The following is a 43257-nucleotide window of genomic DNA, read 5'->3' as shown; positions in this document are numbered from 1 at the left end:
TCTTCCAAGAAGATAATCAACAGAAACATCAAAATAATCAGCTATTTTTTTTAATGATGTAGGTTTAATATTATCTTTTTTCCATGTTTGCAGATTTCCCTTGCTCCCTGTTACATGTTCACATAAATATGTTATTGATATTCCATTTTTACTACATAGAGATTTTATAAGTTCATACATTTTTTAATACTCCTTTACGTTTAATGTCACAAATGTAACAATATATTTTTGTTTGTTTTCACCAAAAGTATAAAAATTCGCACTAATTATGTTGACAAGTGCAAAATCTTGCACTATAATATAGATAAGCTATTAAAAAGCCTAATAATGTTTACTTTAATTGACACTTATTTATAGTATATCATTTTTTGGTTTAGTCCGTCAATAGCTGAATTTTTTAGAGAATGGAGTTTTATAAAATGAGCGAAAATGATTTTATCGACCGTCTTGCAGAATTAAGATATTTGCGGGAAGTATCTTCTAGAAGAATGAGTTTATCTCTCGGACACGAACCCGATTACATTTATTCTATTGAATACGGTAATTACTTGCCTACTATGAAAGAATTTTTTGAAATTTGTGATTATCTAGACGTAACTCCCATGGAATTTTTTGACTATCACGATATTTTTGCACAGGAACATAATGAATTAATGAAAGAACACACTAAAACAAAATTGGAAAATACAGAAATAGTAAATTCTTTAAACGAACTTAAAAATGCTATTACCGATATTAAAAAGGAAATCAACCATTACAAGGCAACAGAACTGCAAGAAATGTAACTTTGCGAGTTTTTACAAGGAAATCCGGCATAAAAGTTTTGGTTCCGCTTTTTCAAAAGCGGACGGCATGAAAGTTTTTTGCTTACTTTTTTTCAAAATTTTTTTCTTCAATCCTCTATTTACTTACCTGTCGAGCCTTATTTAAAATATTTCATCAGACTAAAGACGATATGAAAGTTTTTGCCAAGCTTTTTTCAAAAAGCGAAGCCGCCATTTTTATTAAAAAGCCGGATTATTTCAAGTTTCAATCCACGGTATTCACGGCTTTCAAGCTGAGGATCCTTACTGATTATATCCTCGGCGATACTTTTTGTCAGATTCATCATTTCCATATCGGAGGCAATATCTGCGATTTTAAGCGGGGGAAGTCCATGCTGACGCTGACCGAAAAAGTCTCCCGGACCTCTCATTTTAAGGTCTTCTTCGGAAATCTTAAAGCCGTCCGACGTTTTGCTCATAATTTTCATTCGCCTGATGCATTCTTCACCTGTATTGTCCGTCAGGAGAATACAATGGCTCTGCTGACTTCCACGTCCCACACGACCTCTCAGCTGATGAAGCTGTGAAAGACCAAATCGCTCGGCATTTTCTATCAGCATAATGGAAGCGTTTGGAACGTCCACACCCACCTCCACAACAGTGGTACAGACCAGTAAATCAATTTTACCGTCCTTAAATTTACTCATTATTTCATTTTTTTCAGCGGCTTTCATTTTACCGTGAAGCAGACCGATTTCATAATCTGCAAAATCGTCGATTCTCAGCTTGTCCGCATAGCTTTTGACGGCCTGTAGATCGCTGTCAATGTCCTCGATCATGGGACACACAATATAAGCCTGCCTGCCATTGTCAATTTCCGACTTTATAAAATTATAAGCCCTTTTCCTCAGCTTACCGGTTACTGCATAGGTTTTTACCGGCAGTCTGCCCTTTGGCATCTGATTGATAATAGAAATATCCAGATCGCCGTAAATAATCAGCGCAAGGGTACGTGGAATAGGCGTTGCCGACATTACAAGTCTGTGGGGACTGTTTCCCTTGTCGGCAAGGGCGGCACGCTGTGCAACGCCGAAACGGTGCTGTTCATCGGTAATAACCAGACCAAGACGTTGAAATTCAACGTCTTTCTGTATTATTGCATGAGTACCTGCGGCTACCGCCGCTTCGCCTGATTTCAGTGCTTCTTTTGCAATACGCTTTTGTTTAGCGGTCATTGAGCCTGTCAGCAGTACTACATTTACGCCTATGGGTTCAAGAAAGCTTTTGAGGGTATTGTAATGCTGTACTGCAAGAATTTCCGTAGGCGCCATCAACGCAGACTGAAATCCGTTTTGACAGGCAAAATAGCATGCGGCGGCGGCAACAGCAGTTTTACCGCTGCCCACGTCCCCTTGAAGCAGACGGTTCATAGGAGAATCTGTAGACATATCGTTTATAACGTCGGATATTGATTTTTTTTGTGCGTCGGTCATTTCAAAAGGCAGACTGCCGAAAAAGGCAGTCATGTCCGTATTTTTATCCATTATGTACGCTGTTTTCTCACGACTGTGATTTTTCATAGTCAGCATACCAAGCTGTAGTATCAGCAGTTCGTCAAATGCAAGACGTCTCCTTGCGTTTGCGGCGTCTTGGGAATCGGCAGGAAAATGAATGCTTTTCAGTGCGTGAGGAAGGGACATCAATTCGTTTTCCATCAGCAGATTTGTCGGCATACTGTCAAAGGGTTCGCTGTCCAGTATGGACACAGCTTCCCTCATATTTTGCAGAATTGCAGCGGAAGTAAGTCCTGTTGTAAGGTGATAGACAGGCTGAAAAGGCTCTGCGTCCGATTTTATAATACGGGGAGAATTGATCTCACGGCGTAAAAGATTTCCTGTTATCTTACCGTAAAAGCAGTATTCCTCGCCCTCTTTAAGCGCACGGAATCCGTACACATTGTTGTAAATTATAACAACAAAATCGTGAACGCCGTCTGTAGCGACGGCTTTAAAGATACTCAAACCCTTACGTATTCTCTGTTCGGTCATTTTTTTTACTATAGTTCCTTTAAGTACTGCATAGTCGTTTATATTAGCTTCAAGAGGAGATACGGGATTAGAAAAATCAACATAACTGCGCGGAAGATGATAAAGGAGGTCATAAACTGTAGAAATTCCCAGCTTTTCATAATAAGCAGCTTTTTTTTCCCCTACGCCCTTTAAATATCGTACCGATTTGAAAAGCTCGTTCATTTTTCTCTCCCCCGAATATACGTTATTAGCTTTCTTTATAGTATATCATTATTTTTACTGATTCGTCAATAGTATAAAATCTTAAAATAAATTTTTCTTTAAAAGGTATTGACAAACTGAAAAAGATATGGTATTATACACTTGTAGTTAATCAGTCGACTAATTAACCAAAACAGAAAGAAGGCATGCAAATGAATCTAGACTTCAACAGTGAAAAGCCGATATTCGTCCAGGTTGCCGACGGATTGGAGGACGCAATTTTAACAGGAGCTTTTGAAGAGGGCAGCCAAATTCCTTCAATAACAGAGATTTCCGTCACATTAAAAATAAATCCTGCAACGGCTCTGAAAGGAATAAATATACTTACAGAAAACGGAATAGTTTATAAAAAAAGAGGTGTCGGTATGTTTGTAGCCGAGGGCGCTAAGAAAAAACTTACGGAAAAACGACGGAATTTATTTTTCGAAAATTATGTAAAGGAGCTTCTTGCTGAAGCCAAACGGCTTGGAGTAACAAAGGAAGAAATTATTATGATGTTGGATAAAGGAGATGCATTATGAGTATTGAAATAAAAGATGTTACCAAGGATTTTAAAAAAGTGCGTGCTTTGAATATGGTCAATCTTACCTTTGAAGAAAATAAGATTTACGGACTTTTAGGCAGAAACGGCGCAGGAAAATCTACGCTTTTGAAAATTATTTCAAACAGAATTTTTTCAACAGAAGGTGAAATATTTGTTGACGGAGTAAATGCAAGGGAAAATGATAAGGCTTTGTCAAAATTATATATTATGAATGAAAGCAATCTATATCCTCCGAAAATGAAAATTAAAAAAATTTTCAAATGGACTAAGGAATTTTATCCCGATTTTGATACCGAATATGCAATGAAGCTGGCAAATGAATTCAGTCTGAACGTCAATAAAACTCCTCGTTCTCTTTCAACCGGCTACACTTCGATTTTTAAAATTATAATTGCTCTTTCAGTAAATACGCCGTATATCTTCCTTGATGAACCCGTTTTGGGACTGGACGCTAATCACCGTGATATTTTTTATAAGGTTCTCATTGAAAAATATGCTGAAAACCCTTTCTGCTGCGTTATTTCCACACATCTGATCGAAGAAGTTTCATCGGTAATCGAGGACGTTATAATAGTGAAAAACGGAGAGATCATAAGAAATCAAACCAGGGATTCGCTTTTGCGTACTGGCTTTACCGTTGCAGGCTCAGCCGCCGCTATAGATGAATTTATAAAAGATAAAAACGTTATCGGTACTGATTCCATCGGCGGACTGAAAACGGCGTATATAATCGGCAGCGTACCATCGGAGGGTATTCCGGCAGGACTTGAAATATCTGCAATGGATCTGCAAAAGCTGTTTGTTCAGCTTACTAACTCATAATGGAGGAAATCATATGAAGCTTAAATCAATTTACAAATATTTAATTTGGCAACAGGGAAAATCTTACCTGATTTACTTTGGGATAATTTTTGTAATAGTTCATCTGGGACTGCTTTTAACTTTATGTATTGATACGAACGGCAGCTTCGGCGGTATGGAAATGGGCACAGTTATATTTATGATGATCTCGGGAATAGTATTTTACAGAGAAAGTTTGGCTCTTTCCATGCAAAACGGCATATCAAGAAAAACATTTTTTATGGCATTGATTCTTGGTTTTATAACTATTTCAGTCTTAGCAGCCGCAGGAGATTCAATAATTAATATTATTGGTAATACTTATGAAAAACACACTAAAATGTTTTATGATTCAATGTATGAACAAATGTATCTTTATCAATCCGGAACTAGTATTAGCCCAAAAATTTCAGAATACCCTACAATATTTTTAATGGATTTTACTATGTATATCACTGTTTCATCTCTGGGTGTCTTAATAGGAGCGCTTTTATACCGTCTCAACAGAATTTTAAAAATTATAATTCCACTAAGTCTGTGGCTGATTTTTCAGATAGGATCGGTTATTATACTTTTTATTGACTTTAAATTTGCCGACAATAAAATAATCGAAGCTTTCTTGAAATTTATACAGTGGCTTGAGGAAAGTGTTTATCATCTTACAGCTGTACTGCCTTGCATTGCAGTACTTCTGACTGCAATAGCGTTCCTGTTCGTCAGAAGAGTTCCTCTCAATGATAATAAAAAATAAAGTTTAACCGCCTCGGTTTGTGTTATATGCACAAGCTGGGGCGGTATATGTTTTGTAAAATATTCTTTTATTCCCTGCAAAATTAACTTTGCGAGTCTTTAAAAAGAAAATCAAGTCAATAAAATTCGGCATAAAAGTTTTTTGATTATTTTTTTCAAAATTTTTTCTATAATCCTCTGTTTACTTACCTGTCGAGCCTTATAAAAAATTTACCAGTTAACTAAAACCGATATAAAAGTTTTTTGCTTACTTTTTTCAAAATCTTTTTCTTTTATTCCCTGTAAAATTGACTTTGCGAGTCTTTAAAAAGAAAATCAAGTCAATAAAATTCGGCATAAAAGTTTTTTGCTTACTTTTTTTCAAAATCTTTTTCTTTTATTTTCTGCAAAATTAACTTTGCGAGTTTTTAAAAAGAAAATCAAGTCAATAAAATTCGGCATAAAAGTTTTTTGCTTATTTTTTTTCAAAATTTTTTCTATAATCCTCTGTTTACTTACCTGTCGAGCCTTATAAAAAATTTACCAGTTAACTAAACCCGATATAAAAGTTTTTTGCTTACTTTTTTTTCAAAAAAGTAAGTTAAAAAGCGTCGGAATAAACTCCGAGTAAGGTTTTGACTGTTCCCTTTCCCCCGGAAAGCTCAATTTTTTTAATTCTCTGAAGACTGACATCGCCAAAAGACACCATATCGTTTAGATCTTCTCCGGAATATCCTATGTACTGAACATAATGACATCTGCACCCCCTCTGACTGAAATTAAGTTTAAAGAGAAGTCCGGAATCGGGAGCGCTGAGATACTGCATATCAAGGGGGATCTGCTTATGCCTGATCAGTCTGCGGTTAATGGCAAACAGATTGCTTCTGCTGAAAGCGTCGTAAGTACCGTCAACGTCTTTCATGTGAAGATGGCTGATAATTTTGGAATAATCGTAAATTATTCCGGTCTTTATAATATCGTTTTCAGAAACGGTTTTTTCAGAAGGCGTTTTAAGAGTAACTCTTACGTTATTTGTCCCCTCAATATAAGGATACCCTCCGTTAAGACGAAAATTGAAATTTGCAGCGGCGTCCCATAAGGTAGATCCTTCCTTTATGTAAATGTAATTTAAAAGCGACGTTGACTCATACGTAACATTTGGTATGTCAAATTCCGACATTAATGTAGCGAGATCGGAATCCGGCTTTAATCCGGGTTTGGGCTGATTCTGACAAAGCAGGGACGTAAATCCTTTGGATTTTACTTTAATAATTTTATAACCCTGTAATGTACAGAAATCAACACTGTCAAGAAGTCCATAGTGAATATCAGTTTGGTCAACTGAAAAAATTACTTCCTTAATATTTGCAATGTCGGTTTTTTCAGTAAGAAAAACTCCTTCAAACAAAGTATACGGAGTGTATGCGTCTTTGGTGAAGAAAAAAGAAACGCATCTTCCGAATTCATAATCTGTATTTGTCGTAGTACGTAATGTAAGCTTTAAATTCATTAGCTGCCTCCGTTTATGTAGCTGTCGCAGTAAAATTCAACAACGCACTGATGAAATTGGGAATTAGTCTGAGTATTTATAGAATATTTTTTCAGCTTTGCGGCATTAATATATAAACCGTCCATATTAAGATTGAATACCGTTGAATTAGTCATATGACCGTTTAGCTGAGCTGCCGGATTTATTCCTTCAGACTTAAGAATTCTTCCGGTTATTTTTATGGACGCCGGATGCCTGCCCAGTTCCTGAAATCTAATTCCGGAAACTGCCATAGGCTGAAATAAAAATTTATTTTCAGCAGATATTTCATATGCGTCAATATAAACTGTGATTCCGGAAATGTTTACCGAGCAGTCCTGCTCAAGGACTAAAGCATGATTCATTATATTTCCGCCTCCGATTTCGCTTCAAGTGTAAAAATTCCCTCAAGGACAAAACGCTTTAATCCGTTATCCTGTTTAGGACCTTTTATCTCAGCGGATTTCAAGTAGTATCCGCCAGAAGCAAGACGGCTGATAACAGCGTTGTCCATGTAATCATAAAGAACAAGCGGATCTTCGTCCGGACGTCCGAGTACTCTGACTTTAAGATCAATCAGAGTTTCATATCTTTTAAGACTGCTTTTGATAAACTGATTTTTCAGTGAGATATTTTCAATACTTGTCACAATATAAATATCATCGTGATCCTTAACGGGAATTTTTTCATATTCGGCAAATACGTCGGTGCGTTTATAATTTATAAGTCCGTAAATACCGTAAACAAGATTTTTAAGATTCATCAGCCGCACCTCCGTATCCTACCGTCATAAAACTAAAATTATCGTCGTAAAGCAGATCTCCGCACTGTCTGAAGTATTCCAGCATAAGTTCCTTTGAAAAGTCGTATTCAAGCTGGGAATTTCCCTCCTTTTCGGCAGTACCGGCATATGTATAGGCAACCTTGTTTTTTACGCAGGTAATTTGTGTATAACGGTAATTTGCAACAGCGGCGCAAAGATAGTCAAGACGTATGTCATTAGAGCTTGCACCCTCACGGAGCATATTCCTTACCTGAGTTACTGCGGAGCTTACAAGAGGAGAATATTTTTCCGTATCGGTTTCGCCGGAAAATAGAGTAAAAAGAGAATTTATTGTTGAAACGGTCATAATTTATTTTCCTTTCGTCATTTTGAAGCTTTCAGTAAAATCCTTTGAGCTTTCATATGCAAGCTGAGGATTTTTATTTGAACGGTTCTTGTATTCCAATTCGGATTTAAAATCCAGAAGCTCACGGACATTCATTCTGTCAGCGGCAGATTTTAAGATATCGCCGTTTTCTCCGCATAGAAAACAAAGTCTTGTAACGTCTTTTTTCAGATTTTCAAAAAGCTTCTGTGCAGTCTCATGATCAAAATTGCTTTGGGTATTATCGCTTTCAGAATAAAATTTACGTGTAACTCCCGCATTTTTTTGTGCGGGAACAGCAACGAAGCTCCATTCATAGGCGTCGGTAATTTTGTCAAGGATCACATAGGCGGTCTTGCCGGCGTATTCTTTTCCCTTTGTGTGAGGACAGTTTTTAGTACGCTTATTTGCTCCGCATACGGAACACTTCTGAACAGAAGCGCTGCATGAAATACTTACTTCTTTCTTTATACCGCCTTCTATCTCTTTTATAAGATTTTCATTGGCAGAAGTCCTCACCATATAAGCGCAGCCCTTAAGGCATACATAGTTTTCGCCTGTAGAAGTTTTTCTCTCACTGTCCTCGGCAAGCTCGGTATGAAATATTCTTGCAGTCTGACCGGAGCTTTTGGCGTCGTGATCAAATATACCGGTTTTTCCTATAAAAAGCTCCTGTAATGTTTTCAGTGCGGATAATGAAAACTTTTCGAAGTCCCTGTCAATCTCGTTATCGCATAAAATAACGTCAAAAATGTATACTTCCTCTTCTGTTAATTCACGTCTTGTGAATTGATTAAGTAATTGTAATTTTTCTGTATTTTCCATAAAAATTTACCTCCGTTTATTTTTAGTAAGCTTTATTGCTGCTTTCCGATTAAAGAAAGCAGCAAAGTATTTATAAGGCTATATTACTTGTCAAGATTAAGGGTTTTAGCCGCATCAGAAATAATACTCTTAAAGCCAAGATTCATAGAAACGGTAAAAGCGTCAAGCTGACGGTCAATGAGCTTGTCGGTTTCCATAATAAGCTCTGAGCTTGTAACCATTTCAAGAGCGTAATTTCTGTCAAAACCGATAATTGTATAGTCGTTGACCTGTGCCGACTTAATAAGAACAGTACCGAAAGGAAGAATAATATTTCCCTTTTCATCGGTTGAAATACTGTCCTGAACCTGCGTCATAGAAAGGATCAAAGCCGCATTTTTAGGAGAAGCGATAATAGTATTCATATTATAGCTTGTAAACTGACTGTAAAGATTAAGCAGATCGGAATATGCAAGAGCAGAGCCGGCAATATCAACTTCTGTTGCGCCTGTTTTAATTGTGCTGACAGCCGAGCTTGTAATAGCGTCGGCAAGCTTTTTGCCGATAGAACGAAGAGTTACAGCAAAAACGTCGAGTCTCTGAAGTCTTACCGCTTCATAGGACGCTGTAATAAGTCTGCCGTATTTCAAAAGACTGATTGAATTAGGGGATTCTTTAATAGTAGTTTCCGGCAGACTGTTACCCTCTGATGTTTTAGTAGTGTAAGCGGCAGATTCTGAAATCAGATAGCCTCTGTACTGATTGCAGTCGGAACGAGTTTTAACCGCTACAATATCAGTAAGAATGGATTCTTCCATACCCTGAGTAATGGCTCTTTTTACAAATTCGGGAAACAGTACGGCGCTTTCGGTAGTAACAAAGAATTTTTCTACCTTATCGCATTCCGAACCGCAGATCTTAATATCAAATCTTTTAAGCTGTCTTTCAAATGCGTCAAGACCGGCAAGTGAAGAATCTGCATAATTTTCGTCAGGATCAGCCTCAGTCAGAGCCTGAGTAAAGCTTTTTCCGGCAAGATTGTAAAGTCCCTTTTCAAGTTTAATATCGTTATACATAAAAATACCTCCAAATTAAATTTCATTATTATTGTTGTTTTTAATTTGCTGTTCGATCAGAACAGCCTGTGCGTTTTTAAGTCTTGCTTCTGCAAGAGCAGTTTCGTCCTGTAAGTTGATGTTGTCCCATATGATGTCAACATCGCTGTCGCTTCCCTGAAGTCTCAGGAAGGCTACCGCAATTTTTCTGATTACAGGAGTCAGAAGTCTGCGGTAATACTCCAGTTCGGAAGTCAGAATGTCTGCCTGCTGTGAGGACATTCTTTCAGTAGTAGACCAGTTAAGTCCCAGCAGGAAAGGCGGAACAGAAAGCTTAGCAATAAGCTGTTCCAAGATCTGCCTTACGGGTACCTCCGTATCAAAAAGCTGATTGTCTGCGCCGATGACCTTGATGTCCACATCTCCTACAGCAACAAAATCACGTATGTCACCGTTTTTAGCGGCGTTCATTCCGTCAGACCATTCTTTAGCAATCTGCATTGCTCTGTCTTTGGTAAACGCCTTTTCGGATATGTCTCCTGTAGGCTTGTAGGTTACGGCGTATCTGACGTTTCCCGCACGTTCGTAATTCTGACCGATACAACGGTATATTTTCATAAGTACGGAACTTAAAGCCGGAAGTCCTCTGAGAATTGATATGCCCATAGTTTTTCCCGGCGGCGGATTCAGCGCAGAAAACAGAATAAGCTGAGGCTTTTCAATAGTTTTAAGCTTACCGTCAGAATTTTTAATGCAGTAAACAGGCAGCTCAGGACTGTTTCCCGGCAGAACTGCAATTTTTGACGGATCGCCGTTGTAAAGGGCGGTAAGCTGCATAGTTTCACTGTCAACCAACATTTCTCCCACGGCGTTTCCGTAGGTAAGCAGACTTTCAAGAAAGCTGTCGGTAAAGCTTTGAATAGAATGTCCTGTAAGTCCAACGGGTATTTCCCCGGAAAAACAGTCCATAATTTCCTGCATGCTTTCGTCTCTGCACTGTATTTTGTATCCGCCTGTGAGCCTTACTATCTTGCTGATGGCGGCATCAATAACAGGAACAGTATATCTGAGACGGTCATAAAGTTCTTTTTCCCAGTGTTCCATTGAGGAATCAAAGGGTTCATAAACGTCATGACTTCTTGATGCAGAAAATACTGCCGCCTCGCCTGAAGATACCTTTTGGGTACTTTTCTTTTTAAAAATCTTCATATTTCACCTCCTTTCACCGTGCAACGGAAACTGCGAAAAATCCGTCTGAAACAGGCGAACTCAGCGCTGTACTGACAAAATATCTCACATCGTCCATAGCATGATCGTTTTCTTTCAGAGGAGTATCTCCTCCGGCTTTTTCATTCCAGCAGTACATGGCAAATTCACGGAGACAATCCGTACAATCTTTTGAAAACATAATTGTTTTCGATTTCAAAGCATCACTTACTTTGCGGATTCCCGAAATAACGTCATTTTTTGCCGGTATCACATCAAATTCTCCGTGACGGCGAATGCACTCTATGAAACTTGCCGCCGAAGGATCAGCAACCACATATTCAATGGTACGGTTTCCTGCAAGATCGGAAAGACCTTTATAATGCTCCTCGTCTGTTCTTGAAATACCTTCACGGCGAGAATCGTAGTAGTACTCGTCAAGCCTGTACCACACTCCGCCGCAGTGTCCCCATAAACCGAAGGAGGAAGGATTAACAGTACCGTAATCGCAGGAGATTATAAATCTATCGCATTCCGGCGGACTATCAAACACATGCTCCGATTCCTTGAACATAGGATAAACAACGCCGCTTGCAGCAGTCCACTTGCCCAGAATAAAGCGTTCGTAGAAAACTCCCGAATAAAGGCGTTTGTATCTTTCCCTGACCGCCTTTGTAAGCGACGGATTGTCCTTCATGGTGAAATGAATATAAAGAGCATTTTTTTCATCATGCTTTTTTATCCATTCCCTGTAGAACCAGTGATAAGGGTGATCGGGATTACAGTTGAACCATAGCTTTGATCCGGCAAGTGAACATCGTGCTACAGCCTGTTCAACGAATGAACGGGGCATTAATGCCACCTCGTCAAGAAGGACTCCGCCTAGAGTAATGCCTTGTATAAGCGAAGCGGAGCTTTCGTCTCGTCCCCCGAAGAAATAAAATCTGTTGCGTCTTCCGGACATTTCAATGTCGATGTAGCTTTTGCTGAGCTTTTCTATATAGGTAAATCCCATAGCGCCCAGTGTTCCGAGAAGCGGTTCTACAAGATTACGCCGCAGTGATGTAACCGTTTTACCGCATAGTGCAAAAGAACAGCCGTTGTAGCATGTCATTGCCCAGCTAACAAAACCCATTGACATGCATAGTGTTTTACCGCTTCTGACAGCCCCATCGCAGATGATTGCGTCTTTGTTTCTGTATGAGGGGTGAGTCCACCAGCCTATTGCAAGACGCTGTTTGGGGGAAAATTTCTTAAACTTCAATTTTCCGATTCCGCCTCCAATCCTGTAAGGGCTTCAAGAAGATTTGAAGCTGCGGTAGAACTATTGTCGTTTGACGCAAATTCGTACATTTTTTCCATTGCCTTTTGCCGGTCAAACAATTTTACTTCAACGCCTCCGCCTTTGACCTTTTTAATTTCCGATACATTAAAAAGGTCGAGAGAAGAAATTTTTTCCGGCGACGGCATTTCTTCCGAGAATGCTAAGTAAACTGCGTCGTTGGAACTTCCGAAAGCCAGCCTTTCCAGTCCGGCTTTTACAAGCTTAGAGGGAGAGACAGTTTCAGACATAAGAACAGATATGCTTTTTTGATACTTTTTCTGTTTTAAAATATCCATACCGTTTACAAGCGCCGTATCCGGAGAAAAACCCGCCCGTACTGCCGCTTCAAAAATGTTTCCCAGCTTTGCATAATAACAGCAGAATAAACGCTCCTTTTTTGATTTGTCATTATCGTTCATATAAACCTCCTTGTAAATAAAATGTAAGATTGAAAAACATTTAAAAACGTCTTTCACCAATGGGCAAAAAAGGGCATTTTTTTGCATATAAATATGCAATTAAGAAAAAAATAATTTTTTATTTCTACTTTTTGCACTGTTTTAGCTATAAAAATAAAGCTATATCTGTCAATTTTAACAAATATAACTTTTTTATAAAAAAAGTGTTGACTTTTAAGGATAAAGCGTGTATAATAATATAGTCGCATGAAGCGGTAATAAAAAACGACTGAAACGATAAAAAATGGCGGCATAGCTCAGTTGGCTAGAGTACTCGGTTCATACCCGATTGGTCGTTGGTTCAAATCCTACTGCCGCTACCATAAGGCCCGTTGGTCAAGAGGTTAAGACACCGCCCTTTCACGGCGGAATCATGGGTTCAATTCCCGTACGGGTCACCAAGAATCGAGATTTTTTAGTCTCGATTCTTTATTTTTTTCCTTGTCAAAAAAATTTTTTAGATAGATTTTCAGTAAGACTGTGATTTTCGTCAAGGTACGGAAACTGCGGTCTTTTTTTATATTTTTCTGTTACACTTTTTACTTAGTTTTGCATGTATTTTTTTCAATTTTTTTAAAAGTAGAAAAAATTTTAGCTCCCCGTATAGAATCGAGGAGCTAATTAATAAAGAAGAAGGAGAAAAGCCTAAATGAGCTTTCTTATATGTTTTTTATTATTTGAAGTATCTGTTAAGAAGTCCCTCAAATGCACAGCCGTGACGAGCTTCGTCCTTAGCCATTTCATGTACTGTATCGTGAATAGCATCCAGATTAAGTTCCTTAGCCTTTGCCGCAAGCTTTTTCTTACCTTCGCATGCACCGTTTTCTGCCATCACTCTCAGTTCAAGATTTTTCTTTGTTGAGTCTGTAACAACTTCACCAAGCAGTTCAGCAAACTTTGCAGCATGCTCTGCTTCTTCGTAAGCTGCCTTTTCGTAGTACATTCCGACTTCAGGATAGCCTTCTCTATGCGCAACTCTTGCCATTGCAAGATACATACCTACTTCTGTACATTCGCCTGTAAAGTTTTGTCTTAATCCTTCTATAATTTCAGGATCAACATCCTTTGCAACCCCAACGACATGCTGATCGGCCCAAGCAAGACCTTCTGACGGAGCTTCAGTAAACTTTGAAGCCGGCGCTTTACACTGAGGACAGGCAGCCGGAGCAGCTTCTCCCTCAAAAACATAACCGCATACTGAACAAACAAATTTTTTCATTTTATTATCCTCCAATAATATTATTTGTATTTTTTATTTAAGCAAAGGTTTCCCTTTGACTGATTTTATTATAATACATACTTCTTTTTTTGTCAATGATTTTTTACAAGAATTCACAAAGTTTTCACATAAAGTATGTGGAAACTGCAATATATAATAATAACCATTATCATTTTAATTTTAAAGAAAAAGACGCATTCAACGCGTCTTTTTCTTAATATATATGTGATGATCAGGGAAAACATGAATTAATTCAAGTTTACTTTATAACATCGTCCCAAGTCGCATCACTTATACTCTTTTTTGCCATATAATTTGCAATAGCTGCAGCGTCTCTGGCAGTAGGCTTTCCGCCGTTTGCATTTACATTTGCAAAATACTGATTTTCTTCAGATTCAATAACTGATTCTCCAGTATACGATTTAGCGCAATGCTGAGCTATCATTGCAGCGTCCTTTGCACTGACTTTACCGTCCCCGTCAGCATCTCCCCTGAGACCGGTCAATGTGTCGATTACATTGCCGTTTTCATCTTTCTTTTCAAATACCATATAATCAGTATGCTTTTTAGTTTCTTCCAAAACCTCAATTTCACTGTTTTCTAATTCAAAGTATTCAAAATCACAGTCAAGACCTGAAAAGCTTCTTATATCGTTAAATTTAACTTCATAAATGTCGCCCACCTCAGCTTCACTGGGAACCTTGAAATTAAAAGTTACAATAGGTTTATTATCCATAAACGGATTTGTGCTTACATATCCCACAATCGCTACATAATTGTCAAGCTCACTGTAAGCGTTTGCACCGACAACGCTTTCCAATTCAAGTTCCGGAGCATATTCAACTACGAGATCATAAGCATAACAATTGTTTCCGGTTTCCATTGTCATCTGTACTGAAACTGTTTTGCCTGCGATTGCCTGTGCGTCAGAAAGTTCGATAGTTTCCATAGAAATAACATCATTTTTTTTAGTTCTTCTCATTGTTCTGGGAGCTGCTGTTTTTGCTGAAACTGTAGCACCGTTTGCCGCTGCCGCCATAACTGCTGAAGCTACGATAGCAGAAGTTTTCATTAATGTGTTCTTTTTCATGACATTTCCCTCTTTCTTCCTTAATAGCGGCAACTTATTTTGAACAGGTTTAATCGTCGTTTGTTAATAAAAAAACCGACCTTTTTTTCATCTTTTAGGTCGGCTATATACAATACGCTGCTGTAACAACGCCATATGCAACCGGCTGTCATACCCTTAGGCTTAGACCCTCAGTATTGCGTCCTTATTTTTCAATAAATTTGTCATTTATTTTAAACCTATTCTTTTACTTTTTCTATGTTCTTAGTATATCATGAAATTTTTTCTATGTCAAGATTTTTTATCGGATTTGTAGTATTACACTACTTTTTGTTGAAACTTTTATACATATTGCATAATATTTACTTTTGCTTTATTTCTCCTAATACCTTTAAAATCGGATATGAAAAGTCATAATCCTTAACAATATCTGGATGCTCATTTGAATATTCATCTATTTTTACGGCAAGTCCGCATTCAAGAAAATCAACAAGCTCCCTCAAAGGACGGCTGAAAATTTCTCCGCACACCGGACAGACCGTTATAACCTTGCTTCCCTTAAAATTCATAACTCTGTAAGGCCAGATTTTGCAGTCAAACGGTTTTTCATCACCCAGAATACAGCCTGTATTTTTATCCAGTGCCGGACAGTAAAATATCTCATCATCTGAAAGTTCTCCGCACTTTGTAATATACGAATTTTTAGTCCTGACAAATTCCGTACCCGGTCTAAGAGCTTCCAGCTTGTTTTTTGTCTCTTCATTCATCACCGGCATTTCCCAGACGTCAGTACTGTCAAATCCGCAGCATATACGGCATTCTCCGCAGACAGATTTGCTTAAAAGTCCCTTTAACATCTTTTCCCCTTTCCCCAACTTTTTGAAAAAAGTTGGACAAAAACTTTTATGCCGATTTTCATTAACTTAACATTTCTTTTAAAGACTCACAATGTTAATTTCATAAAATTTTATAGGTAAAATTTTTTTTGTTGGACAAAAACTTTTATGCCGATTTCCATTAACTTAACATTTCTTTATACCTATTTCATTTATACCGCTGTAACACGTTTCAACTACTAATCCGCTTATATTTAATTCCTGTCCTAAAAATAAACTATTTTATCAGGAACTCTTTTTATCAGTTACGGCAATTCTGAAAGAAGCTGTTTTTTCCATATAAGAGATCGTTACAATATGACTTTTCTCAGTAGATACAAATCCACTTATATTGAAACCTGTTATTGTTTTTTCACTTCCGTCCGTATAAACTCCTCTGACCTCTATACCGCTCAGATCCAGCTTTTCACCCTCTTTATACTCTACCTTATCAGGACTTTTGTAAATATAAATACCCTTTAGAGAATCTTCTCCAATTTCCTGATTGCTTATACGTTCCGCATAGTCAAGAGTACACCAGCCGGTTTTTCCATAGTATTCAGCTTTTCCCCACAGATAACCGTCCGCTTCTACAGCGGCAGTTATCATGACTTTTTCATTATAGTCCAAAAATCCTATCTGATCGTAATTAAGACCCGGTCCCTCTCTCAGCTTTAAACCACCTGAAGCTGTTACCTTCCATTCTTCAGACAATTTTTCTATGCTTCCGGTATCTTCCCTTTTACTTTCTTCTGGATTTTCTGTGGGTTTTTCTTCTGTTATATCTGTATTAATTTCAGCGTCTCCCTCATAATTAAAAGATCCGCCGACCATATATTTTGAATAATCAAGTGAACACCACTGTTCTCTGCCCTCATAAAAAGTCTTGCCCCATAGCATACCGTCTTCTGTGATTACTTTTTCGGTAACTTCAAAAATAGTGTTCATTAACATAAATCCGGTCTTTTCCGATGAAATATCAGGCTGCTCTCTTAAATTCAATCCTGCCTCGTTATTCACTCTCCATACTTCAGAGCATATATCTGTACGGTCTGACAGAAAAAGAGCCGTTTCTTTTTGTCTTCTGTTTACAAGTCCCTGCAATACGCTTCCTCCGGCCATTCTCCATTCGCCGAAGCCTTTTGCAATTTCCAAAAAGCTATAATTTTCTGAACCGTTTACAATATAAGTTTTCAGGTCAAAATCGTCGTATACACCCCATATATTTCCCATATTATATGTAAGACTTACCATTGCGTCAAACTGATTCTGTTTCAGTTCCACATCATATCTATCTGCAAATCTGTTTACATAACCTTCATATATCACAAGCGACTGTGCAAGAAGATTTTCGGCTTCCTCCTCGGTAATTCCGTACGGATAATCATTTACATCCACTCCCGTACCGTATCCGATAGTCCATTGACTGTAATCCCAATATTTATATCTGCTGAATCCTTCTGCTTCTTTGATAAGATCAATACAATCCTGACTTGCTTTCATTCCACCCTGAGCCTTTACCTCAAAGCATGGAATAATCATACTCAATGCAGAAAAAAAACAGATATATTTTTTCGCTAATTTTCTTATTTTCATAATTTTTTCCCAGTCCTTTTACAAAACATAATTAATAATCCTAAACTTTCCTCATCTACGTTATAGTCTATATCGACGTTTACCTTCAAATCTTCTCTTATAGGGTAAAGCGCCTTACTTAAAAGATATTTATTCAGTAAAATAATATCAGCAGAATCTACTGTACCGTCTTTTTATTTTTTCAATTATGTCGTTTCCTTTTTTGATTATTTTACTTAATTTTATATAATTTCATTGTAACAGAAATGTAATCTTTAAATGTGAACAAATTATTAACAATTATGAATTTTTTTTAAATTTGTATAAAATAACTAAATATAAAACTTTAGTTTTGTTCGCTTTTTTTTGCTTTTATATAAGCTAAACTTTTATGCCGGATTTCATTAACTCAATTACTTTAAAAACCTGCAAAGTTAATTTTTCTATATAAAAAATAAAACCGACACAAAACATGCGCCGATTTTAATCCAAATGATATCAAACGAGTTAAAGAATAAATGCTAATCTTAATGTCTAAATCCCAATCAATAAATACTCATTTCTCCAAAGCTCTGAGAGTGAAGAACAAAAGAAAATTATAATCATGATTATCTCAATTGAGAATAAATTGAAATCCTTAGATTACCTCAAGACATTAACCCTCAACCTTTTAAATGCATTTTCTTTAACTCGTTTCATATAATTTTCATCCATTCCGAATTGGAATAAATATATTATACCATATTGGTATAATAATGTCAAGAGGTTTTTTTATGAGATTAAAATTATTACGAAAACAAAAGCATATGTCACAATTATCTCTTGCAATGAAGTTAAATACTACTCAAATGAGTATAAGCCGATATGAAACCGGAAAGCGTGAACCGGATTTAAAAACTTTAATTCTAATTGCAGATTTTTTTGATGTTTCAATTGATTATCTTCTTGAACGTACAGATAATCCCAAAATGAATAAATAAAACTCGGAATATGTCCAAATGGAATATTCATTTCCAGTAAAGTTCGGTAATACCATTTAAAGCAGTTTTTTACGTTATTTATTAATAAAATTCCTCCGGATATTTTATATTATCCGGAGGATTTTTTTATTCTTCTGAATTTTCTGGTTCTTCAGTCTCTTCAACCGTATTATTTTCAAGTTCTTCTGCCTGTGCATTTGCCATATCCTGAGCAATTTCTTCCTCGCTTGGCTGATCGACTGTTTCGACTTCAGCCTCTTCATCATGTTCAGCTCTGGTAAATGAAACAACACGGCTTTCTTCCGCAACCTTCATAACCTTAACGCCTGTTGCATATCTTCCCATAATTCTTACATCGGCACATCTTATTCTGATAATTATACCGTCATTAGAGATAAGGATAATGTCGTCTGTTTCATCTACAACCTTTATTCCGCAGACATATCCCTTTTCTTCTCCTGTTTTATAATTCAGCAGACCGAATCCGCCTCTGTTCTGGATCCTGTAAGCGTCAAGCTCAGTCCTCTTGCCGTATCCCTTATCGGTTACGGTCAGAAGCGAAGCTCCCTCTCTTACTCTCGCCATAGATACTACATAGTCGCCGTCCCTGAGCTTTATCGCCTTTACGCCGTGGGCGGAACGTGACATAGACCTGATTTTTTCTTCTTCAAGTCTTATAGCCATACCGTTTCTTGTAGCCACGAAAAGCTGTGCGCTGCCGTCGGTCATTCTTACTCCGGCGATTTCGTCGCCCTCGTCCAGTCCGATAGCTATCAGACCGTTCTTTCTGACGTTTTTGTACGCTGAAAGGGCGGTTCTTTTTATCTTACCGTTTTTAGTTACCATTACAACGTACTTACCCTCGTCAAAATCAGAGGTTTTTATCATTGCGGCAATTTTTTCGTCCTCACTCAATGGAAGAAGATTTACTGCGTTAACTCCTCTTGACGACTTTGAACCTTCCGGTACTTCATAGCATTTCAGCTTATACATAATACCCTTATTAGTTATAAACAGAATATTGTCATGAGTGGAGCAAATAAACATTTCGTTTACGAAATCCTCTTCACGCTGTTTCATACCGGAAACGCCTCTGCCGCCTCTGCGCTGAGTTTTATAAACGTCTACAGGCATTCTCTTGATATAGCCGATATTTGTGTATGTCACAACACAGTCCTCAACAGGGATAAGATCCTCGATGTCAACTTCTCCGCTTACCGTCTCAATCTGAGTTCTTCTGTCATCACTGTATTTTCTTCTGATTTCGGCAAGCTCGTCTTTAATTATCTGATGAACCTTGTTTTCGTCTGCAAGTATTGCTTCCAGTTCTTCAATTTTCTTCATCAGTTCATCTAATTCGTCCAGAATTTTTTGTCTTTCAAGACCGGTCAGCTTACCTAAAGTCATCTGAACTATAGCTTCAGCCTGAATTTCCGTAAGGTTAAAACGTTCCTGCAATCTTTGCTTTGAATGCGGAATATTTTCAGATGTTTTACAAATCTCCACTACTTCGTCAATATTATCCGCAGCAATAACCAGACCTTCCAATATATGCGCTCTGTGCTTTGCCTTTTTTAGATCGTATTCAGTACGGCGTCTTATTACCTCTACCTGAAATTTAATATACTGTTCAATAGTCTGCTTCAGTGTGAGAACCTTAGGTTCTCCGTCAACAAGTGCAAGCATAATAACGCCCACTGTGTCCTGAAGCTGAGTATAGGAGAATAGCTTATTGAGTACAATCTGAGGTATAGCGTCCTTTTTAAGCTCTACAACAATACGCATTCCCTCTCTGCCGGATTCATCACGGATAAAGTGAACGCCGTCGATTCTCTTGTCCTTTACAAGATTCGCCATAGACTCAACAAGTCTTGCCTTATTTACCATGTAAGGAATTTCATGTACTATAATGCACTGTCTGCCTTTGATTTCTTCAATTGTGGTGTTGGCACGAAGGGTTATTTTACCTCTGCCGGTAGCGTAAGCGGCCCTTATTCCCGCACGTCCCATTATAATACCGCCTGTAGGGAAATCAGGTCCTTTTATATGTTCCATAATTTCATCAAGAGTACAGTCGGGATTATCCATAACAAGGTCGATAGCGTCGATTACCTCTCCTAAATTATGGGGCGGAATATTTGTAGCCATACCAACAGCAATACCTACAGAACCGTTTACCAGAAGATTCGGAAAACGGCTTGGAAGTACTACAGGTTCTTTTAATTTATCGTCGTAGTTAGTGGTATAAGGAATAGTTTCCTTTTCAATGTCCGTAAGCATTTCTCCTGCGATTTTGGACATTCTCGCCTCAGTATAACGGTAAGCGGCAGGCGGATCGCCGTCAATAGAACCGAAGTTTCCGTGACCGTCAATAAGAGGATATCTTAAAGAAAATTTCTGTGCCAGACGTACTAAAGCGTCATAAACCGAAGCGTCACCGTGAGGGTGATATTTACCAAGCACTTCTCCGACAGTATATGCGCACTTTCTGTAGGGCTTATCATAGGTATTTTTAGAATCGTTCATAGTGTAAATAATACGTCTGTGAACAGGTTTCATACCGTCTCTTACATCCGGAAGCGCTCTAGCCACAATTACAGACATTGAGTATTCAAGGAAAGATTTTCTCATTTCCTTATCAATATCTACGTTAAAAACTTTTGAGTTGTCATTAAACATTTCTTAAACTTCCTTTTATTTATTTACTTGCTTCACAAATAAAATTCTTATCCAGCTGTTTTTGAAAATGAAGATTCATTATCTCAATTTCCTCTTGCGTCAGCGTTTCTTTAGGTACTACGTAAAACATTGATTTTTTTATATATATCATAAAGAAATTTTTTCTTTCAATAACCTTTACGTTTTTGTTAAGATAAATTTCAGTATCTGCAATATCTTCTTTTATTGGAATTTCACCGAAAACTTCTTCATATTCTTCCGGTTCTTTTTCATTTTCCGGTTCTAAAACAGTTCCTATAACAATTCTTTCGGGATATATTGTCAGAGTATAAACGTCGTTTTCTATTCCCTTTACAGATTCCATAAGATTTCTTTTAAGCTTTCTGGGATTATACCAGTTTATAAATGCAAGAGCAATACAGACAAGTACCAGTACGTATCCGATAGTTTCGCCGTTTCCGTACATTATATTCAATACGTTGCCTGCCGCAAAGATTAAAAGCAATACCGACATTATTCGGTTTCGGGGAAATACAAACTTCTTCTGGAAAACTGTAAACGCCTCCCCGAAAAGCTCGTACGGTATCGAGTACCTTTTCTTTACTAAAGCCTCATCTTCCATATTTTATCCTTTCCCCTACTTTTTTGAAAAAAAGTAGGCAAAAAACTTTTATATCGTTTTAGTTTACTGGTATATTTTAATCAATTCACGATGGTTTACTTTTGCAGAGAATTGAAGAAAAAATTTTGAAAAAAAAGTAGGCAAAAAACTCCGCTTTTTGAAAAAAGCTTGGCAAAAACTTTTATGCCGATTTTCATTAACTTGATTTTCTTTCTAAATACTCGCAAAGCAGCTTTTTAAAAAGCTGAAAAAATTTTTATTATTAACTTTCTTGCCTTGATGCAAGAAAGTTACAAAGAAAATCAATATACTTTCTTTTTTTCGTAAAAAAGAAAGTATAACAAAGAAAAGAAAAAGGGTCAAACACGCTTTCTTAATACTTATTCTCCACCTAAAAGACAATTTGTTTCTTTAAAACCGCTGACTCCCATCAAGTCCAAGGGCAGCTTTCAGCGTTTTTGTTCAAATGCCCTCATCTTAATTGGGTGTAAATTTTAGATGATGCGTCTTGCCTTTTACGGGGAGACTTATTAGTTCAGAAACTGTATGACGGATAAAATTCGGCGCTTTATGCGCCGTAAGCCTGCCGCGGCGTTTGAGCGGACGCATTTCTTTGTAACTTTCTTGTTGCGAGACAAGAAAGTTAAGAAAAAATTCAAAGAAACTTGTTTCTTTGGTTCGTTTCTTGCTGCGAGACAAGAAATGAACATATAAGTTTTAGCGAAGATTTTACAAAATCTTCAAACTTTAAATATCCAGATTCTCCACATATTTAGCATTTGTTTCAATAAATTCCTTTCTTGGTCCCACCTTATCTCCCATAAGGATCGTAAAGGTTTCGTCCGCTTTAACAGCATCCTCCATATCTATTTTAAGCATAGTTCTTGTTTCCGGATTCATAGTAGTTTCCCAGAGCTGTTCAGGATCCATTTCACCAAGACCTTTATATCGCTGAACCTCCGGTTTTGTACCGTTTTCCGTTGTCAATTCTTCAATATACTGATCTCTTTCTTCATCAGAAAAAGCGTACTTTACCTTTTTTCCTCTGAATACTTTGAATAGCGGCGGCTGAGCAATGTAAATATTACCATTTGTAATAAGCGGTCTCATAAATCTGAAGAAAAATGTCAGCAGCAGAGTTCTGATATGCGAACCGTCTACATCGGCGTCGGCCATAATTATAATTTTTCCGTACCGCAGCTTTGATATGTCAAAATCCTCGCCGATACTTGTTCCCAGAGCCGTTACTACAGGCATAAGCTTTTCATTACCGTAAACCTTATCTATTCTTGCTTTTTCTACGTTTAACATCTTACCCCATAGAGGAAGTATAGCCTGATACCGCCTGTCTCTGCCTTCTTTTGCAGAACCTCCCGCAGAATCCCCCTCGACGATATATATTTCTGTAAATTCAGTGTCATGCTCTGAACAGTCTGCAAGCTTACCCGGAAGCGAAGCGCTTTCCATGGCAGTTTTTCTTCTTGCAGTTTCTCTGGCTTTTTTTGCCGCTTCTCTGGCACGCTGCGCTGCTAGGGATTTTTCAAATATTGCTTTTGCGTCTGCCGGATTCTCTTCCAGATAGCACATCAGCTTTTCCATTATCATTTTTTCTATAAAGCCTTTTACTTCCGGATTTCCCAGCCTTCCCTTAGTTTGTCCCTCGAATTCACACTCGGTAAGCTTAACGGAAATTATGGCTGTCAGACCTTCTCTTACGTCGTCTCCAAGCAGCTTTTCACCGTCTTTGAGCAGATTGAATTTCTTTCCGTATTCATTTATAACTTTTGTAAGAGCGTTTTTAAATCCCGTTTCATGAGAACCGCCGTCAGTAGTATGAATATTATTGGCAAATGACAGAATAACCTCGTTATAGCTGTCGTTATACTGCATTGCTATTTCCGCAAAGGAATCCCCCTGCATACCTGAAACGTAAATTACCTTATCTGACAGAGATTCCAGTCCCTTGGTTTTATGGATATGCTCAACAAATTGTCTTATACCGCCCTCATAGTGAAGTACCTCAGACTTTTCATTTTCTTTATCACGCAGATCACTGAAAACTATTTTTATGCCTGCATTAAGAAAAGCCTGTTCCCTTAAACGTTTCAGCAAAACTTCATAGCCATAGTGAGTATCTTCGAATATTTCACCGTCTGCTTTGAACATAACGGAGGTTCCTGTTTCTGTTGTATCTCCGATAATTTTAAGAGGTTCAGAGTAATTTCCTCTTTCAAATCTTTGGAAGTGTACATGCTCGCCGTCTTTTACAGTCAGCTCCAGCCACTCGGAAAGTGCGTTAACAACTGAAGCGCCTACGCCGTGAAGTCCACCGGATACCTTATATCCGCCGCCGCCGAATTTACCGCCTGCATGAAGTATAGTGTAAACGACAGTTGCCGCAGAAATTCCCTCCTTCGGGTGAATACCGGTAGGTATTCCACGTCCGTTATCAGAGACTTTTATTATGTCTCCCTCAAGAATTTCAATTCTGATTTCTGAACAAAATCCTGCAAGCGCTTCATCTATTGAGTTATCTACTATCTCATAAACCAGATGGTGCAGACCTTTCGGACCTGTTGAACCGATATACATTCCCGGACGTTTCCTTACTGCTTCAAGTCCTTCCAGTACCTGTATTTGATTTTCATCGTAATTCTGATTTGCTGACATGTACTCTTCCTCCTTCCCTACTTTTTTGAAAAAAAGTAGGCAAAAAACTTTTATATCGAATTTACTTAACTGGTATATTTTAATTAATTCACGAAGATTTACTTCATAGAAAATTAAAGATAAAAATTTTGAAAAAAATAGGCAAAAAACTTTTATGACGATTTATGTTTACTTGATTTTCTTTTTAAAGACTCGCAAAGCAGCTTTTGAAGAAGCTGAGAAAATTTAATTTGTCATTTTCTTTGATTGCCCAAAGAAAATAACGAAAAGAAATGCCCTTCTTTCTTTGTTCACACAAAGAAAAGAAGCAAAGAAAGGTAACGACTGCGTAACCCTTTCAAACTATCACGCAAGGTACTCTCCCAAAACTGTTCTGAGACATTTCTGCAACTTACGTTCTCCTTTAAGTTGCTCCCATCTTAATTGGGCGTAAATTTTAGATGTCATGTCTTGCCTTTTATGGGGAGACTTATTAATTCAGAAACTGTATGACGGATAAAATTCGGCGCTTTATGCGCCGTAAGCCTGCCGCGGCGTTTGAGCGGACGCATTTCTTTGTAACTTTCTTGTTGCGAAACAAGAAAGTTAAGAAAAAGTTTTACTACGCTTTTACTAAAGCGTATCATGATAAGAAATGAACAATAAATTTTTTATTAAAAACTTTTTAATATTGGTTACTCGCTCTTTTTCTGAGGGTAGCAACTGAAATCTGCGAAATATAGACTATTTCCCTTCCGTTTTCCATAGAAACTATAAAGCTTTTAGGCATTTCATAGGAAACATTTACCACTCTTCCCTCTTTGGTTGCATTTTCCAGAAGATGTCCGGTATTTTTACTGATAGTAGTATTTTCGATATCAAAAATACCAACAATATTTTTTTTCTTTACAGAAATTTCATTTCCCAGATGAATATACATACCTCACCTCTCCTGCATAGCTGTAACTTCCCCGTTTTCCACTCGAAAAACTGCGCCGTTCGCAAGTCCCTTAACAGCATTTTCATTACATGCGGTTATAAAAACCTGCATATTTTTTACCGTCTCAAAGACAAGCGCCTGACGGCTTTCGTCAAGCTCGCCCATAACGTCGTCCAGTAGAATAACCGGAGCTTCTGCGCTTTTTTTGAAATATATCTCAGCCTGACCCAGTTTCATAACCAGTGCGGCTGTTTTTTTCTGTCCCTGTGAACCGAATTCTTTGATATTCATTCCGTTTATTTTAATGATCAGATCGTCTCTGTGAGCTCCCCACAAAGTATAACCAAGTCTGATATCATCGTCTATTGAACCGTTAAGCTTCATAAAATACTTCGCAACTGCGTCGTTTCCGTCATTACCTTCAGGAATTTGACTGCCGAAAATGTTAGAATTATATTCAATAGTCAGAATTTCTTTTCCGCCTGTAATACGGCTGTAAAGGTTCTGGCAGGTTTCATTCATTTTTTTTACGTATTCATTTCTTTTTACAGAAATAAAAGTACCTATTGCCGCTATCTGCTGATCCCAGACATAAATACTGTCCCTTTGCGCTTTTCCGGCGGCAATTGATTTGAGAAGCGTATTTCTGTGATTCAGAAGCAGATCGTATCTTCTCACGGAATCCAGACACCTGCCGTTAAGCTGACAGCAGCACAGATCAATAAAAGTTCTGCGTTTTTCCGGACTTCCTTTTATCAGTTCAGTATCGTCGGGAGTAAAAACCACTGCCTTGAAGCAATCAAACAGTCCGTTAGTACCCTTAATAGAAACGCCGTTCAATTTTATTTTTTTATCCCGTATATTTTCACGGCTCATTGAGTACTCAATTTTTTGAGTTCTTCTTCCGTCGTAAAATGCCATACCAAGCTCCATAATATTGCCGTCAATAGAGATATAGTCTCTGTCTTTGGAACCACGAAAGCTTCTGCATCCGGTCATAAGCCATATGGCTTCAAGAAGATTTGTTTTTCCCTGAGCGTTCATACCGGTAATAAGATTATATTCAGGGTGCGGACTTATCACAGCGTTTTTTAAGTTTTTATAGCCATTTGCCTTTACTGCTGTTACGTACATTTAAATCACTCTGACTGTAAAATTTTCTACTGAAACCTCATCGCCTCTGCGAATTTTTTTTCCTCTCATTGTGCATACTTCGCCGTTTACAGTAACTGATCCGTGCTGTATAAGCTCCTTTGCGAATCCGCCTGTATCGGTCAGTCCTGCAAACTTTAAAAGCGAATCTAGCTTTATATATTCTGTTTTTATTTGGGTTTCTATAATCTCTTTGTCCATTTCCTTTCCTTTCTCTTACTTTTTTGAAAAAAAGTAAGCAAAAAACTTTTATTTCGATTTTAGTTTACTGGTATATTTTTCATAAGGCTCGACAAGTAAGTAAAAATAGAATTGAAGAAAAAATTTGAAAAAAGCTGGGCAAAAACTTTTATACCGTATATAATCAAATTAATTTTCTTTACAAACACTTGCAAAGCAGCTTTTTAAAAAACTGAGAAAATTTAATTTGTCATTTTCTTTGCTTGTGCAAAGAAAATAACGAAAAGAAACACCCTTCTTTCTTTGTTCACACAAAGAAAAGAAGCAAAGAAAGGTAACGACTGCTTAACCCTTTTAAACTATCACGCAAGGTTCTCTCCCAAAACTGTGCTGAGACATTTCTGCATCTTGCGATCTCCTTTAAGTTGCTCCCATCTTCATTGGGCGTGACTTTTAGACGTCACGTCTTGCCTTTTATGGGTAAAACAATTAGTTCAGAAACTGTATGACGGATAAAATTCGGCGCTTTATACACCGTAATCCTGACGCGGCGTTTAAGCGAACGCATTTCTTTTTAACTTTCTTGTTGCGATACAAGAAAGTTAAAAAAGGGAAGTTTTAAAGAATATTGTTTCTTTGCTTCGACATCAGTCACGAGACAAGAAATGAACAAGTTCAATTTGAAAGTCTTTGTAAAACTTTCTTTCAGAAAGTTTTATCAGCCTTTTATCTGAACCGGCATAACAATAAACGTAAAACTGTCCCCCTGAAAAGGTACTATTTTTACCGCTCTGTTCGCCCCTATCATCTGAATTCTGACTTTATCCGTATCCGCAGCTTTTAAAGCGTCGAGCAGATACTTGTTATTAAAGCCTATAAGTACGCTTTCGCCGTTTATTTCAGCTTCAATACTATCGTCAAGTCTGCCAATACCTGTTTTACAGTTTATTTTAATTTCACCGTTTCCGAAAGTACATTTTACAGGAGCTTTATTCTTTTCATTAAGCAGCAGCGAGCATCTTTCCAGACAATGAACGATATCGCTGGTTTTTACAATTACCTCAGTTTTAAATTCCTTAGGCACGCTGTTTTTATAATTATGGAATTCTCCCTCAAGAAGTCTTGTAAAAATTCTGTACCCATTTATATCAAAAAGAATATGTTTTGAATTTACGAAAATTTCACAATCATTTTCCGCGTCCTCTTTAAGAATTCTTGAAGCTTCAAGAAGCGCCTTTGACGGTACAACAAAATAATGCTTATCAGCACAATTGATTTTTTCATATCTGATAGCAAGTCTGAAACCGTCTATTGCGACCATATTTATTCCGGAATTTTCAATATCAAACAGTTCTCCGGTAAGTATCGGTTTTGCGTCGTTAAGAGAAGTTGCGTAATTTGTCTGATTTATCATGCTTTTTAATACTTCCTGATTAATCAGTATAGGATTTTCTCTTTCAATTTCAGGAAGCGCAGGATATTCCTCAGCGCTTATTGCAGATATCTGGTATTCGGCATTTCCTCCGTATATTTTCATATTCAGATTATCATCTATGTCATAAGTAATTAAGTCGGAGGGCATTCTTCTTGTTATTTCACTGAATAGTCTGGAGTTTAAAACTATTTCTCCCGTATCGGAGGAATCGCATTCAATATAAGTCGTTATACCGATCTCAAGATCGTACCCTGTAAGCTCAAGGGAAGACATGTCCAGACGTAGCTTTATACCCTCCAGAGCTGCAATAGTCGATTTAGGTGAGACCGCTTTTGAAACATTATTTATAGCGGAGCATATATCTTCTTTTTTACATGTAAATTTCATTTTTTCTCCTTCCTGTTTTATTCAGAAATTTTTTTATTTGACTTTTAACAAAGCGGGAATTTTTCAATTAGAAAAAAACAGTTTTTTTTATCAATAATATAATATAAATTAATTTTATAAATAGTAGTAGTAGTAGGGGGTGTTGAAAAGTTGGAATTATAGGAAATTTTCAGTAAAATCGGTAATCAGACGGTAAAAAGTTTTCCTTATAGCCTGTGTTGATAAAATGTGGACATGTTTAATTTGGATTTTTGTGTTGAGGGTGTTGAGAAATTGTGTGTTGAAAGTGGAAAAATTGGGGATTTTTTTGTGGAATCACAATTTTCTTTTAACATACTGTTAATTTTCTGTTTTTTGAAATATGTGGAATTAATTTTACCTTCAATATACAAATGCTTGATTTTATTGAATTTATAATTCAACATAACTTTCAACAGTCTGTTGAAAACTGTGTTGAAATACAGTGCAATCGTTGAAAAGACTTATTTTTTATCAAAGAAACAAGTTTCTTTGAATTTTTTCTTAACTTTCTTGTCTCGTACATTCTACGCTTTATAAAAGTGTAAGCAAAACATATTTGTCATTTTCTTTGATTGCCCAAAGAAAATAACGAAAAGAAATGCCCTTCTTTCTTTGTTCACACAAAAGAAAGAAGCAAAGAAAGGTAACGACTGCGCAATCCTTTTAAACTATCACGCAAGGTACTCTCCCAAAACTGTACTGAGACATTTCTGCCACTTACGTTCTCCTTTAAGTTGTCCCCATCTTAATTGGGTGTGAATTGTAGATTAAATGTCTTGCCTTTTACGGGGTGAACCATTAGTTCAGTAGTTGTAAGGCGGATAAAATTTTTCTTTGTTTTACTTTCTTTCATATGAAAGAAAGTAAAGTACGTGTTTCTTTGGTTCGTTTCTTGTCACGAGACAAGAAATGAACAAATATATTTGTCTGCGTTTTTTATAAAGCGCAAAAAATTTTCTAAGCTTTTTTAAAAGCTGCTTTGCGAGACTTTAAAAAGAAAATCAAGTTGATTATGTTCGGCATAAAAGTTTTTGCCAAGCTTTTTTCAAATTTTTTCTTCAATTCTCTTAAAAAGTAACTTTGCGAGTCTTTAAAAAGAAAATCAGGTTAATGAAGTACGGCATAAAAGTTTTTTTGCTTACTTTTTTTTCAAAAAAAGTAAGTCAGGCATTGTTATGATCCTTGATATTTTTAATTATATCTTCAACAAGTTCTTTAAGGTGGGCGTCTTTTTTTATGCTTGCGGATACGTTATTGACTGCGTATACTATAGTAGAGTGGTCTCTTCCGCCGAATTCAGTACCGATAGAGGCAAGGGGCATCTGAGTGATCTCACGTACAACGTAAACTGCAACCTTTCTTGCTATTGAAATCTGTGAGGAACGCTTGGTGGAGCGTATATCTTCCGGAGTTACTCCGTAGACGTTTGCAACCTCTGCAATAATTTTTTCCACTGTAATAGGAAGAGGCTGATCGTCGTTGAGAATATCTCTGATAACGCTTTGCGCCATTGAAATGGTAGGCAGACTGCCTGCGTAATGATTAAGAGCCTTGAGTTTTTTTACCGCACCCTCAAGCTGTCTGATATTGGTTTTGATTTTATTGGCGATAAACTGCGCCACATCATCGGGAATTTTAAGCTCTAGAAGTTCTGCTTTTCTTTTAATAATTGCCATTCTCGTTTCAAAATCCGGAGTTGAAATATCGGCGATAAGTCCGGATTCAAATCTTGAACGTATTCTGTCTTCAAGAGTTTTTATGGCTTTTGGAGGACGGTCGGAAGTCAGTACTATCTGTTTACCGTCCTGATAAAGAGCGTTGAACGTATGGAAAAATTCCTCCTGAGTACTGTCCTTACCGGCGATAAACTGAATATCGTCTACGAGAAGAACGTCCGCACTCCTGTATTTATCGTGAAATGCTGCGGTACTTTTAGTATGAATAGCGTTGATAATTTCACTTGCAAAAGTTTCACCCGTTACGTAAACGATTTTCAGCTTATCGTTATTGCGTTTCATTTCATTTGCCGTAGCAGTGATAAGGTGTGTTTTGCCCAGTCCCGACGGACCGTATATAAAGAGTGGGTTATATACCATTCCGCCGCCTTTTGCAACGGCTGTACAAGCAGCATAGGCAAATTCATTGGAACTGCCAACGATAAATGTATCGAATGTATAGTCGTATTTTGCATATTCGTAGCTTTTTTCAAGTTCCTGCTGCTTTTCATCGAGAGAATCAAGATCTACGGGAGAAGAAATTTTATTATCATCATCGGGAATTCTGATTTCAATTTCTACGTCGAAACCCAGAGTTTCTTTAAATCCGTTCTTTAAAAGCTGTTCATAGTTTGATAGTACAACTCCCCGCTGAAAGTCGGAATCTACCATAAACACCGCTTTATTGCCCTCAAGATTTACAGGCTTCAAGTTTTTTATCCATAATTTTAAAGCGACGTCCCCTATGCCTCCGACTTCTTTGCAGTAGTCTACTACGCAGTTGAATAAGTCTTCAAAGGAATTCATAGTATTTTTTACCTCCGAACCGGAAACTTTTCAGTTTCCTATTAGAATTACAATTAATAATAGTATAACATAAATTGTTGAAAAGTGCAAGCCCTGCTTTTTGAAAAAAAGCAGAGGATATAAAACTGTTCTTTAATGTTCTGCGTACTTAGTAATTAACTGTTTAACCTTATTGGAAAGGTATAATCAGACTAAAATTATTTTCGTAGTTACCTGTCGAGCCTTATTGAACAGATATAATCAGACTAAAGACGATATAAAAGTATTTGCTGAGATTTTTTCTTAATTTTTTCTTATATTCTCATACTTACCTGTCGAGCCTTATTGAACAAGTTATATCAGACTAAAGACGATATAAAAGTATTTGCTGAGCTTTTTTCTTAATTTTTTCTTATATTCTCATACTTACCTGTCGAGCCTTATTGAACAAGTTATATCAGACTAAAGACGATATAAAAGTTTTTGCTAAGCTTTTTTCAAAAAGCGTAAAAAATATTTCTGTAAAAAGATAAAAAAACTCTTGACAAGGAAGAAAAGAGCATGTATAATAATTTAGTGAAATGCATTTTACGGGTAAAATGTATCTGAATTGAAAATAACGCATAAAAGCGTTTAATTAGACGTTTTTGTAAGAAGGAGGAGAATTAGAATGAAAAGAACATATCAGCCTAAGAAAATTCACAGAAAAAAGGAACACGGTTTCCGCAAGAGAATGTCAACTTCAAACGGAAGAAAGGTTCTTGCCCGCAGAAGAGCTAAGGGAAGAGCAAGACTTACTCACTAATTAAAGATAGACCACATTTTTTGTGGTCTTTTATTTTAAATAAAAGAGTATATAAAATTATTTCTTTTTTATTGCAATTTTGAAATTTATAGTGTATAATAATTTTATATAAAGATAAAGGAATATTATACCTTGAGGTATAAAAAAATAAAATTTATGCTTTATACTAAAACAATAAATAAAAATAAAAGTTTTCTCTATCTTTACAAAAAGGGAAAATGCATAGTGTCCAAAAACGTTGTTATTTATGTGAGACGCAACAATAAACCCTACAATATGCTCGGTATTACAGCCGGAAAAAAAGTGGGCAATGCCGTTGCTAGAAATCGTGCGAAGCGAGTTATAAGACAAGCTTACAGGGAAAATGAAATCAATATGCCTATAGGAATTGATATGATTATTGTGGCAAGGTCTTCTGCATGCAGAATAAAAAGCGGCGTTTTAAGCGGATACCTGAAAAATAAAGGAATAAATGAAATCAAAGCGGCAGCTTTCGGAGAAAAATAAATGAAATATATTTTTATGGGTTTTATTAAAGTCTATAAGAAAATTATTTCTCCACTTTTCCCGCCCTGCTGTAAATATCACCCTACTTGCTCGTCCTATGCTCTTGAAGCACTGAAAAAACACGGTTTTATCAAGGGCGGCTGGCTTGCGGTGTGGAGAATACTCCGCTGCAATCCTTGGAGCAACGGGGGAATAGATTACGTGCCGGATAAATTTGATATCCTGGGACGTCATCGCTAGAATAAAAAAAGATAGGAGAAATGCTGATTTGGGACCGATAGGCGAACTGCTCGGCAAACCGCTGGGCTGGATAATGTACTGGATTTACGAGGTTGTAAATAATTACGGATTTTCAATTATAATTTTTACGCTTCTTACGAAAATAATTCTTCTTCCTATTTCTTACAAGCAGCAGCTTGGAACAGTAAGAATGCAGGCTTTGAATCCAAAGCTCAGTAAGCTGAGAAAACAATATGCAAATAATCAGCAGAAGCTTGCTGAAGAACAACAAAAGCTATACGCTGAAGAAGGCGTTAATCCTATGGGAAGCTGTCTGCCGCTGATTATTTCGATGATCATACTTTACGGCGTGCTGGACGTTGTTTACCGTCCGCTTTCGCATATTCTCAGAATTTCTTCCGCAACACTTGAAAAGGCTAAGGATATTATTGAAGCAAGCGGTATTGCTAAAGGAGATAAGTCTTTTACTTCACGTCCTGAGCTTTCAATATTGAAGTATGTTAAGGAAAATCCCGATCTATTTTCGGATATGGGCAGCGATTTTGTAGATAAAGTTTCAAACTTTAAAAATACTTTTCTCGGCGTAGATCTGGGCGTTATACCTACAATTCACCCTGATACGTGGAGCAAGGCGGCAGTAGCTCTTGTTATGATACCGATAATATCCGGTCTTGTTCAGCTTCTTTTTACAATTTATTCACAGTATAAGTCAAAACAGATGAATCCTGATATGCCTAATATGGGCGCTATGAAGATAATTATGTTCGTTATGCCGGTGTTCTCGGTATGGCTCGCTTTCTCAGTACCTGCCGGCGTTGGCTTTTACTGGATATGGTCTTCGGTATTTTCATTTTTGCAGTCTTTCCTGCTTTATGCTTATTTCAGTCCTAAACGTATCGAGGCTATAAATGTTAAGCTTAAAGAAAAAAATAAAAATAAAAAACCGGGACTTATGCAAAGAATGATGGATCAGCAGGCTGAAATGCTGAAACAGCAGGAACAGGCTAAAAAAGGCGGACGGGCAGATTATAACGCTGAAACAGAGGGAATGTCCAAATCTGAGAGAAATAAATATAACAGAGAGCTTATTAACGAAGCAAGAAAGCGTATGGCTGAAAAATACGGCGATGAATACAGAGAAGACGACAGCGAGTAAGTACGGGCGCTGAAAGGAGAGTTAAAAGAAAATGGCAGATGAAATAGTAGAAATGGTCCCTATGGACAAATGCGGCGTTTTTACGGGAAAGTCGATTGAAGATGCTAAGAGAAAGGCTGCGGACGATTTTCAGATACCTCTGAAAGATATAAAATTTAAGGTTATTGAGGACGTTAAAAAAGGCTTTTTCGGTAAAATTAAAACTGAAGCTAAAGTTTGGGCAGGATATAACGAGCCTGACGACCTGGGTCCCGATTATATGGACGTGAAAAGAAAAGAACTGGTCGAAAAAACTAAAATGGACGCATGCAGAAATTATCTTGATAAAGTACTTGATAAAATGGGAATTGAACATGATATCTCTATTACTACTGTTGAAACCGGAATTTTTGCCGATATTGACAGCAAGGGATCAGGTGCGGTGATCGGCAGAAGAGGGGAGACTCTCGACGCTTTGCAGTACCTTTCCTCACTGGTTGCAAACAGAATTGAAGGAGATTATATCAGAGTTTCTCTGGATAGCTGCGGATACCGTGAAAAAAGAGAAGAAACTCTTAAAGGTCTGGCTGAAAGAATAAGTGAAAAAGCTCTGAAAACCGGTAAATCAACTGTTTTAGAACCGATGAATCCGTATGAAAGAAGAATTATTCATTCGGTTGTTTCTAAAATAGAAGGCGTAAATTCAAAGTCCATCGGGGAAGAGCCTTACAGAAAAATTGTTATAGCTTCGGATAATCCCAGAAAATATAATAATAAGCGCAGAAAAAGCGGTAATGATAATAATAAAAAAATTGATGAACCTATGTCGTTTGATTATAAAACCAGTTTTGAAAAAGATTATAAAAAACCAAAGCCTGAAGACGATATCAATGCGGGGCTTTACGGAAAGATTGAGCTTTAATAAAGCCAAATTAATTTCATGGCGGCCTTGTGCCGCCTGTTTTATTTTGTGAGGTGTTGTTTATGTCGACTATAGCCGCTGTTGCTACTCCTGACGCTGTGGGAGGAATTTCTGTTATACGTATTTCCGGTGAAAAATCTCTTGAAATAGCTGACAAAATCTTTAAAAATTACGCCGGAAAAGCGCCCTCTCAAATGGACGGTTATACCTGTGCATACGGACAAATCATTAATGATAATAATGAAAAAATAGATGATGTAGTATTGACAGTATTCAGAAATCCCAAAAGCTATACTGGGGAAGATGTTGTTGAAGTATCATGTCATGGCGGAAGATATATTACTAAAAAAATATTAAGAATGATATATAAATATGGTGCAGAACCGGCACAAGGCGGAGAATTTACAAAAAGAGCATTTTTAAACGGTAAAATGTCATTGACTCAGGCAGAGGCAGTAATGGACATAATAAGCTCGGGCGGAGAAAGTCAGCTTAGATATGCAAACGCTCTGAAAGACGGTGCGGTATTCCGACGAATAAATAAAATTAAAGAAGGTATTGTAAATATTCTCGCAGACCTTGCAGCTTGGGCAGACTTTCCTGAAGAGGACGTTCCGGAAGTAAAACCGGAAGTTTTGGGAGTGCAGATAGATAGAGTGGTAAAAGATTTAACTAAAACTTTAGATACCTATGAACATGGAAGAATTGTCAGGGAAGGTATTAATACTGTAATATGTGGTAAGCCAAATGTTGGTAAGTCAACTCTTATGAATTGTCTAAGCGGTTATCAGAGAAGTATCGTTACCGATATCGCAGGTACTACCCGTGATATAATTGAGGAAAATGTAAGAATAGGAGAACTTACGCTGCGTCTTTCGGATACTGCGGGAATTAGAGAAACAGACGACATTATTGAGAGTATGGGCGTAGATATTGCCTACAAAAAAATTGATGAAGCAGATTTGATTCTTGCGGTTTTTGACAGTACTTCGGAACTTGAGCCTAAAGATTTTGAAATTATTGAAAAGCTAAAAAATAAAAATTGTATAGCAGTGATAAATAAAATTGACGGGGAAACAAAGATTGATAAAGATTTTATTTATTCAAATTTCAAAAATATCGTTGAGATCTCTGCGAAAAATGATGAGGGAATAGAAAGACTGCAAAAGATTCTTGAAGATATGTTTTTATATGACAAGTCTGAAGCAAGCGATGGTATTATAGCAAATGAGAGACAAAAAAATTGTATTGAAAAGGCTCTTTCAAATACAATCGAAGCAAAAACGATACTTGAAAACGGTGAAATGCTGGACGCTGTAACGGTTATGCTGGAAAGTGCGGCGGACAATTTAATGGAATTGACAGGGGAGAAGTCCTCGGAAAAGGTCATAGACGACGTGTTTTCAAGATTTTGTGTAGGAAAATAAGATTAATTAAAGAAAAATGTTCCACGTGGAACATTTAAATATGGTGATTATATGAGTTATTTTATGGGAGAATTTGACGTCGCCGTTGTGGGCGGCGGTCACGCCGGAGTTGAGGCGGCACTTGCGTCTGCAAGACTTGGCTGTAAAACAGTACTTTTTACAATTTCACTTGACCAGATCGCTAATATGCCATGCAATCCGTCAATAGGCGGTACCGCAAAGGGACATTTGGTACGTGAAATTGACGCTCTGGGCGGTGAAATGGGTAAGGCGGCAGATAAATGCTTTATTCAGAGCCGCATGCTTAATAAAGGAAAAGGTCCTGCGGTGCATAGTCTTAGAGTTCAGGCGGATAGAATGAGATATCATGAGTACATGAAAAAAGTATGCGAGGCTCAGGAAAACCTTTTTATTAAACAGGGTGAAGTGGCTGAAATACTGACAGAAAATAAAAGTGTCTGCGGTATACGGACAAAGCTTGGCGCTGAATACAAGGTAAAAGCGGTGATTATAGCAACAGGTACATATCTTAAAGGGAAGATACATATTGGTGAGGAGTCCTATGAAAGCGGTCCGGACGCTGCTTTGCCTTCTACTGTTTTGTCTGAAAGTCTTAGAAAAAACGGGATTGAAATACGCAGATTCAAGACCGGAACACCGTGCAGGGTGCATAAACGCAGTATTGATTTTGAAAAAATGGAAAAACAGGACGGTGACGAGCATATCGTACCTTTTTCCTTTGAGACTGACCAGTCTAAAATGGAAAATATTGTTTCATGCTATGTTACATATACCAATGCCCGGACTCACAAGGTAATCCTTGACAATCTTCACAGATCGCCTTTATATTCCGGAAGAATTGAGGGTGTGGGACCGAGATATTGTCCGTCAATTGAGGACAAAATCGTAAGATTTGCCGATAAGGAAAGACATCAGCTTTTTGTTGAACCAATGGGTCTGGATACCGATGAATACTATTTGCAGGGTATGTCGTCCTCGCTTCCTGAGGACGTTCAGTTGGCGTTTCTGCGAACAATAAAAGGACTGGAAAATGTAGAAATTATGCGTCCTGCATACGCTATAGAGTATGATTGCTGCGATCCGGTACAGATGAGATCAACTCTTGAATTTAAAAATCTGGAGGGTCTTTACGGTGCGGGACAGTTTAATGGCAGTTCCGGATATGAAGAAGCGGCGGCTCAGGGAATGGTTGCGGGAGTGAATGCCGCACTGAAAATACAGGGCAGAGAGCCTATGATACTCGACAGGGCAAGCTCATATATCGGTACTCTTGTGGACGATCTTGTGACAAAAGGCTGTGCTGATCCTTACAGAATGATGACTTCACGAAGCGAATACCGTCTTGTTCTGCGTCAGGACAATGCCGATCAACGACTTACTCCGATTGGTTATAAAATCGGTCTTATTTCGCAGGAGCGTTATGACAGACTTCAAAAAAAGATTTCTGATACCGAAAACGAGATAAAGCGTGTTAGAAAACTTAATATTGCACCGTCTGATAAGCTTAACAGGTTCCTTGAAGAAAAGGGTACTGCGTCTTTGAATACAGGCTGTAAGCTTGCAGATCTTATAAGACGTCCTCAGCTTGGATATGATATGCTGGCTGAATTTGACACGGAAAGACCTGAACTTGATTTTGAAGTACGGGAACAGGTGGAATTGCAGATCAAGTATGAGGGATATATTGCAAAGCAGATGGAACAAATTGAAATAATGAGAAAAATGGAGTCAAAAAAATTGCCTTCAGACCTTGATTACAGTAATATTCGGGGACTGAGACTTGAAGCAATTGAAAAGTTAAATAAACAAAAGCCTGAAAATATTGGTCAGGCTTCGAGAATTTCCGGAGTTTCTCCGGCAGACGCTTCAGTTTTGGCAGTATGGCTTGAGCAACAGGGGAGATTAAATGGTAAGTTTTAAACAATGTGAAGAGCTGTTTGTGGAAAACGGTCTGGAGTATTCTGAAAAGCTCCATGAAAAGCTGTGCATTTATTATGAATTTTTAATTGAGTATAATAAAAAAGTTAACTTGACCGCTATTACTGAGTGTGAGGAAGTGTGGGTCAAGCATTTTCTGGACAGTATTCTGCTGTCAAAATATGCAAAAATACCTGAAAAGGCATCTCTTATAGACGTTGGAACAGGGGCAGGATTTCCGTCTGTACCTCTAAAGCTATACAGGGAAGATATCAGTATTACTCTTCTTGATAGTCTGAACAAGCGGATAAAATTCCTTGACGAGCTTTGTGAAAGACTTGGAATAAAAGTTATAACAGTGCATTCGAGAGCAGAGGACGCTGCTAAAAATGTGATGTACAGAGAAAAGTTTGATGTTGCTACGGCAAGAGCCGTTGCGGCTATGCCGGTGCTTTGCGAGTATTGTATGGGATTTGTAAAAAAAGGCGGAATTTTTGCTGCTCTTAAAGGTCCGGGGGAAAGTATAAAAAACGCAGGAAATGCAATAAAAACAATGGGCGGAAAGGTTTCAGACGAAATTGATTACAAGCTCAATGGTTTTGAACAACGAAAGCTTTTTATTGTTGAAAAAATATCGCAGACTTCATTAAAATATCCCAGAAACAGCAGTCAGATAAAGAACAAGCCTCTATAAAATTAAAAAATAATGCCGTATTTTCCCCTTTTATTTATATTAAAAGGGGAATTTTTGTGTGGAAATAATTTCCCTTATAAGGTAAAATTAAAGTATCAAAAGGAAAGGAAGTTAAATATGGCAGCATTTTTAAATTTTACAAAGGAGAAAGAAAAAGAAGAAAATCGTGTAGTACAGATCCCTATATCTGAAATAGTTCCGAATCCTCATCAGCCTAGAACGGAATTTGATTACAACGATATAAGTTCACTGGCAGAAAGTATTTGTCAAAACGGTATTTTACAGCCTCTTTCGGTGAGAAAAGTTGATAGGGGATACGAACTGATTGCCGGGGAAAGACGACTGCGTGCGGCAAAGCTGGTACAGCTGAGATATGTGCCGTGTATTATATTGGATATTTCCGCCCGGACAAGCGCTGTTTTGGCATTAGTTGAAAATATTCAGCGTCAGGATCTGTCTTTTTTTGACGAAGCAAACGCAATTGAAAAGCTTATCAGCTATTATGGTATGACGCAGGAGGACGCTGCTCTAAAGCTTGGAAAAGCACAGTCTACAATAGCAAATAAGCTTAGAATTTTAAAGCTGAGTGATGAAGAAAAGGAGCTTATAACAAAATTTAATCTTACGGAAAGACATGCAAGAGCATTATTAAGACTGGGAAGTAAGGAAGAGCGTCTGGAAATCATCAATAGGGTGATAAAGTTTAATCTGAATGTTGAGCGTACTGAACAGGCAATAGACGAGTACATAGGAAAGGCAAAGGATAAGGAAAGCTATAGAAAAAGAAGTAAGGTTTTTCAGAATGTGAAGATATTTGTAAATACTATTAACAAAGCAGTAGAAACTATGAAGGCGGCAGGAATTCCTGCGGATTCTAAAAAAATTCAAAATGAGGACTATATAGAGTATAGGGTTAAAATTCCAATAATGAATGGAAATAAGAATTTTTAAGATAATTTTAAAATGGTTAAGCTTTTATATAGAGCTTAACCAAATTTTTATGACGGAAACCAACAAGAGACCTGACCTTTAAAATTCACAACCAAGTAAGATGGGTGAAGTTAAATAGAGAACGCAAGTAGAAGATATGTCTCAGCACAGTTATGGGATAGTACCTTGCGTGATAATTTGAAAGGGTTACGCAGTCGTTACATTTCTTTGCTTCTTTCTTTTGTGTGAACAAAGAAAGAAGGGTGTTTCTTTTCGTTATTTTCTTTGCACAAGCAAAGAAAATGACAAATAAAAAAATTTTGTCAGCTTTTTCAAAAGTTGCTTTACGAGTCTTTAAAATGAAAGTTAAGTTTATGAAATTCGAAATAAAAATTTTTATTCTTTGCAAAAGTAACTTTGTGAGTCTTTAAAAAAATGTTTTGAATTAATGAAAATCGGCATAAAAGTTTTTGCCAAGCTTTTTTCAAAAAGCGGAGTGTTCCACGTGGAACATTTTTTTATACAAATAATCAACAAAAAATCTTTAAATATCTTTACAGGAGAGAAGGAAAGTGGTATAATTTAATATAGTACTGAAAAAGGAGGAAATTCAATGGGAAAGGTCTATGCAGTTGCAAATCAGAAAGGCGGTGTGGGAAAGTCTACCACCGTTGTAAATCTTGCGGCTTATCTTGGTTCTAGGGATAAGAGAGTGCTGTGCATTGATATAGACGCACAGGGAAATACTACGACAGGTCTTGGAATCAGAAAAAAATCCATTGAATACTCTTCATACGACGTTTTGATCGGTCAGGCGAGAATTCAGGATACTATTATTAGAACCGAATTTAAAAATGTCAGTATAGTTCCGGCTACTTCCGCCCTTGCAGGCGGTGAAGTAGAAATGATAAATATTGATGACCGAATGAACAGACTGAAAATGCAGCTTCTTACCTGCCGATTGGATTATGATTTTATATTTATTGATTGTCCTCCGTCTCTTAGTCTTATAACTATAAACGGACTGGTGGCATGCGACAGAATTATTGTTCCCATGCAGGCTGAGTTTTTTGCTCTTGAGGGACTTAGTCAGCTTATGGAAACTATAAAAATTGTAAAGACAAAGTATAATCCGACTATTGATATTGAAGGAATTCTGTTTACAATGTTTGATCCGAGACTTAATGTCAGCGGACAGGTTGTGGAAGAAGTTGAAAAGTATTTTCCGGGTAAGATTTTTAAGACTAAAATTCCGAGAAATGTAAGACTTTCAGAAGCTCCCAGTCACGGAAAACCGGTAATGTACTATGATAAAAGTTCAAAGGGAGCGGAATATTACGAGCTTTTAGGACTGGAAATTTTAAATGAAGAACCTCCGAAAAAGAAAGAAAAGAAAAAATTATTCGGAAGAAAAAGAGAAGGTGTGTAAATGGCGTCAAAAGGAGGATTGGGCACAGGTTTAAGCGCCCTTTTTGAAGACAACAAAACAAATACTGATTCAGGTCAGACACTGAGAATTACAGAAATTGAGCCGAACAGGGAACAGCCCAGAAAAAATTTTGATGATGAATCAATTTCAGCGCTTGCGGAATCAATAAAGCAGCACGGTATTTTACAGCCGTTGCTTGTAAGACCGTACGGCAGCGGATATCAGATAGTTGCAGGTGAACGCAGGTGGAGAGCTGCAAGAATGCTGGGTCTTTCGGAGGTTCCGGTACAGATAAAGGAATTATCCGATTTAGAAGCAATGCAGATAGCGCTGATTGAAAATCTACAGCGTGAAAATCTTAATCCCGTTGAAGAAGCTAAGGGATACAGCGAGCTTGTGGAATCCTTTGGAATGACTCAGGAGGACGTTGCAAAAACTGTAGGACGTTCCCGTTCTTCCGTTGCGAACGCTATGAGATTGCTGGCTTTGCCTGATGAAGTACTGGAAATGCTTGAAAACGGCGAGCTTACGGTCGGTCACGGAAAGGCTTTGCTTGCATTTGACGATGAAGAAAAAATGCTTGAAGCTGCAAAAAAAGCAGCTCAGGGACTGATAAACGTAAGATCCTTGGAAAAAATGGCAAGTGATAAGGGTGAAAAAACGGCTGTTACAAACGAGCGTATTGACAGCTATTTCAAGGAAATGGAAATCGGTCTTCACAATGCTCTGGGCAGAAAGGTGAAGGTTGAATACGGTAAAAATAAAGGGGCATTGATCCTTGAATTTTATGATAAAGAGGATCTGTCAGCCCTTGCAGATAAATTATCAAAGTAAAGGAAGTAAAATAAAATGCTTGACATTAAAATTATCAGAGAAAATCCGGATAGGGTTAAGGCGGCTTTGAAAACAAGAAATGCCGACTATGACAGCTATATTGATGAAATTCTGGAAATTGACGAAAAGAGAAGAAAGCTTTCTACCGAAACAGACGCTTTAAAGGCTGAACAGAATAAGGTATCAAAGCAGATTCCGATTATGAAGAAAAACGGTGAAAATACTGACGCTGTTATGGCTGAAATGAAGGAAATTTCTGAAAAAATCAAGAATGACAATGCAGTTATAAGCGAACTGGAAACTAAGCAGAGGGATACTTTACTGAGAATCCCGAATATTCCGTCTGAAACTACTCCTATAGGCAAGGACGACAGTGAAAATGTTGAATTGAGAAAGTGGGGAGAGCCTTCAAAGTTTGACTTTGAACCGCTTGCGCACTGGGATATAGGTAAAAATTTAGGTATACTTGATCCGGAAACGGCAGCTAAGGTAACAGGCGCAAGATTTCATTTTTATAAAGGACTTGGCGCAAGACTTGAAAGAGCTGTAATCAGTTATTTCCTCAATACTCACACTGAAAACGGTTATACGGAAGTACTCCCTCCGTACATGGTAAACAGAGCGTCAATGACGGGCACAGGTCAGCTTCCGAAGTTTGAAGAGGACGCTTTCAGAGTTGCAAACAACGATTATTTCCTGATACCGACTGCTGAAGTTCCGGTAACAAACATGCACAGAGATGAAATTTTATCGGGCGACAAGCTGCCGATCAAGTACTGTGCTTATTCCGCATGTTTCAGAGCTGAAGCGGGAAGCGCAGGCAGAGACCAGAGAGGTCTTATCCGTCAGCACCAGTTTAACAAGGTTGAATTGGTAAAATTTGTTGATCCGGCAACCTCTTACGACGAACTTGAAAAGCTTACAAACGACGCAGAAAGAGTACTTCAGGGACTTGGTCTGCCTTACAGGGTTGTTGCGCTTTCCACAGGTGATATAGGATTCTCAAGCGCTAAAACTTACGATATTGAAGTATGGATGCCATCATATAACAGATATGTTGAGATATCAAGCTGTTCTAATTTTGAGGATTATCAGGCAAGACGTGCGGCAATCAGATTTAAGAACAGTCCAAAGGACAAGGCTCAGTTCGTTCATACTCTTAACGGTTCGGGTGTTGCAGTGGGCAGAACTGTTGCGGCTATTCTTGAAAATTATCAAAATGCAGACGGAAGCGTTACTATTCCCGAGGCTCTTGTACCGTTTATGGGTACTGATATTATTAAATAATTTAATGCGCCGAAGATTTATAATTTTCGGCGCTTGATTTTAGTTTAATTAACTGGTCGGGTCTTATATATATTATATCATCGTACTAAAGACGAATTAAAAGTTTTTTGCTTACTTTTTTTCAAAATTTTTTC

40 protein-coding genes, 2 tRNA genes and 1 riboswitch are annotated in these 43257 nt (G+C 37.6%); of the genes, 19 read left to right on the top strand and 23 right to left on the bottom strand.

All coding sequences use genetic code 11. From position 1 onward, the window contains the following. Positions 1-180: helix-turn-helix domain-containing protein (locus tag OCV67_RS04555; RefSeq protein ID WP_147642929.1), on the bottom strand; the 180-nt coding region annotated here is incomplete at its 3' end. Between the two features lie 239 nt (positions 181-419). Between OCV67_RS04555 and OCV67_RS04550 the strand changes: the two genes are divergently transcribed. Continuing rightward, positions 420-785: a helix-turn-helix transcriptional regulator gene (locus OCV67_RS04550; RefSeq protein WP_147642716.1), complete on the top strand. Its 366-nt coding sequence runs from the start codon at positions 420-422 to the stop codon at positions 783-785. A 194-nt stretch (positions 786-979) separates the two neighbouring features. Here the strand turns inward: OCV67_RS04550 and recG are convergent, their stop codons facing one another. Continuing rightward, positions 980-3016: an ATP-dependent DNA helicase RecG gene (gene recG, locus OCV67_RS04545; RefSeq protein ID WP_147642714.1), complete on the bottom strand. Its 2037-nt coding sequence runs from the start codon at positions 3014-3016 to the stop codon at positions 980-982. 191 nt (positions 3017-3207) lie between these two features. Between recG and OCV67_RS04540 the strand changes: the two genes are divergently transcribed. The 3 genes from OCV67_RS04540 to OCV67_RS04530 are packed head-to-tail and all read left to right on the top strand — an operon-like array spanning position 3208 to position 5190. Beyond that, the gene (locus OCV67_RS04540; RefSeq protein ID WP_147642713.1) at positions 3208-3576 is read left to right on the top strand and encodes a GntR family transcriptional regulator; all 369 of its coding nucleotides are present in this window, start codon (positions 3208-3210) and stop codon (positions 3574-3576) included. Beyond that, positions 3573-4421, top strand: a complete 849-nt coding sequence (locus OCV67_RS04535; RefSeq protein ID WP_337405308.1) for an ATP-binding cassette domain-containing protein — start codon at positions 3573-3575, stop codon at positions 4419-4421. The genes OCV67_RS04540 and OCV67_RS04535 overlap by 4 nt, the downstream gene beginning before the upstream one ends. Positions 4422-4434: 13 nt before the next feature. Further along, on the top strand, positions 4435-5190 hold the full coding sequence (locus OCV67_RS04530; RefSeq protein WP_147642709.1) for a hypothetical protein: 756 nt from the start codon (positions 4435-4437) through the stop codon (positions 5188-5190). 579 nt (positions 5191-5769) lie between these two features. Here OCV67_RS04530 and OCV67_RS04525 read toward each other — a convergent pair. From OCV67_RS04525 to OCV67_RS04485, 9 genes are all read right to left on the bottom strand, one after another. Beyond that, on the bottom strand, positions 5770-6678 hold the full coding sequence (locus OCV67_RS04525; RefSeq protein ID WP_147642707.1) for a hypothetical protein: 909 nt from the start codon (positions 6676-6678) through the stop codon (positions 5770-5772). Next, the gene (locus OCV67_RS04520; RefSeq protein WP_147642705.1) at positions 6678-7061 is read right to left on the bottom strand and encodes a hypothetical protein; all 384 of its coding nucleotides are present in this window, start codon (positions 7059-7061) and stop codon (positions 6678-6680) included. Before OCV67_RS04520 ends, OCV67_RS04525 begins: the two co-directional genes overlap by 1 nt. Further along, entirely contained in the window at positions 7061-7459 is a 399-nt protein-coding gene (locus tag OCV67_RS04515) for a hypothetical protein (RefSeq protein WP_147642703.1), read from the bottom strand. The genes OCV67_RS04520 and OCV67_RS04515 overlap by 1 nt, the downstream gene beginning before the upstream one ends. Beyond that, a complete protein-coding gene (locus OCV67_RS04510; RefSeq protein ID WP_147642701.1) occupies positions 7449-7826 on the bottom strand; it encodes a hypothetical protein in 378 nt (125 codons plus the stop codon). Before OCV67_RS04510 ends, OCV67_RS04515 begins: the two co-directional genes overlap by 11 nt. 3 nt (positions 7827-7829) lie before the next feature. Beyond that, positions 7830-8669, bottom strand: coding sequence for a hypothetical protein (locus tag OCV67_RS04505; RefSeq protein ID WP_147642699.1), 840 nt, complete (start codon positions 8667-8669; stop codon positions 7830-7832). An 83-nt stretch (positions 8670-8752) separates the two neighbouring features. Continuing rightward, positions 8753-9724, bottom strand: coding sequence for a phage major capsid protein (locus OCV67_RS04500; protein WP_147642697.1), 972 nt, complete (start codon positions 9722-9724; stop codon positions 8753-8755). Between the two features lie 15 nt (positions 9725-9739). Then, positions 9740-10912, bottom strand: coding sequence for a phage portal family protein (locus OCV67_RS04495; RefSeq protein ID WP_147642695.1), 1173 nt, complete (start codon positions 10910-10912; stop codon positions 9740-9742). Positions 10913-10925: 13 nt separating this feature from the next. After that, a complete protein-coding gene (locus OCV67_RS04490; RefSeq protein ID WP_147642694.1) occupies positions 10926-12173 on the bottom strand; it encodes a PBSX family phage terminase large subunit in 1248 nt (415 codons plus the stop codon). Beyond that, positions 12170-12652 carry a terminase small subunit gene (locus tag OCV67_RS04485; RefSeq protein WP_147642692.1) on the bottom strand — a complete coding sequence of 161 codons (483 nt, stop codon included), beginning with the start codon at positions 12650-12652 and terminating at the stop codon, positions 12170-12172. The genes OCV67_RS04490 and OCV67_RS04485 overlap by 4 nt, the downstream gene beginning before the upstream one ends. Positions 12653-12937: 285 nt before the next feature. Here OCV67_RS04485 and OCV67_RS04480 point away from each other — a divergent pair. Both OCV67_RS04480 and OCV67_RS04475 read left to right on the top strand, forming a co-directional pair. Then, a tRNA-Met gene (locus tag OCV67_RS04480) sits at positions 12938-13014 on the top strand. Positions 13015-13017: 3 nt separating this feature from the next. Then, positions 13018-13092, top strand: a tRNA-Glu gene (locus tag OCV67_RS04475). Positions 13093-13364: 272 nt separating this feature from the next. Here OCV67_RS04475 and OCV67_RS04470 read toward each other — a convergent pair. From OCV67_RS04470 to OCV67_RS04455, 4 genes are all read right to left on the bottom strand, one after another. Continuing rightward, entirely contained in the window at positions 13365-13910 is a 546-nt protein-coding gene (locus OCV67_RS04470; RefSeq protein ID WP_147642690.1) for an NADH peroxidase, read from the bottom strand. A 259-nt stretch (positions 13911-14169) separates the two neighbouring features. After that, positions 14170-15000 (bottom strand): dockerin type I domain-containing protein, encoded by an 831-nt coding sequence (locus OCV67_RS04465; RefSeq protein ID WP_147642688.1) that lies wholly within the window; start codon positions 14998-15000, stop codon positions 14170-14172. A gap of 133 nt (positions 15001-15133) precedes the next feature. Further along, positions 15134-15215, bottom strand: a riboswitch (cyclic di-GMP riboswitch). Between the two features lie 126 nt (positions 15216-15341). Continuing rightward, positions 15342-15836, bottom strand: coding sequence for a hypothetical protein (locus OCV67_RS04460; RefSeq protein ID WP_147642687.1), 495 nt, complete (start codon positions 15834-15836; stop codon positions 15342-15344). Positions 15837-16100: 264 nt separating this feature from the next. Then, positions 16101-17450 carry a glycoside hydrolase family protein gene (locus OCV67_RS04455; RefSeq protein ID WP_147642685.1) on the bottom strand — a complete coding sequence of 450 codons (1350 nt, stop codon included), beginning with the start codon at positions 17448-17450 and terminating at the stop codon, positions 16101-16103. Positions 17451-18202: 752 nt separating this feature from the next. On the opposite strand from OCV67_RS04455, the gene OCV67_RS04450 reads away from it, so the two are divergent. Next, positions 18203-18409 carry a helix-turn-helix domain-containing protein gene (locus OCV67_RS04450; RefSeq protein ID WP_147642683.1) on the top strand — a complete coding sequence of 69 codons (207 nt, stop codon included), beginning with the start codon at positions 18203-18205 and terminating at the stop codon, positions 18407-18409. Between the two features lie 126 nt (positions 18410-18535). Here the strand turns inward: OCV67_RS04450 and gyrA are convergent, their stop codons facing one another. The 8 genes from gyrA to dnaA all read right to left on the bottom strand — a co-directional run bounded on the left by gyrA (position 18536) and on the right by dnaA (position 30996). Beyond that, positions 18536-21088 carry a DNA gyrase subunit A gene (gyrA, locus tag OCV67_RS04445; RefSeq protein WP_147642681.1) on the bottom strand — a complete coding sequence of 851 codons (2553 nt, stop codon included), beginning with the start codon at positions 21086-21088 and terminating at the stop codon, positions 18536-18538. A gap of 19 nt (positions 21089-21107) precedes the next feature. Then, on the bottom strand, positions 21108-21710 hold the full coding sequence (locus tag OCV67_RS04440) for a YcxB family protein (protein ID WP_147642679.1): 603 nt from the start codon (positions 21708-21710) through the stop codon (positions 21108-21110). Between the two features lie 747 nt (positions 21711-22457). Next, complete coding sequence (gyrB, locus tag OCV67_RS04435) at positions 22458-24380, bottom strand: DNA topoisomerase (ATP-hydrolyzing) subunit B (protein WP_147642677.1); 1923 nt, start codon at positions 24378-24380, stop codon at positions 22458-22460. A 664-nt stretch (positions 24381-25044) separates the two neighbouring features. Then, a complete protein-coding gene (gene remB, locus OCV67_RS04430) occupies positions 25045-25299 on the bottom strand; it encodes an extracellular matrix regulator RemB (RefSeq protein WP_147642675.1) in 255 nt (84 codons plus the stop codon). Positions 25300-25302: 3 nt separating this feature from the next. Then, entirely contained in the window at positions 25303-26433 is a 1131-nt protein-coding gene (gene recF / locus OCV67_RS04425; RefSeq protein ID WP_147642673.1) for a DNA replication/repair protein RecF, read from the bottom strand. Beyond that, positions 26434-26652, bottom strand: coding sequence for an RNA-binding S4 domain-containing protein (locus OCV67_RS04420; RefSeq protein WP_147642671.1), 219 nt, complete (start codon positions 26650-26652; stop codon positions 26434-26436). 697 nt (positions 26653-27349) lie between these two features. Continuing rightward, the gene (gene dnaN, locus OCV67_RS04415; RefSeq protein WP_147642669.1) at positions 27350-28453 is read right to left on the bottom strand and encodes a DNA polymerase III subunit beta; all 1104 of its coding nucleotides are present in this window, start codon (positions 28451-28453) and stop codon (positions 27350-27352) included. Between the two features lie 1184 nt (positions 28454-29637). Next, the gene (gene dnaA, locus OCV67_RS04410; RefSeq protein WP_147642667.1) at positions 29638-30996 is read right to left on the bottom strand and encodes a chromosomal replication initiator protein DnaA; all 1359 of its coding nucleotides are present in this window, start codon (positions 30994-30996) and stop codon (positions 29638-29640) included. 649 nt (positions 30997-31645) lie between these two features. Between dnaA and rpmH the strand changes: the two genes are divergently transcribed. From rpmH to serS, 12 genes are all read left to right on the top strand, one after another. Next, positions 31646-31780 carry a 50S ribosomal protein L34 gene (rpmH, locus tag OCV67_RS04405; protein ID WP_147642665.1) on the top strand — a complete coding sequence of 45 codons (135 nt, stop codon included), beginning with the start codon at positions 31646-31648 and terminating at the stop codon, positions 31778-31780. Positions 31781-31936: 156 nt separating this feature from the next. Beyond that, a complete protein-coding gene (gene rnpA / locus OCV67_RS04400; protein ID WP_147642928.1) occupies positions 31937-32287 on the top strand; it encodes a ribonuclease P protein component in 351 nt (116 codons plus the stop codon). Then, entirely contained in the window at positions 32288-32527 is a 240-nt protein-coding gene (gene yidD, locus OCV67_RS04395; RefSeq protein WP_147642664.1) for a membrane protein insertion efficiency factor YidD, read from the top strand. It begins immediately after the preceding gene. Between the two features lie 28 nt (positions 32528-32555). Further along, positions 32556-33683 (top strand): YidC/Oxa1 family membrane protein insertase, encoded by a 1128-nt coding sequence (locus OCV67_RS04390; protein ID WP_147642662.1) that lies wholly within the window; start codon positions 32556-32558, stop codon positions 33681-33683. Positions 33684-33714: 31 nt separating this feature from the next. Then, positions 33715-34584 (top strand): RNA-binding cell elongation regulator Jag/EloR, encoded by an 870-nt coding sequence (gene jag / locus OCV67_RS04385; RefSeq protein WP_147642660.1) that lies wholly within the window; start codon positions 33715-33717, stop codon positions 34582-34584. A 62-nt stretch (positions 34585-34646) separates the two neighbouring features. Continuing rightward, the gene (mnmE, locus tag OCV67_RS04380) at positions 34647-36011 is read left to right on the top strand and encodes a tRNA uridine-5-carboxymethylaminomethyl(34) synthesis GTPase MnmE (protein WP_147642658.1); all 1365 of its coding nucleotides are present in this window, start codon (positions 34647-34649) and stop codon (positions 36009-36011) included. Between the two features lie 51 nt (positions 36012-36062). Then, positions 36063-37952, top strand: a complete 1890-nt coding sequence (mnmG, locus tag OCV67_RS04375) for a tRNA uridine-5-carboxymethylaminomethyl(34) synthesis enzyme MnmG (protein WP_147642657.1) — start codon at positions 36063-36065, stop codon at positions 37950-37952. Next, the gene (gene rsmG, locus OCV67_RS04370) at positions 37939-38643 is read left to right on the top strand and encodes a 16S rRNA (guanine(527)-N(7))-methyltransferase RsmG (protein ID WP_147642655.1); all 705 of its coding nucleotides are present in this window, start codon (positions 37939-37941) and stop codon (positions 38641-38643) included. Before mnmG ends, rsmG begins: the two co-directional genes overlap by 14 nt. A 117-nt stretch (positions 38644-38760) precedes the next feature. After that, on the top strand, positions 38761-39594 hold the full coding sequence (locus OCV67_RS04365) for a ParB/RepB/Spo0J family partition protein (RefSeq protein WP_147642653.1): 834 nt from the start codon (positions 38761-38763) through the stop codon (positions 39592-39594). Positions 39595-40186: 592 nt separating this feature from the next. Then, positions 40187-41002 (top strand): ParA family protein, encoded by an 816-nt coding sequence (locus OCV67_RS04360; RefSeq protein ID WP_147642651.1) that lies wholly within the window; start codon positions 40187-40189, stop codon positions 41000-41002. After that, complete coding sequence (locus tag OCV67_RS04355; protein ID WP_147642649.1) at positions 41003-41836, top strand: ParB/RepB/Spo0J family partition protein; 834 nt, start codon at positions 41003-41005, stop codon at positions 41834-41836. A gap of 15 nt (positions 41837-41851) precedes the next feature. Further along, positions 41852-43123: a serine--tRNA ligase gene (gene serS / locus OCV67_RS04350; RefSeq protein ID WP_147642647.1), complete on the top strand. Its 1272-nt coding sequence runs from the start codon at positions 41852-41854 to the stop codon at positions 43121-43123. The last annotated feature ends 134 nt before the right edge of the window (positions 43124-43257 follow it).

It is taken from the genome of Porcipelethomonas ammoniilytica (assembly GCF_025567485.1).
Classification (GTDB): Bacteria; Bacillota; Clostridia; order Oscillospirales; family Ruminococcaceae; genus Porcipelethomonas; species Porcipelethomonas ammoniilytica.
This window is presented reverse-complemented; position numbering and strand designations above follow the sequence as displayed.

Coding starts and splice junctions, on each gene's coding strand:
- OCV67_RS04550 (WP_147642716.1), top strand. CDS start 420: ATGAGCGAAAATGATTTTATCGACCGTCTTGCAGAATTAAGATATTTG.
- recG (WP_147642714.1), bottom strand. CDS start 3,016: ATGAACGAGCTTTTCAAATCGGTACGATATTTAAAGGGCGTAGGGGAA.
- OCV67_RS04540 (WP_147642713.1), top strand. CDS start 3,208: ATGAATCTAGACTTCAACAGTGAAAAGCCGATATTCGTCCAGGTTGCC.
- OCV67_RS04535 (WP_337405308.1), top strand. CDS start 3,573: ATGAGTATTGAAATAAAAGATGTTACCAAGGATTTTAAAAAAGTGCGT.
- OCV67_RS04530 (WP_147642709.1), top strand. CDS start 4,435: ATGAAGCTTAAATCAATTTACAAATATTTAATTTGGCAACAGGGAAAA.
- OCV67_RS04525 (WP_147642707.1), bottom strand. CDS start 6,678: ATGAATTTAAAGCTTACATTACGTACTACGACAAATACAGATTATGAA.
- OCV67_RS04520 (WP_147642705.1), bottom strand. CDS start 7,061: ATGAATCATGCTTTAGTCCTTGAGCAGGACTGCTCGGTAAACATTTCC.
- OCV67_RS04515 (WP_147642703.1), bottom strand. CDS start 7,459: ATGAATCTTAAAAATCTTGTTTACGGTATTTACGGACTTATAAATTAT.
- OCV67_RS04510 (WP_147642701.1), bottom strand. CDS start 7,826: ATGACCGTTTCAACAATAAATTCTCTTTTTACTCTATTTTCCGGCGAA.
- OCV67_RS04505 (WP_147642699.1), bottom strand. CDS start 8,669: ATGGAAAATACAGAAAAATTACAATTACTTAATCAATTCACAAGACGT.
- OCV67_RS04500 (WP_147642697.1), bottom strand. CDS start 9,724: ATGTATAACGATATTAAACTTGAAAAGGGACTTTACAATCTTGCCGGA.
- OCV67_RS04495 (WP_147642695.1), bottom strand. CDS start 10,912: ATGAAGATTTTTAAAAAGAAAAGTACCCAAAAGGTATCTTCAGGCGAG.
- OCV67_RS04485 (WP_147642692.1), bottom strand. CDS start 12,652: ATGAACGATAATGACAAATCAAAAAAGGAGCGTTTATTCTGCTGTTAT.
- OCV67_RS04470 (WP_147642690.1), bottom strand. CDS start 13,910: ATGAAAAAATTTGTTTGTTCAGTATGCGGTTATGTTTTTGAGGGAGAA.
- OCV67_RS04465 (WP_147642688.1), bottom strand. CDS start 15,000: ATGAAAAAGAACACATTAATGAAAACTTCTGCTATCGTAGCTTCAGCA.
- OCV67_RS04460 (WP_147642687.1), bottom strand. CDS start 15,836: ATGTTAAAGGGACTTTTAAGCAAATCTGTCTGCGGAGAATGCCGTATA.
- OCV67_RS04455 (WP_147642685.1), bottom strand. CDS start 17,450: ATGAAAATAAGAAAATTAGCGAAAAAATATATCTGTTTTTTTTCTGCA.
- OCV67_RS04450 (WP_147642683.1), top strand. CDS start 18,203: ATGAGATTAAAATTATTACGAAAACAAAAGCATATGTCACAATTATCT.
- gyrA (WP_147642681.1), bottom strand. CDS start 21,088: ATGTTTAATGACAACTCAAAAGTTTTTAACGTAGATATTGATAAGGAA.
- OCV67_RS04440 (WP_147642679.1), bottom strand. CDS start 21,710: ATGGAAGATGAGGCTTTAGTAAAGAAAAGGTACTCGATACCGTACGAG.
- gyrB (WP_147642677.1), bottom strand. CDS start 24,380: ATGTCAGCAAATCAGAATTACGATGAAAATCAAATACAGGTACTGGAA.
- remB (WP_147642675.1), bottom strand. CDS start 25,299: ATGTATATTCATCTGGGAAATGAAATTTCTGTAAAGAAAAAAAATATT.
- recF (WP_147642673.1), bottom strand. CDS start 26,433: ATGTACGTAACAGCAGTAAAGGCAAATGGCTATAAAAACTTAAAAAAC.
- OCV67_RS04420 (WP_147642671.1), bottom strand. CDS start 26,652: ATGGACAAAGAGATTATAGAAACCCAAATAAAAACAGAATATATAAAG.
- dnaN (WP_147642669.1), bottom strand. CDS start 28,453: ATGAAATTTACATGTAAAAAAGAAGATATATGCTCCGCTATAAATAAT.
- dnaA (WP_147642667.1), bottom strand. CDS start 30,996: ATGAATTCCTTTGAAGACTTATTCAACTGCGTAGTAGACTACTGCAAA.
- rpmH (WP_147642665.1), top strand. CDS start 31,646: ATGAAAAGAACATATCAGCCTAAGAAAATTCACAGAAAAAAGGAACAC.
- rnpA (WP_147642928.1), top strand. CDS start 31,937: ATGCTTTATACTAAAACAATAAATAAAAATAAAAGTTTTCTCTATCTT.
- yidD (WP_147642664.1), top strand. CDS start 32,288: ATGAAATATATTTTTATGGGTTTTATTAAAGTCTATAAGAAAATTATT.
- jag (WP_147642660.1), top strand. CDS start 33,715: ATGGCAGATGAAATAGTAGAAATGGTCCCTATGGACAAATGCGGCGTT.
- mnmE (WP_147642658.1), top strand. CDS start 34,647: ATGTCGACTATAGCCGCTGTTGCTACTCCTGACGCTGTGGGAGGAATT.
- mnmG (WP_147642657.1), top strand. CDS start 36,063: ATGAGTTATTTTATGGGAGAATTTGACGTCGCCGTTGTGGGCGGCGGT.
- rsmG (WP_147642655.1), top strand. CDS start 37,939: ATGGTAAGTTTTAAACAATGTGAAGAGCTGTTTGTGGAAAACGGTCTG.
- OCV67_RS04365 (WP_147642653.1), top strand. CDS start 38,761: ATGGCAGCATTTTTAAATTTTACAAAGGAGAAAGAAAAAGAAGAAAAT.
- OCV67_RS04360 (WP_147642651.1), top strand. CDS start 40,187: ATGGGAAAGGTCTATGCAGTTGCAAATCAGAAAGGCGGTGTGGGAAAG.
- OCV67_RS04355 (WP_147642649.1), top strand. CDS start 41,003: ATGGCGTCAAAAGGAGGATTGGGCACAGGTTTAAGCGCCCTTTTTGAA.
- serS (WP_147642647.1), top strand. CDS start 41,852: ATGCTTGACATTAAAATTATCAGAGAAAATCCGGATAGGGTTAAGGCG.